Below are 57671 nucleotides of genomic sequence, written 5' to 3' on the forward strand. Positions count from 1 at the left end.
ACAAGAGCGGAGTCTTGTTGAAGATGATCTTGTATCTCATCTATGCCTTTATTGATGGCTAATACCATCGCACCAAGTTCATCTTCGGATTTTGGTTTAAGTGGAGCTGGACATTTATCATCTTCGTGTCGCAAACATGCAAAAAATGCAAAAAGATGTTTGGATATCACGTTTATGCGCGAAGTGACATTAAACTTGACATAAAAATACACAAAAGTCATGATAATAAGCAATGAAGCACAAATCATAGCAATGACTATGTTTTGAAGACGATGCAAAGATTCATAAACGGAGGCTTTTGGAGCTATCACAAGTACATTCCAAAATGTTCCTGTATCGATCCCTACTTCAAAAGACTTGAATTCTGCCAACATTTCTTCGCCTTCATAGTTTGTGTATTCATACAAGCCATCAGTCCTATCATTGAAGGCTTTTAAGAGAGAGATCGCAGATGGATGTGAATTGATTTCTTTGAAATTTGCACCAAGAAGTTTTGAGTCTGGATGGACAGCGATGGTGAAATCATCACTGATTATGCTTCTATAATCAGTATCAAATGCTGATAATGACGGATCAAGTAGTCTTGCAGAGATTTCATTTAAATCGATAAAAATTCCTATTAAACCCTTCAATTCTCCTCGAACTTTGAGAGGTATGTTGATCCCAAAGCCAAATTTATTGCCTTCATGTGCTATATCCACATATGATGGATTCCCAATACTTGCTTTACCAGTCCTAAGTGTTTTTTGGACACTTCCAAACTTTAAAACAGCCGCATCAGATTCTAATACTTCTACGCCACCTATAGAGCTTGGGTCAAGGTCTTTTGTTATCACTAAAAATTCCCCATTTTCTGTTTTGTATTTTGGATTAGCGATATTGGTTCCTGTGTATCTAGGATCTGTGATGTAAAGATATGCATATACTCCAGATGTGTTCATATCAAGCACATTTTTTACCTGTGCTACAAGGAGTTCTTGAGTAGCTTCGCCACTACCTTTTTCAAGAAGTTCTTCTAATCTTGCTTGTATCCCTGATAATGGTATATATGTGCCATTTATGGCATTATCTACAATCTCTTTGGATTCGCTAGCTATAGTAGTCAATAGCTTTTGTGTAATTTTTGTTTCTGCTTTGTCAACATTTATTGTAACAACAAAAAGAAGCGCAAGCATACAAAAAAACACAATGAGTCCTACACTTACAATGATCTTTGTTCCTAGTTTGAGTTTGAGCATCATGAAACTACCCCTTTTTTTATTGTTAAGAATTTTTCGCAAACCTTAATTGTATTTCAAAAAAAAAAAAAAAACAACTTAAACTTCTACTAGTTTTGGATAATTTTTATTAAAGTTTTTGAAAAAAGTTACAAAGTTTCTCATAAAACACATAACGCACAATATTTTAGTTCCCTTTGTATCGATGGAATATTTTTTGTTTTGTCATGGTAGATAGACTGATTACATGGAGTTAGACTAGAATGCAAAGTGGCTTTTATAATACAACCGGTGGCATGGTAACACAATTTAGTAGGCTTGATCTCATATCTAATAATCTGGCTAATCTCAACACAAATGGATTTAAGCGTGATGATGTAGTGATAGGGGATTATTTGCGTCTTTATCAGACACATAAGCACGAACTTCCTATCCATAATCATACGCGAGAAGCAGCAAAATTCCTTAATCGATCCCTTGATAGAGTGCCAATTATTAGCGAGGAATTTACCGATAGGAGCGTGGGTTCTATGGCACAGACAGAAAATCCGCTTGACTTTGCTTTGCAGGATTCTAATGCGTTTTTTGCTGTAATGACTCCAGAGGGAGTGCGATACACACGCGATGGAAGTTTTACATTGAATGCAGATGGTGTCTTGGTTACCAAAGAGGGTTTTGCCGTGCTTTCTAGGGCAGGGCTTGATAGTGGCGGTGGTATTGCGATTGCCCAAGGCTTGCATGTAGAGGTTGATCCTAATGGTAATATATATACGCGTGATATAAATAATGATGCCATAGGTGAAATAGCGCCGATAGGTTCTTTGGCGGTAGTGGGATTTGAGAATCCGCGGTATCTTAAAAAGGTGGGTAAAAATCTTTATGAATTTCCACAAGATAGATTAGATGATCGCCGAGATTTGCAAAATCGCACGATTGTTATGCAAGGTTTTGTAGAAAAAAGCAATGTTAATGCGGTACTAGAAATGAGTGCGCTTATAGAAACAAACCGACTTGTGGATATGTATCAAAAGGTTATGAAATCCCATATGGATGATCTTAATAGCGAAGCTATTACAAAACTAGCTGTGCGTGCGTAGAGAATCTTAGGTATTTTTATGGGGTGATGATGGCACTTTCACTCATATTGGCACTATGAAAGATAGTGCTTTGATAAAGTCGCGCATAGTATTTTAGTAGCATTTTTTGGAGACTTGGTTGGATACTTGGTGCAAACCAAGCATTGTTGCTTGTAGCGATAACAAATTCCGGATAATCTGCATATAGGGATCTTGAGGTAGCTTCGTAGCATATGGCATTTTTTATTTTCTCACCAAATATATCAATATAGCCAAAATCTACACCATGACTAAACTCCATATTTGCTATAAATGCAAAATGATTTTTTATAAATTGTGGCAAGGGAATATGTTCTCCAAATGGCGCAAGAATCTTTTTGTCTATGCGTTGGTATGAGCCATTGTTGAAAACAAAGGTGCTATTGTAGGTTTTATCCCCTTGTATGTGGATTGATCCTGTGATGATGACAATTTCTAAGGAATATTGCTTTAGTGTCTCAAAGATGTATGTGTTATTTTGTAGAGGAAATGGAAATGCAGTTTCTGGGAGGATAATAAGCGATTTTTTTTCAGCGATAGCATTTTGGATAAGTGCGAAATTGTATGCGATAGTATCATATATGTTTTGTGTATCCCATTTGAGGTTTTGGGGAACTTGTGTAGCGTTTAGATGGATGTCTTTAGCAAAGGTTGGTAATGTTTTGGTGCGAAATGTTTGGAAATCTAGCGCAACGATCGCAAGAATACCGCTTAGAGCAAGGATTGGCAACATTTTTTTTGTGTGTGCGAGAATGAAAGCATACAAAGCAAGGATAAGAAAGCATATATGTAATGAATCTACCCCAAAATAGCTATAAGAAAGGAGTGCTTGAGGCACGAGCCAATCAAAACCAAAAGGCGTAATAAAAGGCATAATAAGCAACCCTACAAGGCGCACTGGCAGACATTCACAAAAAAGCAAGATCCAAAATATCACCCCATAAACAAGGGCGATAGCAAGTGCAATGAATGGAATAAGAAAGCCAAGATCGATGAATCTAAAACTTAGTCCTACCCACCAAAACCACCAAATCCCCACAAAAAAACCAAAGCCAAAACGCCGATTTTTGGGAATACGCAAATATATATACAAACTCAAAACCCCCAAGATACTACCTAAAAAGTATGGCATATCCAAATGATAGGCTTCAAAAGCCCATATGCCATAGATTGGCAGGGCAAAAATAAACGCTAAAAAAGCATTGCTAAGGAGATAAAAAAGTAGGGATTGAATCTTTAGTGGCAAAAAGCTTACAAGGTATGAAAAACGCATCCACAACACATCAAGATATGTTTGAAAAGACGGAATCTCTAGCTTGGATCGCAATGTATGAAGTATATCTTTTGTGCGTGTGGATAGAGACATTGTATAGATTCTAACTTATTGCAATTTTTCTTTCAAAAGCTCATTTACTCTAGCGGGATTTGCTCCTTTGCTATTTTTCATCACCTGACCAACAAAAAATCCAAAGAGTTTATCTTTACCGCTTTTGTATTCCGCGACTTTATCGGCATTGGCAGATAAGACAGATTCTATAGTGTTAAGAATTGCACCATCATCATTAACCTGTGCTAATCCCATAGAATCTATAAGGCTATCTACATCACCGCCTTTTTGCTCAACCAAAACATCTAAAATTTCTTTGCCACTTTTGCCACTAATCTTGGCTTCATCAATGCGGCACACCAAAGTCGCAAGTGTGCGTGAATCTACACCACAAGATTGCAAAGTATTCTCACCCTTTAGACGCCCTAAAAGCTCTGTGGTAAGCCAAGTGAGAGAACCTTTGGCACTTGCACCAAATGTAAGCATAGATTCAAAATATTGTGTCAGCTCTAAGCTAGAGGTGAGTACCCCTGCATCATAGGGTTTAATGCCAAATTCTCGCACATAACGCTCTCTTTTTTCATCAGGCATTTCTGGAATCTCTCGCCCCTCTTTCATAAGCGTTTCATCAATATACACAGGTAATAAATCTGGATCAGGAAAATAGCGATAATCCGCAGCTTCTTCTTTGCCACGCATAGATCGTGTTATACCTTTTGTAGTATCAAATAGGCGCGTTTCTTGCACTACTTCGCTTTGATATTTGTCATCTTCCCACGCTTCAATCTGTCGCTCTACTTCGTATTCGATAGCTTTTTGGATAAATTTAAACGAGTTAAGATTTTTAATTTCTACGCGTGTATAAAGTTTAGAATCTCCTTTTGGACGGATAGAAACATTGGCATCACAGCGAAAACTTCCTTCTTGCATATTTGCATCAGAAATATCCAAAAATCGCACGATAGAGTGAAGTTTTTTTAGATATGCAATTGCTTCATCACTACTACGCATATCTGGCTCACTCACAATCTCTAAAAGCGGTGTGCAAGCGCGGTTTAGATCGACTTTGGAGTAATCGTGTTCGTGGATATTTTTTCCTGCGTCTTCTTCCATATGTGCACGTGTAACGCCGATGATTTTTTTCTCACCATTGACTTCTATTTCGATATTTCCACGCCCTACAATGGGGATTTCAAATTGACTAATTTGATAGGCTTTTGGTAAATCGGGATAAAAATAATTTTTGCGCGCAAACACAGAGTTTTGATTAATCTGTGCATTAATAGCGGTGCCAAAAGCAATAGCTTTTTTTACCACCTCTTTATTGAGCACTGGCAATGCACCTGGAAGTCCCAAGCAAGTAGGACAGACATTGGTATTTGGCTCTGCGCCAAAGCTCGTGGCACACGAGCAAAAGATTTTAGTTTTGGTGTTAAGTTGGACATGCACTTCTAGTCCGATGATGGTCTCATAAGCGCTCATATGTTTATTTCCTTTGTGCTTGTGATTTGTGCGTTAGTATAACAAATCTAAGCTAAAATTTTTGCCTAAATCCTTTTTGGGTAGGTAAGGGCAAGGTATTCTAGCTTTCTAAAAATGTCTTAGCGGCTTTGATTTGTTCCATAGAAGTTTTGGCAAGTTGTTTTTTGTATGTAAGAAGTTTGAGAGTTTGGGAGATAAGCTCTCTAGCTTGGAGTTTAGATTCTAGAGAACTTTGGGCAAGGTCTGCGGGGAGATTTTGTGTAAGGACAAACGCCTTTTGATCATCTTGGCTAAGGATTGCAACCTTGAGTGCATCTAGCCATTGTTGGGTATCAAGGGGCATTAGTGCATTAATTCCTCGGCATTGACTTCACGCCACGCCTCAAGCAAACCTTTGGCGACATTCATAACGATATCAATTTTTGCAGTGTCGTTTGTTACATTTGCTTGTGTCAAGAGTTTGATTTGGTGGGTGTAAAGTCCTGTTAGATATACTGCGACATCACCACCTCTTTCATAATCAAGCGTGTTAAGCAATTCTGTAAAAATATCTGTTGTGCGATTAATGTAATAGATTTTTTTCTCTATGTCTTGGGCTTCCATATATCGCTTAGTTTGCGCGCAAAATCGCAAAATACCTTCATACAGCATTTCTACAAGTTTGACTGGTGATTCTACCATTACAGAATTTTGCTGATACAGACTATAAGCGTTTGTGCTTCTCATATATCCCCCTTATTTTTTAGCAACAGATTGATCTATCATCATCTGCACGCTATTGAAAGCATTGTTGGTCTTTGAGATTTGACTATCATATGCAGCAAATCTTTGTGCCATTAAATCATAACGCGTATCAAGCATTGAGACGGCTCGTTTTCTGTCTTCTTTTAGTCTCTTGTCTTCTCTAGTAAGACTCTCTTCAAGCAGTTTCAATCTTGAATTACTACCATCGACAAAATTTGCTAATTCTTTATCAAGCATTTTGAAAACGCCATCAACTTGTACTTCGCGAAAATCTCTTGTTGTCATCTTGCCATGGAAGAAATCTCGTGTGCCTTCTGGGTCGTTATTGACTTCTGTGCGTAGTTTACTTGCGTCTAAACTCATCACACCTTTTTCATTGACGCTGATACCATACTTGATAAGTGAGTATTTATCAATCCCCCCACCCATCGTAAAAGTGAGAATCTTATTGAGTGCAGGGCGTATCATACGCACATTGCTTTCGCCATTAAACACTCCTGCTATGCGTGTGTCTTCGTCATAGCGTGTAAGTTCATCGACTTTCATACTAAGCTGATTGTAGGTTTCGACAAATTTTGTAACACTCTCTATAATAGATTCACTATCGTTTGTAATATTGATGATTGCAGGTTTCCCCGGTTCTGTGGTGGAGAGTAAATCGATTGTGATCCCTGAAGCCACATCATCGATTGTGTTTGTAGGGCGGTGCATGCGTATGCCGTTATAGCTAAAACTTGCATCTTGCGCACTTTGGATATTTTTAATTTTAAAGAGATCGTTTTGGGTGCGGACATAATCCATCGCAACACCTTGTTTTAGATTCCCAAGGCTTTCTAGGGCATGTTTGCTTTTTGGATCGTTGTTGGCACTTATGGCAACCTCGCCTGTATCGGAATTAATCACAAGCTTGCCATCATCTGTCGCATGAGAATGAATCCCAGCGATATTATCGATTGCTTGGGCGATGGATTTGGCATTTTGGTATGAGGAATTGTTTTTGTGTGTGAGTGTAGATAGATCTAGTGGCACGGTGCCTATAGTGATTGTGCCTTCTAGCTTACCGGCTTTGATTTTTTCTGTAGTGATGAGGTCATTAGATTCTCGGTTTTGTGTGCTATCTGTGATTCTAAAGCCCATTTCAGTAGTTTTGGCACCGCTAACTTGGACATTATAACCCCTTTTGTCATTGATCACAAGATTATCGCCACCTTCACCGACACCCACATTAATGTCGCCATCTTCAAGTAATTCTTGGAGATCGGAATCTAAAGAGATTGCTTTTATCACTGCTTCTTTTAGGGCTTGAGCATTATCATTGGATTTAGATTCCGTGGAAGTTTTTAGCTCAATATTAAGTGTTTTGTTCGCACCTTTTTTATCCGTAAGCGTGAGCGTAAAATCATCATCTTTAAGGTTAAATTCACCGGATTTTAGCGTGCTACCATTAAGAGTTTCTCCAAAATAGATTCTGTTATTTTCTCCTGTATCTTTGGAGTTTATCATAAGCTGATAAGGGTTTGATCCACCCGTTTTCATAATCGTGCCAATCACAGCACTATCGGTTTTATCTGTGATAAGTTGCGCGACTTCTTCGAGTGTCATACCAGCTTTTATATCAAGTTCATAAAATTTGCCCTTAGTAAAAAAGCGTAATTTCACATCTTTTTGACTAAAGACAGAATCTCGATCGGCAAACTTTGTCCCTATTTCATTAATGTCGCTTTGCGCTAAAGAATCAATATCGAGTTTTATATCTTGGATTGGCACACCATCGCCTATCGTGGCTTTTATGGCATCACCTATGATATTATGAGATCGTCCCAAGTATGTAGAATAATCCCCAAGTTTGCTTGTGTAGGATTTCATTTCACGCACACCACTCATAAGATCTACAAGCTGTGTTTGTTTTTCTACATTTTTTTCGATTTTTTTATCAATTGGCGCGATTTGTGTACCTTCATCGGCTTTGCGTAATTTGTCTATCGTGTCATAATTAAGGACATTACTACCGATGCCTAATGAGCTTAGTTTGCCTAAAGCCATATTTTAGCCTTGTTGATTAAAAATAATCCCTACAACTTCGCGCATACGCTTCATAAGTTCGATAGCTTCCTTGCTAGGAATCTCTCGTATGATTTTATCACCACCATATTCTTTGACTGTAACCGTCAAACCATGGACATCATCATTATAGGAAAAATTTATACTCGTGCCTATGCGCTTCATCTCATCATTAAGCTTTTTGCTAAGCTCTACAAGCTCATCTTTGAGATGTTCTTTATCTTTTTTAGCTTGTTCTTTAGTGATAGAATCTTTAACAAGTTCTTGCACATTTCCGGTTTTTTGTGCATTTTGGCTATTTGGCATGGCCTTTACCATATCAACAAGCTGATTTTTTGTTGCTTGTAAGTCATTTACTGCCATATTCATAATCGTCTCCTCCTTGAAACTTTAGAAATATGACACATATCGGCGAAAAAAATTTTTTTTAAATATTTTTAATTTATTGTTATGAGTTGTAAGGGATCAATATGTTTGTCTTTTTGTGTAACCTCAAAGCTTAATTTTTCATTGACTTTGCCTATTGTATATCCTTTTTTGACAAATACACCTGGTTTTATGGTATCAGAGATTCTATCCATATACGCATACACGGTATAAAGAGAATCTTTATGCTCAATAATCACTACTTTTTTAATAACTGGATTTTCTTTGGCAAACACTACTTTGCCATCAAGCACATTTTTGACATCAGCATTGCGATTTTTTGGCACAAGGATAATATTTTCATAAAAAAACTTCATTTTATATACAGGATCAAAAGTAGGACCAAACTTTTGCTCGACACGAAATGTATTTGGGGCAAGTGGTGCGATAGTTTTGCTTCCTCGGTAAGAAGTTGTAGATATGTCTTTGTAAGCACTTGAAGCGATTTTAATATCCTTGCTCGCTTGAATGGTGCGTTTTGGTTTTGGATTTTTAGCTTCTGCTTGTTCTTCTTTTTGGATTTTTTCTTGAATCTTTTTTTGATTTTGTTCTTGGGTGATTTTGAGATTGGTTAGGATAGAATCTAGGTTTTTTCTCTCTGTGTTGATATTTTGTAGTTTTTGGTTATAGATTTTTAGTTCATCTTGCATGGAAATGATGATTTTTTCTTGCTTGGCTTTTATTTCTTCAAGCGTGTTGCGTTTTTTTGTTTGTTCTTGGATAGAGTTTTGAATCCGTGCTATATTCTTAGACACACTGACAATTTCGTTTGCAAGATTATCTCTTGTTTGATTGAGGGCTTTTATGTGTTGTTTTGTGAGTTTGATAAGAATTGTATATATTTCTCTTGAAAGAACATCTTCTTTAGAATCTACCTCACCACTTAGAGCATAAAATGCCATGCTTTGACTAAGCAATCGCACAATTTCTTCTTCAAGCATAGTGCGTTTTTGGAGTAATTCTTCTTGACGTTTTTTGTTTGTTTGTAGGGATTGCTCTTGTGCAGAGTATTTGCTTTTGTTTTGGTTAATATCTTTTTGGAGGCTTTCTATTTGTGAATCTAGCTTGATTATTTCTTGATTTTTGGCATTAATCGCACTACCAATTTCAGAGAGTTTTTGGCTTACTTGATTTTTGGCTTGTTGATTTTGTGCTAATTTTTGGGTGTTTAGCGTAATATCGTTTTGGATATCCGCCCACACATAAAGTGTTGCAAAAAAGATAAGCCAAAGAATTTTTAGCATAGATTTAGAGATCTTTTTGTTTTAGGATTACAAACAACACGCACACAAGGGATATTACTAGTGAACAAAAAAGCAAGATAATACTATCACTCCATACTTTGATGATGTTTGTATTAACTTCTAGTGTGTGTGCAAGGCTAGAGGCTAGCGCACTATCTCTAAAATAAAAGAGCGTGCATAAGCTTATAATACTCACTAGCACAGAATCTACTATCGCAAGTCTAAAAAGTATGCTATTACGCATCCACGATGGCGCACCCAAAAAGCTCATAATCTCCATACGCTCACTATGTTCAAATCGCCAAACTTCTATTTGTTTAATCATCAACAGACAACTAAGTATCGCACTAAGGATTGAAAAAATAAGCACAGATCCCTTTAAAATAAGTAGGAGTTTATAGACTTGTGAATGTGATTTGCTAAATGCCTCTACTTTTGTTACACCACTTAGTTTTAAGAGTGTGGAGCTAATTTGCTCAAGACGCTCTTTATTTGGAAACACAGAAAGCCGTAGAGAATAAAAAAGTGGTAATTCTTTTTGGAGAGATTCCAATGCGTCTTTGCTTAGCTCTTGTTTGAGTTCATTTATCATATAATCTGGTGCTACGGACTTTATCTGATCGACTTCACGCACAAAAGCTTGCACCTTTTGTAGATCCAAAGCTTCTTTTGATGCGACAATGATTGAATAACTATTTGCGAGTTTTTGCTCGTGTGTGGAAATAGAGCGATCAACAAGCATAATGCTCTCAATCCCAAAAAGTAATGCAAGCAAAGGAATAATAAGTGCCAAATGCCTTTTAATTGAATTCATACACAACCCCTTCTTCAATATGTAAGCGTCTATAATTGATATTTAGACTTTCTGGTAAGCGGTGCGTAACAACCACAATCGTAATACCTAGCTGTTCATTTACGCCTCTTAGGAGATTCCATATCAATTCACTTGAATAATCATCAAGATTTCCTGTAGGTTCATCAGCGAGGATAATCGCAGGATTATGTGCCAAAGCCCTTGCCATTGCTACGCGTTGTTGTTCCCCACCACTAAGCTCAAGAGGAAATTTACCTGCTTTGTGTGAAAGCTTGATATGAGCCAAGAGCCGCTCTACTTGTTCTTTGCAAATTTCTTTTTTGTAGCCATTAATAATCATAGGGAGCATAACATTTCGTTCGATATTCCACTCCTTGACGAGTTTGTAGTCTTGAAAAACGATACCAATGTTTTGTCGCAAATAATGAATCTTTGTTTTTGAAGCACGAGACATATTAATCCCAAATACTTCTAAATCACCACCTTTGATTGGTAAATGTCCATATAAAGAACTCAAAATCGTGCTTTTGCCACTACCACTCGCACCTGTGATAAATACAAATTCCTTAGCACGCACACTAAAACTCGCATTTTTGATGATATTTTCATCATTCTTGTAACCTAGATTGAGGTTTTTTGCTTCTATGATTGCACTCAATGTTTGTCCTTAGATTCTAAGATATGTATAAACAATTGATGAGCTTGTATAGCTGCTTGTGTGGGGAGTGGTGGAGCATTGAGATAACGCATAACACCATTTTGGATAAGCACAAAGGCATTTTGTGGCTCATCAAAATCCCCTAGACACAAGGCTATCACATAGTTTTCATCGTGTTGGTATATGGCATCTATATGGAGAAAATATGTTTTTCTCACAATCTTTGGCAACATAGGCAAAGCTATGAGATTTTTAATATTTTGCACTATATGTTGAGATATACCACGGAATACAAAATCGCCATTTTGGAATGATTTTTGAGTGTCTGTAAGAGGTAAAATACCAAATATTTTGCCATCAAAGATATGTTTTTCTTGTTTTTTCCATCGTGCTTCATATTTGCTAACCACCGCTAAGTGGGCGTTTTTTTCTATAAGCATTGTGGTTTTTGGGAGGGCTAGGACAAGGTTTAGTGTGTAATCAAAATAATCTCTATCATCGGTGCGCACATGCAAAAAGCCACTTTGTGGTAGGTTAGTATGGCAATCTTTGCTTGGGCTAATAGTGCGCATAGCGTGGTGTAAAAACATTGGACTTATCACTCGCCTATGGGGTTTTTTATGCCATGGCACTGGGAAATGCACATAGATATTTTTGAGCGAAGCATTTGGGATAAGTTGGAGCAAGATTCGCGCATCAATATGTGAGATATAGAGGTTTGTTAGTCCCAAAAGCGTGATTTGTCGCAAGACTTGCTCAATAGATGGTGTGTGAATTTCTAATCCCAAAAAAAGTTCATTTGGATTTTTGGTAGCAAGATCTAGCAAGTGTCTGCCAGATCCAAACCCTATCTCTATGCTTAGAGGCTTATTGTGGTGTAGGACAAACTCATAAGCTTGTGTGCGTGAGAGCAAAAACGGGCTTTTTGTGCATTGCTTGGGTGTATTTTTTGAAAGATTATGTCCTATGATTCCATGTGAGTGTGTGCGTAGGATTTCTAAGGCGTCTTTGATAATCCCAATAGGATCGATTCTTGTGGCTTTGTGATATTTGTATAATGTTCCATTATCACGCACACTTTCGAGTAAAAAAAACTCACAATCTTCATATCGCACGAGAATAAGGCTTTGATTGTGATTGTGTGTATGCATAAATTTACACATAAACTCATATGCGCCACTTTTAAGGGGTAGGCAAAAATCTTGGGGGTATGTGGTGTGAAAATGTGGCATAGTTATCTTTTTAGCGTAACACTTGAACTTTGTGAAGATTCTATACCAAACTTATCAATACTCACCACACTATAACTATAGTCAATGCCATATTTAGCTTCTTTGTCTATAAATTGTGTTGTCTTAATGTTGTTATAACGATTGGTGCGATTAGTTTGTGAATCTTTCCTATACAGCGCATATTTGAGTGCGCGATTATCGCTTGGTGCATTCCAAGTGATAGCAATGGTATTGCCTTGGACTTGAGCACTTGTGATCGTTGGTGTCATAGGTCTTGCAAGAGTAGTGCCTACAAGTGGTCGTGCTAAAGGTTCTCCATCAAATCCGTATTTATCCACGCCTACGATTTGATATGTGATGCTTTGCCCATGGTTTTTTAGTACGTGTGTATAGGAGGTTTGTTGTGTTTTGGCAACAAGGGTGTAGTTGCCATTATTTTGCATATCGGCATAGATTCTATAAGAAGTAGCTTTTGGGTGAGGCTGCCACGTAAGCTCGATTTTTAGTGGTAATTGCGTGCTTGCACTAGCATCCTCTATAGATTCTATAAGGTCTAGGGTGTGTGCACTTACTTCCTGGGATGGTTCTGAGAGATTGTTTTCAAAGCTTTTTGCTAAGACGCGGTAGGTGTAGGTTGTGCTATCAAGCAAATTAGAATCAAAATATTCAATATTGAGGCGGTGTTTAAGTTCTGTGAGTGTTTGAAATTTGCCTTGAGAATCTTTACGCTGGATAAGATAGGATTTGATACTCGGATTTGAGTGCGGTGTGATAATAAGCTTGATAGTCCTTGGGCGTGGGCTAATAGCAAAAACCCCTTCTACTGGATCGATAAATGAAGTTTTGACTTTAATAGCCTGAGAGTATGGACTCATCGTGTTGTTTTTACCAAGTGTGGCAAATAGGTAGTAATACACGCTTTTTGGCTTGAGTTTTGTGTCAAGAAAGTGAGTAATAAGGGGATTTTTTAGCGTTGCTATGCGTCTAAAAGATGCGGTGGTGAGTTGTGGTGGTTGATTGTTTTGTGTATTTTCTTGGGAGGATTTAGAATCTTGCAACAGATCCTCTTGGTTGGCACGAAAAATCACAAAACCTTCGATAGGAGTAGGAGAACCATCTTGTGTTTTATCTTTGTTTTCCCATTCAAAAGCCACACTACTTACGTCGCTAAGTGTTTTTATGTGCTGGATTGTTGGGAGATTCTCATCTATGTTTAGGGGTTTTTGTATTAACCCACAGCCACTAAGAATGAGTAAAACAATCCAAAATATGCTTAGGTGCCAAAACTTCATCAAGCATCTCCTTATCAAAATATTGCCCCAAAAATTGTAGCATATCGGCAAAAAGTGGCGCTTTGAAAATATGTTTTTTGCAATTTTGTGTGTTATATTTATTGGGGTGCAAGACATACATCAAATACGCATGTAGCAATACTCTATACCCTTCAAACTTCCCCTTATAGCCATAGAGCGTATCACCAATGATATGTCTCCCTATGCTTTCTAAGTGTGTGCGGATTTGGTGTGTGCGTCCGGTAAAAAGTTTGATAGCAACAAGCTGGAGTGTGTCTTTTGGTGAATCTAAAAGCGGAGCAAAGATGCTTTTAGAATATCGTAAAGCGTTATGTGCAAAATCTTGTGAATTTTCATATGGTGCTAGTTTTGTCATTTTTAGGCGATTTTTTGGATGACGCCCCATATAACATTCTATGGTGATGGTTTCTTTTAGTGGATTATCTATAAGCGCGAGGTAGTAGCGCCCCATTTCTCTATTTTTTAGTTGTGTGCTTAGGGTGTTGTGTGCGTGTGGAGTTTTGGCTATAGCAAGTGCGCCACTTGTTTGTCTATCTAGTCTATGCACGATACCATAGCGTAGATCTCCACAAAGATTTCGTATAGGAGGCTGGGTAAGCTTAAGCCAATCAACTAATGTTGGTTCTTTGAGTGATGGTGCTTCGTGGATAACAATATGTGGTGGTTTATTGAGTATTAAAAGTTCATTATCCTCATATACGACACTTATACCCAAAAATTCTGGCTTTGCTTGTATAAGCATATCCAAAGTCATATGGGCGTTTGTGTTTGGTTGTGGATTGGGTATGGAGATTTGGATCGTGTCATTAAGAGCTATGTGCGTGCTTGGCTTGATACACAGGTTTTTGTTGAGGGTAACTCGCTGATTTTTTATAAGTTGCAAGGCTTGCGCACGCGGGATTTGCAAACAGGTGCTAAGGATAGAATCTAAGCGAGGCTTGGGTGTAGCGTCTAAATCTTTTTGTGTTATAATTATGGAGTCTTGCATGAGATTCACTCTTTTACCTAAGGATAATTTTCTACAATGAATGCCAAAAAGATTCTAGCACATTTTGACTTTGTCGTTATTTTGTTTGTCTTGCCTTTGGTAGTGCTTTCATTTTGGCTTGTACGAGAACTTGATGTAACGATGTTTAGCAAACAACTAAAATACCTTGTGATGAGTTTGTGTGTGGGTTTGGTAATTTTTTTTATTCCCTTTAGGCGCCTAAATTATTCGATTATTTTTTTGTATGTATCGTTGCTTGTATTGCTTATATTGGTGAAGTTTATTGGGGTGGAGAAAAATTCTGCGGTGCGTTGGATTGAGATTCCTTTTACAAGTTTTTCTATTCAACCTAGCGAGGTGATGAAAATTGCGCTTATGTTGTTTTTGGCATCTTATATTGCCAAAAACCCTCCACCCGATGAGGGCTATGGGTGGAGACAATTTGGCATAATCCTTTCTTTTGTGTTGTTGCCATTTTTTATTATTTTGCTTGAGCCTGATTTGGGCACAGCGCTTATTGTCTTACTTGTTGGTGTTGGGGTGTTGTTTTTGGTTGGGGTGCACAGGAAAATTTGGATTACTCTTGGTATTATCGGGCTTTTGGTTGTGCCTACTACATATTCTGTAGCATTTAGCGCAGGACTTCTAAAACCTTATCACCAAAAGCGCATCGCTAACTTTGTGAGTGGGGAGTATCCATATCAAGTGCAACAAGCTTTGATTGCGATTGGTTCTGGTGGTTTTGTCGGGCAAAAAAAAGAGATGGCGACACAATCCCAATTAGGATTTTTACCCTATGCAAGCACCGATTTTTTCTTTGCGTATTATGTTGAGCGTTTTGGATTGCTTGGGGCATTTGGATTATTGGCTTTGTATTTAGGGCTTATTTTGTATTTGTTGAGTATTTGTTTGGGTGCTATCAAGGATTATTTTTTACGTGTAGTGAGTGGGTATATCGCAATTTTATTTTTCTTGTATGCTGGGGTTAATATTTGTATGGTGATTGGCTTAGCCCCTGTGGTAGGCATTCCGCTACCGATGATGAGTTATGGTGGGACAAGCTTTATGACTTTTGCGATTTTGCTAGTGATTTTAGAGAATGCCCTTGCGTTTAGGTTTATTTTTGAGTATAATGCGCGTTCTGCTCGTGGGCCTTTAGCTCAGCTGGTTAGAGCGCTCGGCTCATAACCGATCGGTCGCAGGTTCGAGTCCTGCAAGGCCCACCATAGGCTATTGTGGTACATTATCCAACACACGAAATCGAAAATCAATATCTTCAAGCTCACGACGCAATTTTTTATTTTCCTCAGAGAGAATCTCCTTGCTTGTTTGCAGACTAAATACCTCTTTACTTGTCGCATAGATAGTATTTGAGAGATAAATTTTTGGGAAACATAGTCCCAAAATACCAAAAAATATTCCAAAGGCATAAGCTAAATGCCTTATGCTAATGGTGTTTTCTTCTTGCAAGTTTTGAGCAAGTGCTTCTCGTTCCTGTAGAGTTTGGCTTGTGATAGAATCTATATGAGATTCATACCGATTGGCTTGTGTGAGATTTGGTGTTGTATGCATTGTTAGTCCTTAAAGGCAAAAACGCGTAATTTTGCGCTTCTTGCACGATTGTTATGGGTGATCTCTTGTGCACTTGGGATTATTGGTTTTTTATAGAGTGTTTCACCAAGTGCATTATTCCCACCACACATGCATTTAAACACATTTGGTGGGCAGATACAAGCCTTACTCCATTGCTTAAAGGCATTTTTAATAATTCTATCTTCAAGCGAATGAAAGCTAATAATCCCCACGCAAGATCCATGCAAAAACCCCTCTTTGAAATTAGCATAGAGTGAATCTAGGAGCTTATGAAGTTGCCCTAATTCATCATTAACTTCAATCCTAATAGCTTGAAAGGCTTGTGTAGCTGGATTAATTCCTTTGGTACGCATAAGAGTGCGCGCGCAAATTTCACTAAATTCTCTAGCATTAGTAAATGGCGTTTTTTCGCGATGTTGGATAATAGATCGCACAAGTTTTTTAGATTCTCTAATTTCGCCATATTGGCTAAATATACGCTCAAGCTCCATTGGATTATAGGTATTTAGGACTTCCTTGGCACTTAATGGTGCAGAGGTATCCATACGCATATCAAGCGTGTGTGATTGAAATCCAAAACCACGATCTAGTGAATCTAGTTGCATAGAGCTTACACCTATATCAGCCAAAATAGCTTGAATGTGAGGTTTATGATTTTCCTCTAAGACTTCCCACACACTACCAAAATCACTTTTAACATATGTTATGCGATCTGTATATGCTTGTAGGCGATCTTTGGCAAGGCTTAGAGCATAGTCATCTCTATCAACGCCAATAACTTTGGCGTTTGGATATGCTTGAAGTAGGGAGAGTGTGTGTCCGCCAAAACCAAGTGTAAGATCAAGAATAATGGGTTCTTTTTTGTGCGCGAGGTGACAAAAGGCTACCAACACTTCATTTTGCAACACAGAGATATGTTTCAAGATAAAACCTCTTTTGGTTGGCAAACCTCATCAAGTAGATAGATAATATGTTGCCACGCGTGGTTGGTGCTATCGCTAAGCCCAATTTCACAAGTGCTAGATGAGGCATACATTCGTGTAGGCGATGTCTTTTTGAAATATTCTTGTAAGTCTTGCAAGGCTGAAACATTAAGTTGTGGTGTGCTAAAGCCTTTGTTTCCAGCAAAGCCACAACAATAAGTCTGTGCGTGTGTGATAACCTCATTTGTGGTGCAAGCAGTGGCGATATGTTTTATGGATTGTGCCCATGCGTGTTTTTTGCACGAACATACCGCATAAATCCCTACAGATTCATTAAGTGGCGTTATGTGTAAATATGGCAAAAGCACATCGTGAGCATACACACTCATATCATAGACTTGTAGTTTTTTAAAGTCATAAAGCTGCTTTAATTGCTCGATAAGCTCCCCACTGCACGCACTATGGTCACAAACAATAGGGATATTACCATTATCTGAAATCTCTAGCAGTTCTTTTAGGGTGTGGTGAAGAGGATTTAGGCTAGGATCTTTGGTTGTAAAATCTTTAAATGCCTTACCACAGCACATTTTAGTGATATTTTTTGGATATATGACACTAATTCCAGCTTTGTTGCAAAGACTTTCAAACACTGCTTGTATTGGGCGTTTGTCTTTGGCTTGTATAGGTGGTGCAAATACACGATTAAGACAACTTGTGAGATAAATGACATTCGTTGTGTTGGGTGTGGGTGCATTAGGAGTTTTTGTATCAGATTCTGTAATCTTAGATTGTAGGACATAGGTGTTTTTTGTAGGCATATATTTAGGCACTATTGGAGTATGTAGGATTTTATGAAGCCAGAAGGTAAGGTTTTTTAAAACATTATTGCCTAAGAGTGTAGCACCTACATTTGCTATACTCATACCTATTTTTGCTATTTGTGTTGCTTTATCCATATTGTTGGCTACCATGCGTGCAATAGCACTTGCACCTTTGGAGACATTGGCGTTTTTGGCGTTGATAGCAATTTTGGCACTATCAATCTCTAATGGACAAATACTCGCACACATTGAGCAAGTCGCACAGGTTGCAACTCCAAAATACGCATAATCTTTGCGTAAAAGTTCTAATTCCTCTTGCTCTTGTGTACTTTTGTGATGTAGGCTTTCAAGTCGGCGTATTTCCCGATAGACTGCAATTCTTTGTCTCGGAGTGAGTGTGATATTTTTGCTTGGACACACTTTTTCACAAAATCCACATTCCATGCAAGATTCTATATAGTCATCAATGCTATGTGCGGGTTTTAGATTTTTTATGTGAATCTCTTTATCCTCGCAAATAAGCACATCAGGATTAAAAAGATTTTTGGCATCAAAGATATGTTTTATGCGTTTATTGAGTGCATAGGCTTTTTCTCCCCATTCTTGCTCAAGAAATGGCGCCATCATTCTACCTGTTCCGTGCTCGGCTTTAGTGCTGCCTTTGAGAGTAATGACTAATTTGACCATTTTGTCCATAAAAAGCGCGAAGTTATTACGCTCTTTTTCATCATTAAGTAGTGGTGTAATGATAAAATGCACATTCCCACTTAGCGCATGACCAAAAATAATCCCCTCAAACTCATACTCTGTAAAAAGCTTTTGTATGCCTCTAATGCCTTTAGCAAAATTTGGTATTTCAAAGCAAATATCCTCTGTAATCACTGTGCTACCACGCCTTTTTGTTGCTGCGGATATAGGCAAAAGACCCTTGCGGATTTTCCACCATTTAGCTTGTGTGGCTTCATCAAAACTAAAATGTATGCCAAAAAGTGTTGGAACGCACTCTAGCTCGGCTTTGATATGGCTTAGATGTGAATCTAAAACCTCTTTGCTATCAGATTCTGTTTGCACGAGAATACAGCAATTCTCTTGTGTAATCTTTGTAAGCTCTTGTGGCATACCATCTAGCGTCTTCACGGCTTTCAAACACGCGTAATCCATAATTTCTGCTGCACTTACCTTATCATCATTGCGCGCAAGAATCTCAATAGCTTGTGCAGCAAGGGAGAGGTTTTTATAAAAAAGTAATGCACAGGCTTTGAGTGCATAGTCTTTGACTGGTGTGTATTCTACTCTTGAAACAAAGCCAAGTGTGCCTTCTGCACCGATAAAAATATGGTTTAAAATATCTTTAATATCTTCAAAATCGCTTAGAGAATTTAAGCCATAACCTGTAGTATTTTTGATAGCAAACTTACGATTTATCTCTTTATGGAGGGTTTTGTCATCTAAAATTTCTTGACGCAATGCAAGAATATCTTTTACCATAGCATTATGCGTATTTATAAATTCTTGCACATTCTTAGAATCTGAAGTATCCAAAATAAAGCCATCGTGCAAAATCACGCGGATAGATTTGATAGTTTGATAACTATTTTGTTTGACACCACAGCACATTCCACTAGAGTTGTTAGAAAAAATCCCACCAATACTTGCATTATTAATCGTGGCAGGATCAGGACCTATCTTTTTACCAAAAGGTTTTAGGGCATTGTTTGCATCCACGCCTATCACACCACAATCACACCATATAGAATCTGTATTTGCTTTGATGTTTTGCCATTTATGCATACACACCACAAGCACGCTATCGCTACAAGCTTGTCCGCTAAGGCTTGTGCCAGATCCACGAAAGGTAAGTGGAATATTATAAGTGTTGCTTAGTATAATAATGCGTTGCACTTCTTCCTCATTGACAGGCTTTAACACAAGTTTTGGGATATAGCGATAACACGACGCATCTACACCATAGGCAAAACGCATAATATAGCTATCATAGATTCTATAATCACGTCTTGTGTCATTTTGGTCAAACAAAAATTCTCTGCATTTTTGTGCAAACATTTCATAATTTTGCATAGACTCTCCTTGTTGCGTAATGCATATAGATAGTGCTTTTACATAGCGATTTGGGCAATATCACCAATCCTCAAAAATTCCCTATAGATACTTCCAATGAGTGTGTATCTATTGTGTTTAAGTTTTGGATCTTTGTCATTTACAAGCACATTATCAAAAAATGCTTCAAGTGGAATTCTAAGCTCAAAAAGTGCCTTTGTGCGCCTTAGTGGAGTAGCAAACTCTTTATTTTTGATTGCCATAAAAGTTTGAAAAAGTGTGTTTTCAGCATCATGACTAAAAAGCGTAGAATCTACATCTGCTATATTAAGTGTATCAATAGATACATCTTTGCAAATATTTGCTACTCGCTTAAATGTGCTAAGAAGTATAGGTTTGTCTTGTGTGTCTTCAAACACCTTATCAAGCGCAAGGGCATTATAGATAAGCGTATTGACATCGCGTTGTGCGTGATTGTGTGAATCTAACCCACAAAGGGCACTTCGGAAAATAGAAGCATTAAGAGGCAAGGCATTTTCTAAACGCTCTAGGAAAAAAGATTCTATGTGTGCTACTATATTTTGTGTTGTTGGTGCAAGTTGTGTATTTGTATCGTTAGATTCTGTATTGTTTGCGTAGCCTATGGCATTGTATATATTAAGAATATCATCGCGTAGATTAAAGGTAAAACCTTGATCTTGGATAATTTTTAAGATTCCATTAGCGGCTCGACGCAGTGCATATGGATCTTTGGAGCCAGTGGGAATTTTGTTGATACTAAAAAGCCCAAAAATATTATCAAGTTTGTTTGCAAGACTTAATAACGCACTTAGTATATTTGATGGCAGGGCAGAATCTTCAGTATTTGGGAGATATTGTTCTTGCAAGGCTTGTGCGATGAGCGGATCATATCCTAGTTTTTGTGCATAAAAACCGCCCATAATACCTTGTAATTCAGGAAATTCATACACCATTTCTGTTAGTAAATCCGCTTTGGCAAGTAACACACTTTGTTCTAGTAATGCCAAACAATCTTCACGATGGGGTAAGAATGTATGAGTTTGTGCATATTTGGCGTATAAAAGTCGCGCAATTTGTAATTCTCGTTGCGTTTTTTGTGCCAAGCTTCCCAAGCCTTGCACAAAGACAATATTTTCTAACCCTTTGGTTTGTAATCCGCGTTTTAGGTCATTGTGATAAAAAAACATCGCATCGCTTAGCCTTGCTCTTAGGACTTTTTGATTCCCAGAAATGATGATAGAAGGGTCATTGGTGGTAGAATTTGTAACAACAACAAAGCCATTAAAAAGTCGCCCTTGTTTGTGGATAGCAAAATAGCGTTGATTTTCTTTCATAGAGGTGATGATGACTTCTTGTGGCAATTCCAAAAAATTCTCTTCAAAGCTTCCAAGCAAAGCTTGTGGATATTCTGTGATAGCTACTACCTCTTCAAGTAGCGCAGAATCTAGTTCGACTTCGACATTATACGTGTGTTCTAACTCTTGGATTTGTTTGAGGATTTTTTCTTTGCGTTCTTGTTGATTTAGTATCACTTTATGTGTATGTAAAACTTCAAAATATTGTGCGATGTTATTGATCATAATAGCTTCAAAGCCTAAATCTCTATGCCCAAAAGTTTGTGGCTTAGAATCTATACCAAATGCGTGCAATTTAAGGCTTTTTTCACCCAAAAAGGCACAAATATTTTCGATAGGGCGTATAAAACTCTCGCTCAAATTACCCCAACGCATACTTTTACCAAAATGCAAGGAATGCAAGAATTGGTCAAAAATTTCTGGCAAAAGTTCTGCAGATTCTACACCTTTTTGCGTGGAGGAAAAATACAATACTTCCTTGCCGTCTTTGGTAGCGATTGTAACTTTGTCGCGATCTGTTTGTGGATTGAGGTTGTGTTTGGTAAAAAAACTCATTCCTGCTTTTGTGAGTGCGTTATTTGGATCGCCACCTTCAAAGGCTATGGCAATTGGCGCACCATAGGCTTGTATGTGTATATCTTTTGAGTGTAGTGGGAAATCTTTGGCATACATCACAATGCGTCTAGGGGTGAAAAATATTTGTGTTTGACAAGGCGGTATGTGATGTGCTTGGAGAGAATGATTCCATTTGGTAGCAATATTTGGAAATTCTTGTAAAAACGGGATTGCTGGGAGTTCTTGAGTAAGGATTTCTATCAAAAGCTCTGTTGTGTTCAAGGGTATCCTTTGTGATAAAGTCTTTAGAGATGGGATTTTAGCACGCAAAGTATTAGGGTTTTTTAAAATATAGAGTTAAAGAGGATATATATGAGGGTAATATTTTTATGTGTGGTATTTGGGATTATGAGTGTGTGTATGGCACTTCCATTGCATAAAATCGAGGGTAAATGCGTGGCATTAAAGGATTTTAGTGTTGCGCAAAGAAATGTCATTATTAAGGCTTTTAAATATGGAGTAAAATCGGGTTTTGGTTACACAATGGCGGCTATTGCATGGAAAGAATCGTGCGCAGGAGAGTATAGAATGAATTTTGCTGATCCATCTGCTGGAATCTATCACGCACACATACCTGGACTTTTGAAAAAAAATAGCCAAAAAGACACAGGATTTATGCGCAATATGGTAGGAGAATTACTTGTGCGTGATGATGAATATGCTTCTGAAGTGGCGCTTGATGAACTTTTGTATTGGCAAAAAGTGCGTAATGGAAATTGGAAAGAGGTGATTAAATCTTATAATAAGGGGTTTAGTTGGGAAAAAGATAAGGAGCGTGATAAAATGGCACAGAGTTATTATGAAGATATTGCACAGCGTGTCCAAGCCTTGCAGGGATATATACCTAAATATGCTTCTGCACTTGCCAAACAAGCCAAAAATGATAAAGCACTTATATTTTTAGGGAAAAACACAGCTTTAGCACAGAATCTAAAGCCATCTTTATCGCAACAATCTGCATCATATCCTAAATCAAACCCAAAAAAATTGACTACACAAGTTGCTACGCAACCTACAGATTCTCAAAGAAAAAAGCGTGATTTTATAGAATCACCACAAGAACTTAGTGTTAACAAACCCTCATTTCCACCCCAAATGCCAATAAAAAAACAAAATCCAAATACAGGAGAGTTTTACCTCCTGCAAGAGCGTTAAGGTTTGCGTATAAGATAGCGAATAGTTGCTCCAATTTGTTCTATTTGTAAAACTTCATAGCCGTGATTTTTAGCATCAATAGGGATATTGTTGATACTTTGTGGGCAATCACTAAGCACCTCTAAAATTTCTCCACTTCGTAATTCAGGCAAAACTTCTAGTGTCCTAATTGCAGGATATGGGCAAGGCTCACCTTGCAAATCAAGTGAAAAATTTGGTGTTATATTCATATAAATCCCCTTAGAATCTTATGCTTTTTGAAATTTGGATTGTGCGTGGTATTTTCGTTCAATCCACAGCACCCAACCCAAGAAAACAAGCAACAATACATAAGTTATCACAAGCCCACCATAATTTCCAAATGATTGCAAGAGATTTATTTTTGGAAAGTTTGTTGCCAATGGTGCAGAATAATAATCCCAAGTGAGTGCTACAAGTGTAGATCCAATGACATTACCAATCCCAACGATCCAATAATGCACTTGCCCTTCGACAGCGCGATACATCCACCCACACTCACAGCCTCCAGCGATGACAATCCCAAATCCAAAGAGTAAGCCACCAATGATAGCATTTGGTGCTGCCCACATAATTTTAGGTGGGATACCAAGCATAACGTAGCTAAATACCCCAATAGTTGAAACCATCATACCAACAATGACTGCCCTTGCCATATAGCCTCTACCTGTAATAAATAGATCTCTAAAAGCAGAAGTAAAACAAATTTGCGCGCGTGAGATAATAAACCCAAACCCTACACCAAAAATAATCGCAATAGGCAAAATCGGTATAGACTTGCCTTCTGGAGTTATGCCATATAGCATGAGATATATTACCCATATGGCAACTACAAGTAGCACAATGATGCCAAGAATAAGCAGTATTTTTTCTCTTTTGGCATTATGGGTGATGACTTTTTGTACCTGAACTTTTTGTAGCGGAGCTTTGGATCTAAAAAATGGCAAAAGCACCACCTTTGTGCCCAGATAAACTCCAATGATTGTCATGAGTGTAAAAAACCAAGCATGGAGACTAAATTGTGGGATACCTGTAAAAAAACTCGCTAAGTTACAACCCATACCGATGCGTGCCCCAAAACCTGCAATGATGCCCCCAATGAAGGCTTGAGCTATGCGTAAATTACTTTGTGGTAGGCGAAATTTAACATTGTTTGCAAAACTTGCTGCTATAAAAGCCCCAGCAAACATACCAATAATCATCACTCCATCGATTCGATCTAGCGGAGTGCCGCTAAGTCCTATAATCTTAAAGTATCCAAGTGAATCTGTATCTATGCCAAAAAATTGCATAATATGACCACCCCAACGGGTAAATTCACCAGTTACTGCCCAATATGTTCCAGTAAGTCCAAAATAATACGCTGCCATAATGCCTAATGCGATGATTGCAGGCATAGGCGACCAAAATCGCACGAGATAACACTCTTTAAATGCTTTAAACATACTATGTCCTTGTTTTTAAAAAGAAATGTTATGGGATTGATGTAGAATCTCACATACAATTGCTTTGTCCAAAAGCCTAAATTTATGAGGGGGTGCATTCTAATCCCTAACCTCTAAAAGAATCCTTAATGTTTGTATGTGTTTGGTATATAGTGATTAAAGAGTATTTGCTTTAGAGATTTTAGAAACATGCAAGGTTTAAAAATATATGAGACTAGCATTGTATTTTTGCAAATTGTGCTAGAATCGCGAAATTTTTCTAAAGGATAGATACATGCTTGAAGAAATGCAACTTTTGTTTTCAACGCAATTCTATGCTGTTTTATATGCTATCTTGCTTGCGGCTATCACGATTTTGGCTGTTTTAAACCCTTTTGGGAATCTCCCACAATTTATTGCGATGACTGAAGAGCTAGAGACTTCACTACGCCAAAGTCTTTTCCGCAATATTCTTTATACTTCTTTTGTTATTGTTGTGTTGTTTTTACTAAGCGGATCTTTTATTATGCGTTATTTGTTTAATGTAGATTTAAATGATTTGCGAATTGCAGGGGGTTTGCTGTTAATTCTTGTAAGTCTTAAGAATCTCCTTTTTCAATCTCACAAGGCAACCACACATTATGCTACGACAAACAAGCGTGAATTATTAGGTCAAAGTATTGTACCTATGGCTTTTCCTATGTTGGTAGGTCCTGGGACGCTTTCTACTAGTATTGTTATCTCTGAAGAAAATGGCACTTTTGTTGCCCTTAGTGCTGTAGTGGTAGCTTTTGCGTTTATGCTTATTTTGTTTCATTTTGCTGCCACAATCGAACGTGTATTAGGAAAACTTGTTTTGCATGTGCTTTCACGAATAGCGCTTGTTTTTATTATGGCAATGGGCGTAAAAATGATGATTATTGGACTTAGGGCAACATTGTTATAAGACACAAACCCTTTGTGATGTGTGCAAAGCTTTGTTTGTAAAATTGTGCGAGAATTTTGTTTGCATTAAAAATACTTAAAGGAGTAATGAATGAGAGTTATACCTACAATTGGTGCAAGGAAACCAAAAACAAATATCCTTAGAGGGATTGTCGCGGCTTTGTTTGTTTCAAGTTGTGCGCTATGGGCAGAATCTGCCACAGATTCACAAAGTATCGCAGAGCTTTTTTACACGCTTAATGGTGATGCAAACGATCCACACAAAAAAATTAATCATACCAAAGGTTTTTGTGCAGTTGGGGAATTTATACCTGTCAAAGGCATTACAAAGACTTATAATATTCCTCTATTAAAGGAATCTAGTATTCCTACTCAAGCGCGTTTTTCACTAGGTGGTGGAAATCCTAAGGCTAGTGATGCGACAAAAGGAAAAGGATTAGCATTAAAAATTGAAGGCAAAAGTGATAGCTGGGAAATCGTAGTGCTTAATACAGAAATTAATTTTGCAAAGAATCTAGAAGAATTTGTAAAGTTTTTTGAAATACGCGTCCCCAAGAATGGAAAAGTGGATTCTGAAAACATCGCTAAGGTTACCAAAGAAACCCCATCTTTTGCAAATTATGACAAATACCTTGCTAAAACACCGATCACACCAAGTGTAGCAAACACGACTTATCACAGCATACATACTTTTTATTTTACAGATTCTAAGGGCAAGAGTATTCCCGCTAGATTTGCCTTCGTACCTGTAGCAGGTGAGAAAGGATTGAGTGCTGATGAAGCAAAAAAACTTGGCGATGATTTTTTAGAATCTGATTTTAAATCCAAAACTGCTAGTAAGCCTATCGAATACAAAATGATGCTTATTTTGGCAAATCCTGATGATATTACAAACGACACGACGGCATTATGGAGTGGCAAACATAAAGAAGTGCAAATAGCAACGCTTAGGATAAAAGAATATGCAGGCAAGGATTGTAATGGTGATGTGTATATGCCAGCAGTATTACCACAGGGCGTTGATGCACCAAAAGATCCGCTTTTTGAAACAAGAAATGAAGTGTATAGTATCACTTTTGGTAAGCGACAATAAGTATAGTATTCTTGCTTGAAGTCCTCTGCTTGGTATTGCAACCACCACCTAATCCCCCATAGAGAATAAACATAGATTCTCAATAGAGGGTTTTAGGGTGATGAGATTTGTTTTAGTCTCTAAGAGTGAGCGTTGTATATAAACAACCTTCAAGTAAGAGGAATACCCTTAGATTTAGTCCGATATTAAAATCTGGTAAAAACCCGCTCACACTTTTTGCAGATATGTGCTACTTGAGGTAAGCATAAATTCTATGTATAAAACATTATAAAAATTTAAAAATATTTTTAACGCTTTAGATTAATAGCTTCTTTTATGAGGTCATCACCAGTAGTAAAAGCTTTGGCATTCATCGAATACCCCCTTTGCATAACGATAAGATCTGTGAGTGCGCTACCTACATCAACATTGCTTGTTTCTAGGTGTTTGTATAATACAGAACCAAAACGCAAATGTTGCCCACTCCAGCCCAATAAAGGTCTACCACTGCTTATATAGGTATCACCATTATTAGAGATTTCTGTCATCTCAAAGAGATTGCCTCCTACCTTACGCAAACCTTGATCATTAACAAAAGCTGATATGCCTACACGTCCCATAGCCTCAAACGCTCCATTGCTAAAAGAAAGGAAAATAATGCCATCTTTATCGATACGTAAATCTTGTAAATGCCCTTCACTGCGACCATCTTGATTTGTTTGGAGTATTTGTGAATCTTGATAGAGTCGGTTGCTGCTACGCTTTTGGTCTATGCCTGCGATATTGTATGTGATTTGTCCATTACCAAATGCAATGGTGATAGGCTGTGTTATAGGATTGCTATTTTCATCAAAAGAAATTTCGTGTGTGCTTACATCTCCTAGTGCAATTGTGCCATCTTGATTAAAAAGTTGTGTGCGCACTTCCCATTTTTCATTTATGCGAGGATCTGTGGTTACATCTGCTGAATTGATAAGATAATAATGACTTTGTAGCAAAAACTTCGCACCACTCTCATCATATACCTCGACATTGCTTTGGTAGCTAGGCACTTCCAAATACGCACTCTCAAAGCTATCATTACCCAATGCTTTCCAGCCTATTTGATCTTGTTTTGGATTTGAGATACCTTCACTTATGCGTTCATATAGTTTGCCTTGGTAATTAACAATCATCTTTGGTGCATAATTTGTCCCTTCTACAAAATCTTGAGGAAGGTTGCGTGCTGAAGCCACAACTTGCTCCCAACCTCCTTCTTGAGGATTACTATTGCCATTAGATTCTGTGCGTCTATAGACATTGCCATTGTAATTGACAAGCTCTCCAACTTGATAACTTGTTCGTTCCTGCCACTCTCCTAAAGCACTTGTGTCTAAGACTTCCCAATTTGTAGGATCTTGTAAGGGTTGGCTATTGCCACTTATGCCAATATATCCAAACACGATACCTTGATCATTGACAATATCACCATTGTTATAGTTTTTACTCGGACGATATTGTGAATCCACACCACTTGCAAAATTCTCATTTCTTCCAGCTATGCCAAGTTTTTCCGCAAGATTCCCGCTAATAGTCATATCTTTTGTTGTATATGTTACATTGGAGAGTTTCAAGCCTACTTTTGAAACGCTACCATCAGGAAGTCGCGTGATATCTAGCCCAATTCCTGCCTTTTGTAAAAGTGTGGTTTTGAGTTCGTTGAATGTGCGGAAATCTTTGCCATAGCGAAGTTCTATATCTTGATTGCGTCCATTATTATTTATAGTAACAAGAATCTTATCAAAGGTTGTGGCATCAAGAGTCTCGCCATTGGTAGAAAATCCATTGAGATCGGCATTTAAAAATCGCTCTTCATCAAATGATCCATCTGGAAGATTATAGACTTGTGTAGCATTGACACTACTTTGTTTTTTGTTGAGGTTTAGGCTTAGATCGACTTTTGTAGTAAGCACAGGTTTATAATACAAATCTTGTGGGATTTGGATAGGCTGAAGTTCGCCTGTAGCAAGTTTAGTAAAGTCTTCATCATTATTGTTGTTAGTAGTAAAAACATTATTATTAATCTTACCTAGATTCACGCCATACATATAGTATCCACTAGAATTGACAATATACCCCTCGCCATCGCGCAAAAAACTTCCATCACGCGTAAAGTAGGTTTTTTGCTTGCTTTCATATCCATCATCTTTGATGACAAAAGATCCGCCTTTGTTTTCGCCTACGACAAACCACCCTTTGCCTTCATATGCGACATCAAACTCCCCATCGCTATTTTTGTAGCTTCCACTTTTGGTAGAGATCGCATTACTTGCTTTTGTAACGCCGTAATTGTAGTCATTATTGATTGCAGAATTTGCGTTGAGTGAATCTAGCGATGAGGTAAAGAGGCTTTCAAATTGTGGTTGATTCTCGCGATATCCTATTGTATTGACATTGGCGATATTATTAGCTAGTGAATCTAAGCCAAATTGATGAGTTTTGATACCACTAAAGGAATTAATCATTGTCCCATTCATAGGCTATGATCCTTATTATAAAACTCAATTGCACTCTGGAGTGGTAAAATCATATCGCCCATTCTTAGCATTGGTGCGCCCTTATCAAAGATAATGCTTTGCACTTCACCACGCCCTACTCGCGCAGTATGATACTGGCTAGTGCTTGAATCAAGATTATATTCTGCACGAATATTGTAACCGCCTGTTGGTAATTGCGTACCATTGTCGCTTTTGCCATCCCAATTAAATTCCACATACCCACTTTTTCCGGCATATTCTTTGAGTGAAAGAGTGCGCACAAGTTCGTTTTGTTGGTTAAAGATATGAATCTTTGGTTCGCCTTGTTGTGCATTGATAGCTTGGTCAAAAAAGATTTGAAATTTCACACTATCACCAGCATTAAGATTGACACCAAAGACATCAGTTTCAGCGATTTTGCCTATCATAGAAACAGATTGGAGGGCATTGAGGGCTGCCATTGCGCTATTAGAGGAAGCGGTGGTTTTCATACCCTCGTTGAGGCTTTCAAGAGATTCTTTCATTTTGGCTTGGAATTCTTTGAGTTCTTTGTTAGTTTCTTGTGTGGATTTCATCGCTTCTGCCACTTCCACCATAGTCTTTTTGTTTTGCTCTTGCATTTCTACTTGTGTGAGTTGTGCAGTTTGTGTAATGATTTTATCTGTTTCCATTGGAGCGGTGGGATCTTGGTTTTTGAGCTGCTCCAAAAATAATCTCATAAATGCATCATTATCAAGTTCATTGATATTTTTTGGATTTTGTTTTTCTATTTTGGCAGTTGCCCCTGTAACTTCCCCTAAATCAATCGCCATTTAAACCCTTTATGCATATTGTGGTATTGTCATAAACATTGTGTGGGTTTCTAAGCTATTTTCATTCCCTTGATGTGCATTATAAGTCTGGGCTTGATTTCTGTGTCCTTGTTGGCGTTTTTGTCCTGAATTCGCATTGTTTTGAGAAAAACTTAAATCAACATTGTTAAAGCCCATTTGTGCGAGATTGTTGCGCAATTCCACTTGATTATTGATAAAGAGATTGATTGCAGTTGGATTAGAAATGACTTGCACTTGCAAATCTTTACCATTTTTGGAGATTGTGAGTTCAAGTGTGCCTAGATTCTGTGGATTTAACTCAAGAGAGAGTTTGGTAATTGGTGGTTTATAATTAAGCACTTCTTGAGTAAGTTGTGAAGCAAAGTTATACACAGATTGTCTTGCTAGGACACTTTTATAGAATATATCAGGTTTGATAGTCTGCATTGTAGGAGTTATGTTAGTTGTTTGGCTTTGGGTTGTCTCTTTAGAGGTTGGTGGTTCTTTGCTTGTTTGTGTGTGGATATGTTGTGCACTTTGTTCTAAATCTTGCAAAAATTCTTCATTAGCTATTTGGGCATTTTGGTTTGTTGATGATTTTTGTGAGTCTTGTGGTGTGTGAGAATGTTGGGATTGTTGTTTGGAATCCCCATTTTGTGTAGATTCTGTATTGGCTTGTGTGGTTTTTGCGTGTGGTTGGGTGCTAGATTTTTGAGATGTTTCTTGGTTTTTTGCTTTTGGTGCGTGATTTGTTTGGTGTTCTGTTGTAGTGATTATATCTTTGGTTTCTTGGAGATTTATATTTTCTGGCATATGCAACGAATCTTCTAACATATCTTGTGTGATTTGCATACCCTGTGCTAACATAGGAGCATCTATGGGAGAAGATTTTTGGATAGATTCAGTATTTTCTTTGGGAGATTGTTTGGAATCTAGTTTTGTATCTGATGTTTTATTTTGTGTATTTTGAGAGTTTTGGGTAGTTTTTGTTTGTGCCTCTTTGGGTGTTTTTGATTTTTTTTGATTTTTTTGTGTGTTTGTCGTGGCGTTGTGAGATGTATCGTTAGTATTAGGTATTTCAAGGTTTTGGAGTGATTCTTGGGTGCTAAGCGGCTCTTGTATAACTTGAGATTGCGTATTTGGGGCTTTAGAATGCTGGACTTGTTGGCTTTTTTGTGGTGCCTTTCCCTCTTGTGTTGCTATAGTCTCTTTAGTGTTGGTTGGTGTATTTTTAGGTGCGCTATCTTGCGTTTTGGCATTAGTTTTTTGTGAAGCTTTTGTTTTTTTCTCACTTTTAGGATTTTGTGAGGCATTGGGTGTTGCCTCTAATACATCTTGCTTAGCTTTGTCGGGGTAAATCCTTTGGACCAAGCATCGACCCTAGTGTAGTGACGCTTTGTTCTGTCTTACCTTCTTCATAGATATTAGAAATTTTGCTTGTGATATTTTGTGGTTTTTTGGTGCCGCGGTTAATCACTGCCACACGATCTTCTAGGTTTTCCATTTCGTATTGAATCTTTTGCTTAGCGGATTTTGGTGTTGCTTTAGGTTTTGGTTGTATTTCTTGTGCTTGGCTACTTACATTTGTAGGATTTAATCCCTTATCTTTGGCGAGTTCTTGCACATCATCGAGAGTTTTTGGTGCTTGATCCTTTGTATAAGGTGCTATTTTAGGTTGCATACCTGTGTTTTGAGCTTGTAGAGCTTGTTTGTCTTGAGCGATTTTTGTGCCTTGCTCTTGTGTAGCCTTGAGTGCTTGAGTAAGTGGCGTATCCTTTGGTGCTTGGGGTGGCGTAGCAGTGCTTTGAGATTTTAATGCTTCTGGTGTGAGTGAGGCAGCCAAAAGCTCTGTGGTTTCTGGTGTATGTTTTTTGGGTGTTTGTTCTTTTTTTTGGGTGGATTCTGCTAGTTTTGAACTATCTTTTGGCGTTGTTTTGCTTTCTTTTGTGTCTTTTACTTGGGTTGGCTTTGCTGCTACTTGTGTTTGTGTACTTTTAGTTGTTAGTCTTTCGAGGTTTTGTGTAGTTTCTTTTAAATATTTCTCAAATTCTGAATTACGCGTAGAAGTTTTTTCTACAAGCTTTTGGGCTTTTGGTTGTGTTTGCAAAACATCTTCTATCATAACTATACTCCTAAGCGTAAAATCTTAGGGATCATAAAGCAAAATATATTCCCTTATCGAGTTTGGTTTTTGATACGCAACGAGTTTAGTACCACAATAATTGAGCTAAAACTCATTGAGAGTGCAGCAAAAAGCGGTATGATAAGCCCACAAATTGCAATGGGAATAGTAAGGGCATTATACATAATGCTTAGCAGTATGTTTTGCTTGATTGTCTTAAAAGTGATTTTGGCTAAATGCAAAGCATTTTGCATACTTTGCAAGCTATCATCAAGGATTATAACATCGCTACTTAAAATAGCTATATCACTTCCAGCACCCATAGATATGGCTATATCACTTTTACTTAGTGCAAGGGCGTCATTAATCCCATCACCCACCATAACTACCTTATGTGTTTTTGCTTTTAGATTCTCAATATATGCCCCTTTATCTAGTGGAGAAAATTCTGCGTGATATTCACTTATTCCAAGCTCTTTGGCGCATTTTTGCACACTTTGTGTCCTATCGCCACTAAGCAAAATTGTATGTATATGTTGGGATTGTAGATACGCTATAAGTTCTTTGGCATAGGGCTTTGGTGAATCTTGTAGTTCAAAAACTGCCACAAGCTCCCTACCTTTTGCAAATCCAAACATCATACCTTCACCAAGTTCTAATACAGGGATTATCACACCTTGTTCTTGCAAGAATGCAAGGCTACCACCAAGCACAAGTTCCCCTTCATAGTAGCCACACACACCCTTAGAATCTATTTGCTGAAAGGATTGTAAATGCACGAGGTGCGGATTTAGGTGCGCATAGTGTGTGCGGACATATTCACATACACTAAGAGAGATAGGGTGTTTGCTTGTATGTGTGAGTGTGTAAAGTAGGCTAACGCTTAGAGAATCTAGCAAGTCTGTATGCGTAGCATACACCTGTGGTTTTCCCATAGTGAGTGTGCCGGTTTTGTCAAAAACAATTGTGTCTATTTTGGCGAGGGTTTCTAAAAAACTCGCTTGTCGAAATAAGATATGCTTTTTGTAGCCTTGAGAGATTCCTATGATTGTGGCTATTGGTGTGGCAAGGGCGAGGGCACAAGGACACGCGATGATAATAACTGAAATAGCGATAATCATTGCACCTTCTGCACCTTTGTCGCTTAGCACATACCAGCCCATAAAACATAAAAGTGCGATAGCCAAAATCGTGCGTGAGAAATTTTGTGAAATACTATTGGCAAGATTCTGTATAGATGGTTTGTGAGCTAGACTTTGTTCTACGAGATTAAGAAGTTTGCTCATGAGGCTATCATTAAAACTTTTAGTTGCTTTGTAGAGAATCTTATGGGTGAGATTGATAGATCCGGATATGACTTCTTGCCCTGATTGAAGTTCTAGGGGCATACTTTCGCCATTAATAGCCTTGGTATCAAAAAGCCCTTTTTGGCTTAGCAAGATTCCATCAATGGCGATTTTTTCACCAGGCAAACTCATAATCACATCGCCTATTTGCACTTCTTGAGGTTTTTTGATTTCTAGTGTGCGTTCATCGCCGTTTTTGCAAATAGTGATATTTTGGGGTAAAAATGCATAGATAGCCTCCAAACTCTCTCCAGCACTTTTTTTGCTACGCACTTCCAAAAATTTTCCAATCAAGACAAAGGTAATAATCATACTCACAGATTCAAAGTATGTTTCCCCACTATGCGTGATAGTGGCATAGATTGAGTAGAGATAAGTAAGCGTTGAACCCACCGCTACAAGCATATCCATACCAATAAAGCCATTTTTTAACCCATAGTATGCCCCTCTATAAAAGATAAATCCTGCATAAAATAGCGTAAGCGAACAAAGGATGAATGAGGCGATATTTAGCACATTGCGTACGTATGCTTCTATCCCAAGAAAATAGCCACTATATTGAGCTACAGCAATCCACATAATATTCATCGTGCAAAAAAGGGCAACAATGACACGCGTGTAATATTCTTTTGTTTGTTTTTTATCCGTGTTTTCTTGGAGTTGTGGATCATACGCGTAGGCGTCATAACCGATACTTTGTATAAGCCGTATGATTTGAGAAAGCGTGATGATTTGAGAATCCCATGTGATATATAAGCGATTGTTGGTGTAATTGATACTTGCACTTTTTATACCCTTTTGGGAGTTTAGCACTTGCTCATTAAGCCATACACAAGCCGCACAATGAATATGCGTAAGAATGAGTGCACAGCTATTAAGATTAGGATTTTTTGAATCTATGCGGATATATTTTTGTGCGAAGCTAGGCGAATCAAAAAAATTTAAATCTTGTGTATCTTGTGTAGGCGGTGTGAGAGCGACATCGCCTCTTTTGGCATAAAAACTCCCTAAATCTGCTTTTTGGAGAAGCATATATACGCCCTCACAACCACTACAGCAAAAATACAAGTCCTCACCATTATAGGGAACTTTTTTGAGTGCGTGTTCTTCATAAGTGATATGGCAGTGGCTACAATGTCTTAGCACCTTATTGCACCTTATTCCTTTGGGCTTTAGGGATTTTGGGTTTGCATTGTAGCGTAGCTTTGATAAAAGTTAAAGGGAGTCTCTGTTAAAATGTGCTTCTACCAACATATTTTTAAGGAAGTGCGTGGAGAAGTTATTACAATGTTTTGAATATATCAAGCGTTATCATGTCGATATGCTAGATTCTATAAGCATTATGTTAGAACTTTTTATCATCAAGAATTCTTATCCCAATAGCCTAAGGGAATTTATAGCTTTAGGATCCAAACGCAAACCAATCGCCCAAAGCCTTAATCATAGACTCGAAGAGATTGTGAGCAAGGAACTTTTTATCGCCATTAATCCAAACATTAACTTTTTAAAAACCCTCAAGCTTATTCAAGATACGGATACGACTTTGAGTAATATCGAGGAATTTTTGCATATCATTACACAAAAAAAGACCTCTAACAAGCTCTACTTTTATTCCACGCCTTTAGAAATTAATGAGCTTCTTGTGCGACTTTTGGATATACAAGGTGATGAAAAAATTTATAATCCTTGCTACGGGATTGGCACATTATTTTTGATGATTTCCCAGATTCTGTATGCCAAGCAACCAAATACACCAATAGCCCTTTATGGCGAGGAGTTAGATGCTCGTCTTGCCAAGGTAGCTAAGCTCACATGTAAACTTGCTAATATCGATTATCATCATCTTATCGTTAATGACATTTTAAAAGCACCATTTTTTGAACAAAAATTTGACAAAATTATTTGTAACCCTCCATTTAGTGCGCATATAGGCGTGGAATATCTTAAAGATGATAAGCGTTTTAGTGGATTGCATTCTTTGGCAAAAACATATGCCGAATGGGTTTTTTTAATCCACGCTTTGTATTATCTAAAAAAACGCGCAGTGTTTATTTTGCGCACACAAACTTTGCAAAAATCTAGTCTTGAGAGTGAGTTTATGCAGAGATTTTATAAGCAAGGCTTGATTGAAGCAATTATCGAATTACCCAAAAATATTTTTCCTCACCAAAACGCAGATTTTTGTGTGCTTGTCCTCTCGCCAAACAATCAAGAGATTTTAAGCATTGATGCTAAGGGTGAGCATTTTTGGAAAAAAGATGGCAAATACAATCGCCTTGTGAATCTTGATGAAATCACAAAAGCATTTTTTGCGCGTAAAGAAAATGATTTTTGCTTTCTTACGCCTTATACACATATCACTTCCTATAATCTTCCACTTACGCGCAAAGACACACCACAAAGCGAGGGCATTACCCTTAGTGCTTTGGGTGTGGAAGTATTTCGCGGACAGCGTGTATATGGGGGAAAAAATGATACACGCATAGAATATTATGATGTTGGTTTGGCAGATTTTAGTGAATATGGGTTTAGCGAGGAATTTTATACCAAGCGCTTTTTGGGTGATCGCCTCAAAGTGCAAAAATATGCGCTAAAGCCCTATGATATTTGTCTTTCACTACGTGGAAACACTCCAAAGGTAACTATTTTTAGTCCAAATATCGCACACAAATTTGCTGTCGCAAATGCGGGGATTGTGATCGTGCGATGTGCAAATTCCAGGCAAGCTATTGGGCTATATTGTTATTTTTACTCCCATAATGGACAAAGTGCATTAAGTGCATTGTACGAACATTATACAAAAAGTATTGATGTAGAGAGCCTTAAAAGCCTTATGATACCCACAGATTTTGAATCCCATTCCACACAAAAGTTTGAAAAAATATGCAAGTTTTCTACACAACTTAAAGATATAAAAGATTCTCTAGAATTATTGCGAGGATAAACAAAGGTGGCTATACATATACAAGAAAGTGGGGTTATTAATGTCCGAAGTGGTGAAAATGTCCGCGTGATAATGCCAAGTAATTTGTATGGTTGCACTTTGGGTGATGATGTGTTTGTAGGACCATTTTGTGAGATTCAAAATGATGTATATGTAGGTTCACGCACAAGAATTCAAAGCCACAGCTTTATTTGTTCGCTTGTGGAAGTGGGTGAGGATTGTTTTATAGGGCATGGTGTGATGTTTATTAATGATCTTTTTAGTGATGGTGCACCAGCAGATTCTAAGACAAAATGGCGTGCTACCAAGATTGGCAATAATGTCTCTATCGGATCAAATGCTACAATCTTACCTGTGTGCATTTGCGATAATGTCGTGATTGGCGCAGGAAGTGTAGTCACCAAAGATATAGCAGTGAGTGGATTTTATGCGGGGAATCCAGCGAGATTATTACAAATAATGGAGAAGGAATGAATACATTACGGCATGTAGCCATTATTATGGATGGTAATGGGCGTTGGGCGAGTGCCAAGGGGAAAAATCGCACTTTTGGACATAGGCAGGGAGCAAAAGTCGTGCGCGAGATTACAAAATATTGTGCCGGGCAAAATATCAAATACCTCACGCTATATGCGTTTTCTACCGAAAATTGGTTACGCCCAAAATCAGAAGTGGATTTTTTGATGAAGCTTTTGGAGCATTATTTGCAAAGTGAGCTAGCAGTCTATCAAAACAATAACATACGCTTTGTCGTCATCGGCGATGTGGAGGGATTAAGCAAAAAACTTCAAAAACTCATACACGCTATGCAAGATGCCACCGCACAAAATACGGGCTTAACGCAATTTTTGGCTCTAAATTATGGAGCAAAAAATGAAATTGCACGATCTGCGCTCTCTCTTTATGATCGCAATGTATTTACACAGGCAAAAACGCTTAAGCGTGAACAAGCCATTGAATACATAGCAAAAAATATCGAAAACACCCTTGATACACGTGGGGCAAGTGATGTGGATTTGCTAATACGCACAGGTGGGGAAATGCGACTTTCAAACTTTTTGCTTTGGCAATGTGCGTATGCGGAGTTGTTTTTTACCCCAACACTTTGGCCAGATTTTAGCGCCAAAGAATTAGAAAGTATTTTACAAGATTTTTATCACAGAATCCGTAGATTTGGCGGACTCTAGATGATAAGCATTAATCTTTTTTCTTAACGCGGTAGATATAATCAGATGTGGGGAGTTTAAATATGTTTTTATCACCCACAACAAGTTTTTGTTGTAGCCAATCCCCAAAAATATATTTAGTCAAAGATTTTATGGAAATATAGGGCATTCCAAATGCTTGACTTTTATAAACAAGATCGTATTTTTGTGTCATTGCTTCTAGGTATTGAGAATCTGCATAGTGATGAGTGGAATTATTAAGAATAATAAAGTCACCTTCTTGTGGCTCATCAACATCTTGGCTGTTATAAATAGTTAGGGGAGAATCTAGATTTTGTTGAATGATTGGTATGTTTTGGTAATCGTTATCTTTGACTTTAATATCAAAGTTTGAGACACCATAGACTTCAGTAAGGTATCTTGCCATATGCGACCAATACCAAGTGTTGTATGCTTTGCTTCTACCATTACCATCAAAATAGAGGGTGATTGTAGAGCTATCTTTGGCTTCATGTGCCAAGAAACTCAAGGTTTGATGGAATTTGATACCGTCTGTTTTGATTCGTATAAACGAATGGATGCCTATAGGTAGCGTGTAAACAATAAAGATGATACAACAACTAAATATTAAGACTTTGACAAAAAAATTTTGCATATATTTTAGGACTCTAACATAATATACTATTCCTGCCAAACTCATAATATATACTGGAATGAGATAGTATGCTTCGAATAGTTGAAGTTTTATAAATGCTAAAATGTATAACATACTCCCAAATGCTAGTGTGTCAAAAATACCATGAAACTTTTCTTTTTTGTGCCATATTCGATAAAGACGATAAATTCCTAAAGTGGGAAGCAAAAGTATTATGAAACAATCCTGTAGCACAAAGTTAGCAAATCCCTTGGTAACGTATGCTGTTTGGGATATTACTTTATTAATATCATAAGTTTTTACAATATGTGGATAAATAAGCCACATATATAAGATTAGATATATCATTGCACTTAGGGCTAAGAGAGTGTAATACACAAAACTTCGATTAAAACTTTTATTTTTTACCAAAATAATAAGATTCACAAAACCCACAAAGCCTATAAACAAAAATGTTGGTTCTTTAAGATATAGGCTTAGGTTTGCTGTGATACATCCTATAGTCATATATAACACACGATTTGTAAGAGAAAACCTAAATGTTGCATACACAAAGACAAGTAAAAATAATACTTGTAGCCGTTCTGGATAACAGATTCCAAGCATAACAGCTACAAAACCAGGGTGCAGTAGTAATCCTAGAAGAATTGCTATATAAATCCATTTGTAATGTGGTGCGATTTGATATGTGTCAAAGATAGCTTCTAAGAGTTTCCATAATACAATAGCAACACAAAAAACCTCTATAGCATTAAAGGAACAATAGACATAGGCTGAAGTAAAAAATTGCATTAAAATATTAAGATCCATAAAAGCAAGCGGATAAAACCTCCCAGCGCTTGGGTTGTAACCATTGATAATTGGATGCTTAGCTAAGATCTCCAACCACATTACGCCATCATCAAGATTAAAAGCATATCGTGCATATATCACTATACAGACACAATATATACATACAATACTAAAGTATGTATATAGTATTTTCCTATCCCCCCCCCCTTATTGCTTTAGAAGTGAAAAGTTTTTGCATATGCTCCCTTTATGTAAAAGTAATATAACAATTGTATCATAGTTACCTTTGGTTTCGTGCTAAAACATAAGGATAGGATTATAAGTGCAGATAAGGTATACTCTCCTTTGGTATTTTTAGCATTAAGGAGTAAGAATGGATACCTACGAATATGGCGAGTTGCTAAAAGAATTAGAAAATAAAGTGCATAACATTACAAAAGTTATACAACCAAATGCTTTACGAGAAGAGCTTGCAAAGATTTCGCACATGGAGTTAGACCCAAAGTTTTGGGAGGATGCCAAAAAAGCTGGTGAGATAGGCAAGCAAAAAAGTAAAATCACGCGTCTTTTAGAAACATTTGATACAACAAATGCATTGCTAGCGGATTCTAAAGAGCTTTTTGCACTTTTAGAATCTGAAAATGATGAAGCAAGTTTGACTGAACTTTTTGCCCAAGCTCCCGAATTAGAATCTAGCATTACAGATCTTGAAATACAAGTGATGTTACATGAGCCAAACGACAACACTAACGCTATCATTACGATCCAACCTGGTGCAGGTGGCACAGAATCTCAAGATTGGGCGAGTATGCTTTATCGTATGTATTTGCGTTATGCCGAGCGTCGAGGCTATAAAGTTGAATTACTTGATTATCAAGACGGCGAAGAAGCTGGGATTAAGGGCGTGGCTTTTATCATAAAAGGCGAGAATGCGTATGGTTATTTAAAAGGCGAGAATGGTGTGCATAGACTTGTGCGAATTTCGCCATTTGATGCCAATGCCAAACGACACACAAGCTTTAGCAGTGTGCAAGTAAGCCCCGAACTTGATGATGATATTGATATTGTCATAGAAGACAAAGACATACGCATAGATACATATCGTGCAAGTGGTGCAGGAGGGCAGCATGTGAATAAAACAGAATCTGCTATTAGAATCACACACTTACCTAGTGGCATTGTCGTGCAGTGTCAAAATGATCGATCCCAACACAAAAACAAAGCCACTGCTATGAAAATGCTTAAATCCAAACTATACGAACTAGAGCGACAAAAACAACAAGAAGGTGTCGCTACCCAAGAAAAAAGTGAGATAGGTTGGGGACATCAGATTCGATCCTATGTGCTTGCGCCTTATCAGCAAGTCAAGGATTTGCGAAGTCAGTATGCCACAAGTGATACAAGCGGGGTGCTTGATGGGGATCTTGACAAAATTATAGAATCTGTCTTGGTGCATAGAGGATAGGATATTTGCACGAAGCTTCAAGATTCCTATTAGGGAATCTTTTAGGGTTTTATGGATTCACAACAGAGATAGCTTATCTTTGTGCGCCTATGCAAAGATTTTTTCATTTTTTCTCTTTTTAATTTATTTTGGTTTTTGCTATGCTTATAGCAAGTTATGCGATATGGCGGCATTTATGCAATATTGTATCTTTGCGTTTTGCGCATACAAAAACACAATCATATGTAAGTGTGTTTGAAAATGTTTTTTCATAAGCACATAAGAGTTCTTTGCTTAGAAAAAACCCTTTTTGTAGGCTATTGACACCACTATAGTGTAGATGTCTAAAAACTTCTAATGGAGATTCAAAGCATAATGTGTGCTGAAAGCTATAGAGGTGCAGGATTTCAAAGTTTTGGCTTAGAATCTCTTCGTATGTTTCTAGGCTTAGATATTGCAGTCCAACTCCACATAATTGCTTTATCTGCCAAAAATTTTGCACACCAAAGCTTGAAAAAAGCAAAATTCCATTTTTACGCAAAAATTTTGGTAGTGTTTGCAGACATTTTTTTTGGTTGAGCCATTGTATCGTGGCATTGGCTGTGATGAGATCAAATGTGCGTGGAGAGAGAAGCTCATCAATATGCTCCATATCAAAACACAAAAATTCTTTGTCACAATATTGCGTGTAGTCATTGATGTCGTTGCACACAAAATGTGTGTGTGGATAGAGGTATGCCAAAAGGTTTGTGTAGTTTCCTACACCACAACCAAATTCAAAAATGTTTTGGAGTTTTGGGCGATGAGTTTGGAGAATGTGCGTGAGTGTTAGTGCCATTTTGTGTTGCACGATAGCGTGTTGCGTGTAAGTGTGGGCGTGATGTAAAAAGCGTTTGGCGACAAGAGACATTACAAGATTTCCAGAGTTTCAAAGACAAAATGAGGGCTTGTGAGTGCGTGCATACTAAAGCTTGGGTGTGTTTTGGCATAAGTTTCCCACGCAAGATTCTGTGTTGCGGGGTTAAAAATCATATCTTTTTGGCTAACATATGCCTTGTCCCATTTGGATTGGTGGGCTAGTGGCGTGTGTGCGCAAAAAGATTCTAAGGATTGTAATTCTTCTTGGAGTATGTGTGTAGGTGATAGATAGCTATCATTTTTAGATTCGCCAAAGCACCCTTGTATAAATAATTCTCTATCAAAATGTTGGATTGTCCGCCTAAAAAGCCTTGGGTGTATGCCATATTGTGTATCTATACCAAGTGGTGTGCCATTGATAGCTATAGCTTTTGTAGGAGCATATGTAGGCGTGTATAAAATCCGCGATGCAAAAGCCACGCCCATAGACCACGCGATGAGCGTATGTGCCTTTTGGGTAAGTGCGCAAATCTCATCGGTGTTGCTAAAATCGCGATAATCATACACCATTGCGAGAGGTTTTTTGGGGTTAAAGGCTTGTGGCAAGACACCAAAGCCACTACAAAAAAGCGCAAAAGATGTATGTGGGGCGTCATTAAAAAAATGTATATTCATATTTCCGCCTTATGGAGAGATTCTAAAAGTTGGTGGATATGTGAGGATTGTAGTGCAGCATTAAGACAGATTCGCACTCTCGCGGTATCTTTTGGGACACTAGGATAGCGGATTGCTGGAGCAAAGATTCCATATTTGCGTAGATGTGTGGCTAATGCCAATGCGCGTTCATTGCTACCTACGACGATACCAAGGATATGAGCTTCTCCTAATACTTCATAGCGTTGTGTATTGAGATTGGATATTAATTCTGTGCTAAGGGTGCGTAAGTGTGTCCTGTATGGTGCTAATTGTGCCAAAGAAGTAAAGACTTGCAAACTAAAAGCAACATTCAGTGGCGGTAGGGCAGTTGAGTAGATGAAACTTCGTGCGGTGTTTAGGCAGTATTGTTTGATTTGGCTATGACATACAACACACGCTCCAACAGAGCTTATCGCCTTGCCAAATGTGAGAATCAAAAAATCTATCTCTTGGCTTAGATGTAGTTCTTTTGCCCTGCCTAATCCATCATCGCCACATACGCCTATACTATGGGCTTCATCAAGATATATATAGACATTTTCATAGCATTTTTTTATGCGCACAAGTTCGTGTAATGGTGCAAAATCCCCATCCATGGAATACAAGCCTTCGGCTACAATAATAAGCATATCATAGTCATTATGATAGTGTGTTACAAGCTTTTGGAGGGCTTGTATGTTATTGTGAGCAAATCGCTTGAAATGCGCACGAGCGAGAGAAATACCATCAAACACGCTAGCATGCACATATTCATCAAGCACAAAAAGCACCTTACCGAGTTTGGCTAAAGACTGAATCATACCGACATTGGCGTGATACCCACTATTAAAAAGTAAGCAGTCTTTGTGATAAAGATTTGCGATATAGGATTCTAACTGCGAAAAAATGGGAAAATCTCCGCTTAAAAGGCGTGAAGAACTTGCGCTAAGGTAGGCGATATTTTTACTAGCATTTTGGAGAAATGCCGTGATTGTATCTTGCCAAAGTGTTTGCAAACCTAAATAGTCGTTAGAGGCGAGATTTATGAGCATTTGGTTATGTGTATCGCGCACAAAAATACCTTGATGTGCGTATGACTGCAAACTGCGTGTATTGTTTTGTGTCGCAAGGTGTTGCAAGGCTTTTGTAAATGGAGAGAGTGAATCTAAGTTTCGTGTGGGATTCATAGCAGTTCCTTAGGGTTATGTGTGGCATAAAATTCTTTGGCAAGAGTATATAATAGCTTTTTGTCATAAAAATCTGTAGAGAATCTAGAAGTTGTTTGGCTATAAAGATAGGTTTCTAGCATTGTGGTAAAAGGTGTATATGTGTGTGGCAAGTGCGTGAGAATTTCTTGTAGTAGCGCTTTATAAGAATGAGCATTGGCTATTAGGGCATAGAGCTTGTGTGTTGTGCGATGGCGTTTCCACCATAGCCATACACTTATACATATACACGAGATTCCACAAAACACGATCCAAAGCCACCACCACGATAGAGAATCTTTTTTAGTGTATGTGGGCATTGGGTTGTCTTGGATATGGATTGCATATGGTGTGCTAGCGATAGGATAAACTTTTGTATTTTGCACATAGCTATATCCAAATGATGGAATCTCATAGGTTTCTTGTGCGATGAGGGTGAAATGTTTGCTAAGTGTATGAAGATATTTATCTGAATCTTGCTTGGAGCTCATTATGGCAGGGGAGGCATAGATACTAACATTAGGAATATCAAGCACAAAATCTAAATCAAAAATATCACCATAGCTTTCTAGGGCGATGTCAAACTCAAGTGGTTCTCCAGCGCCTACATTATGCGTGAGTGCGTGGGTGATGAGGCGACTTACTCCATAAAGTGGTGTTTTTGTGTAGAGATTATCTTGTGAATCTAGAGTTAGAGGCATAACTTCTAGCTGATGTGTAGCGCTTAAAAAAGTTTGTGTGGTTGTTTGTGGTGATTTTGGTGATAAAAATACATCGTGTGTATTTTCATCATCGGTGTTATCCAAAAATCCTACTTGCACTGCTAAAGGCTCTATGGGAAAGATACCAGATTGTGTTGGGTAGAGACAATAACGCATTTGATAGAGGATATACTCGCCATCACCCACGCCCTCTATGCGTTCCATTTCTATGGATTTGATATTTGGGAGATATAAGCGTGCAATATCCAAAGAGTGAATCTTATCAAAAATGTCTTGATGGATTTTGATAGAGATTGTATATAGGACTTGTTCGTGCATAAAGGCTTTGGGTGTGGAGATTGTAGAATCTATAAGAATTTTGTCTAAACCTTGTAATAACGTAATACTTAGAGAGAAAAATAAGAATTTTTGTAGCACTTTGCACCTAAAATAGTATAAAATTTTTATTTTTTAGATTCTAGCAAAATTTTGTTTTAAGACATAATGGATTTTATGCAGATAGGTTTTAGATTACATAAGGAGCTAGTTTGCAGATTTTGCAACAATCTTTTGGAGCATACCAAACGCATTGTTATATTGTGGATCTACCACAGGGACAGCTTATTATAGATCCCGGTGAAAATGCTAGTGAGTGGGTGATTGCGCATTGTTCTAAACCATTGGCTATTTTGAATACACACGGACATTTTGATCATATATGGGATAATGCCTCTCTTCAGAGACATTTTGAGGGTATCCCACTCATTTGTCATACACTTGATGCGTTTTTGTTGCAAAGTGATGTGTTTGATTTGGGACTTACTCCAAGCAACCCAACATTTCTTATTAAGGCACATAAATCCAAACAAACACTTATACTTGAGGGCATAGAAATAAACTTTCATCATTTTCCCGGACATACACCAGGGTGCTGTATGATAGAAATAAACGGACATATTTTTAGCGGAGATTTTATTTTTTATCGCAGTATTGGTAGGAGTGATTTTGCGTATTCTAATCCTGATGATATGCGTGAGTCTCTGTTGCGTTTTGAATCTATGCAAGAGTTGGCTACAATGCCTGTATATCCTGGTCATGGAGAGGGGACTATGGCTCGTGATGAGCAAGCAAATGTAAAATTTTGGATTTCTAGGGTGTGATTATGCTTAGTCAATCTCATAAACAACGATATTCACGCGCTATTAACCTTCCAAATGTTGGTGAGGAAGGACAATTAAAGCTTTTAGACGCTAGTGTGCTCATTGTGGGCGTTGGTGCTATTGGTTCGATTGCTAGCACATATTTAAGTGCGACAGGAGTGGGGAGAATAGGCTTAATCGATTTTGATACGATTGATATTGGTGATTTACAACATCAAGTTTTGTATGAAACCTCTTTTCTTAATCGCCCAAAAGTGCGATCTGCACAAGCAAAACTCCAAAAAATGAATCCAGATATTACTATTGAGGGTTATTTTGAGGCTCTTGATGTGCATAATGCCCTAAAAATTATTCAAAATTATGATTTTATTATCGATGCGACAAATAATCTTCATACGACATTTTTAGTTAATCAAGCGTGTGTGATGGCAAAGAAGCCATTTAGTATTGCTGGATATTATCAATATCAAGGGCAGATTATGACACATATTCCTAGTAGTGCGTGTTTTTCGTGTATCTTTGAGGCACTGCCCCCTCAAGAATTACGCAGAAGTTTTCAAGGTGGTGTTTGCGGATTTAGCACCGGAATTTTAGGTTCTATGCAAGCAGGAGAGGCTTTGAAATATTTCTTGCACAAAGATACACCAAACTTGCATACTACATTGCTTATCGATTGTCTTGGGGTGTTTGATACGCAAACATTGTATTTTAAAAAACTCATAAGATCCAAAAACCCTTCTTGCCCAGTTTGTTCTAAAAACGCTTAAGTCTTGCAATTTGAGAATGCTTTTTGCTTAAAAAGTATAAACTTCTAAGGGCTTGACATGGATTTAACGACGATTATGGGTATGGTTTTGGCGGTTACAAGTATCTCCATTGGGGATATTTTGGAAGGTGGGAATCCACTGCATGTGATTCACTTAAGCTCCGTGATGATTGTGATCCCAACAGCAGCATTTTCGGCGATGACAGCCACACATGGTTCGTATATCAAGGGTGCTTATAAGGAATTAAAATTAGCATTTTTGAATACGGGAGTAAATCTCAACGAAACGATTCGGCAGCTTGTTGAGCTTTCTACAATGGCTCGTAAAGATGGGGTGCTTTCTTTGGAGGGTAAGGCAGCGCAGATAGAAGATGATTTTTTACGCAAGGCACTTGGTATGATTATCGATGGGCGTGATGCGCATGCCGTGCGTGAGGATATGGAGATTCAAATCGAGGTGCTAGAAGAATATTATCATGGTTGTGCGCATTATTGGGTTACAATGGGTGAAACTTGCCCTACATTTGGGCTTGTGGGTGCGGTTATGGGGCTTATGCTTGCACTCCAACTTCTTGATGATCCTAAGGCAATGGCGGCAGGGATTTCTGGAGCTTTTACCGCGACGGTTACAGGAATTTTTGGGGCTTATGCACTTTTTGGTCCATGGGGACATAAGATTATGGCAAAAAGTAAAGATATTGTGCAAGAAAAAACTTTGATCGTAGAGGGTGTAGTGAGTATCGCCAATGGTGATAATCCTCGAAACTTAGAGGAAAAACTCTTAGGATTCATTAAACCCGGTGAGCCAAAAATTTCACAATTTGAATAGGAAGTAATATGGCAAAAAAGAAAAAGTGTCCTGAGTGTGCAGCTGGTGAAAAGTGGGCGGTGCCATACGCGGATTTTCTCTCCCTTTTGCTTGCACTTTTTATTGCATTGTGGGCGATTTCTTCTACAAGTCCTGAAAAGACAAAAGCGCTTAAAGAAGCTTTTATCACTATTTTTGATTATCCTATCACTATGCCTCTACCTTCGCCTGTAGATCAAGATTCTGGAAATTATGAAGGAAATGATGCTGATGAAAACTCACTATCTTCTGGTCCTATTTCTGAACAAGGCATACCATCGGATATACAAGCTGATATTGGTGGTGTGCTAGAGCAGACAGATTCTGGGGCATTTTTGCGCTTACCTTCTCAAATTCTCTTTGAAGCAGGTGTAGCAGAGATTACTAATAGTGATAATTTTACTTACCTTGAGAGACTTGTAACAATCATTAAGGCATATCCGGAATATGTGCATTTAGATGTCCGTGGTTATACCGATGATAGCCCACTTCCTGTGGGATCACCCTACAAAGATCAATATGCTCTTTCAAGTGCTAGAGCTATTAATGTCATGAATGAACTTGTCCAAAAAGGCATACAGCCACATAGAATCTCTATCTCTGGATATGGACCTTATGATCCTATCGTACCAAATGATACGCCACAAAATCGCACTAGAAATAATCGTGTGGAGATATTTTTCTTTGTGAGCAAGAATAATGCATCAAAGATTCAATCACTGCTAGAAAAACAAAATCAATAAGATTAAATCTTATTGATTTTGTTACAAGTGTAACTTCTTATAAATCCTTTATGATATGAATATTATTGATCTTCTATTGATCTTCTTGGGCGATAGCAATGCACACGATCATATTTGCAATTTCTGATGGTTCATCGATCACGGCACTAAAATCCAACCAATTGATACCATCTTTTTTGCCCTGTGCATTCATGCGAGTAAAAATCTTACAAACTGGGGCAAGAGTTCGAATCTTGTCATAAATACTACGCGTTTCATATACAGAATCTATTGCAATTATGACTCCTGCGCATTCTTGGAGTCCTATTTGGTGGAAAATATTGCCATATAAGAGATTTGCAAAAATCACATTATCGCCCTTATCCAATCCGCTACGCACATTTGTAGGATTATTGTCTATGGCAACATATTCTTTGCCATGTTCTTGAAGTTTTTTGACTATTTCTTGACCTATATTTCCATAACCACACACAATGTAGTGATTGCGTAAATCTGTCGTGGTAGATGGTAAATCTTGTTGAGTAGGTTCTGTGAGGATATGAAGTTTTGTGAGAATAAAGTCTGTAAGATTTTCTAGTTTTTCTAGAATAAATGGTGTGGCAACCATTGAAAAAATCACCATGAGCGTAAGGAACTGGTAAATTTCTTCTGGTGTGATACTCTCAAGGAAACCTTGTGGCAAAATGTATTGTATAAATCCACCTTCTGGTTTGAGGTTAAGGACTTGGCGAGAGCTCGCAATAAGAAATATAGCAAAGGAGAACTCTCCGATTTGTGAGAGAGAAAGGGCTGTTTTTAGAGCTATTCTATCACCACAAAAGAAGCGCAAAAAAGCATACACAACAAGTGTTTTACCAAGTATTGTGCAAACAATGAGGATAGCAATTGGAAAAAAATAGTGCATTAAGAAATCTAGCTTTACCTGCATACCAATGGTGATAAAAAACACACCAAGTAAAATATCGCGGAAATTTACCAATACAGATTCTACTTGATAGCGATACGGAGTATTTGAGATAATCATACCTGCCAAAAATGCTCCGAGTGAGGCTGAAAATCCTGAATGACTACTAATAAGTGAAGAGCCTAGCACGATGAGTAGCACGGCGGCGACAAAAATTTCATCGGTATTCATACCAGCTGTGAAGCGTAAGATTTTTTTTGCAAGGTATTTGCCGGGAAAAAAGAGCACAAATAGCAAAATTACAATAGAGATAAAGGTATTTAGTAACATTTCAGAAAGCACGAGATCTTTGTTACTCATCATCGCAATCATCAGTAAGATAGGAATAACAGCAATATCTTGCATAATCAAGATTCCCACAGAACTTTTTCCATACCCTGTTTCTAGTTGCCGTGAATCTTTGAGATATTTAAGAACAATTGCAGTTGATGAGAGGCTAAGCGCACTTGCTATGATGAGCGAGGTATGAAGTCCAAAACCAAAGAAATAATAATTGCCTACAAAAAACAATACCATACTAAGCACAAGCTGCATACTCCCAAAAAATACAACTTCTTGTTTCATTTGACGCATTTTATTAAAACTAAACTCAACACCAATAAGGAACATCAAAAAGACAATTCCATATTCTGCAACATCTCGTAAATGTCCTGTGTCTTCGGAGTTTAGGCGCACAAAATGCGAAACAACTACACCTGTAACAATATAACCAAGAAGCACAGGGATTTTGAGCTTACTAAAAACAATGCCAAATACTACACTTAGTGCAAGTGCAAGAGTAATGGTAGTAACTAAATCCATAATTTTCCTTTGATTTTATATACAAACATCGTGACTATGCACTTTGATACTAAAGGTTTTTGCCCATTGATAGATGGCTTGTAATTCTTTGGTGTTGTCTTGCTGATTTGGGGAATTATGTGTAAAAAGTGGTGGCAAGACATTCACATCACCTTTGTAATCAATTTTTGCTTGAATGAGTAAAAGTGTAGCAGATTTTTGACTTAAAGGATAGACAAACTGCATATTTTGTAAAAAAAATCCTGCATTTCTTAGGGCGAATAAGAAATTATACGATTCACGTGCATCATAACACATGAGCAAATTTCCTCTTGGTTTGAGCAAACGCTTGATATATTTGGTGAGTTTATCAAGTGGCATAGAATCTTGCACCCGTGCGATATTTTTTCGTGCATTTGGGCTTTTTATGATATTGGCATTATAAAATGGCGGATTTGAGATAATGACATCAAAGAGTCCTTGGGCTTGAAAATCAAAAATGTTTTTATTGTGGATAATCGCTTCTTTGGCAAAATCTGTGTTGTGTGCATTGATTTGTGCGAGTGCACAAGTTTTTGAATCTAGCTCAACCATTTCTAAGCGAAGTGGTATTTCTCGCGCACACAAAAGTCCGATGATACCACTTCCTGCACCAATGTCTAGGACTCGATTATGAGGCTTGAGAAAGTCTTTGGCAAAATGTGCAAGGATAAGACTATCGGTGTTGTAACAATATCCATCGCTAAATTGATAAATGGCTAAGGGTTTTTGAACCATAGACTGATATCCCCTGTGTGTGAAGTAGCGTGTAAAAGATCTAATGTGTATAATGCATCGTGTGTTGTGTTTGATGAAGCGTGTAGGAAGGCATTTGGATAGAAATTTGGCGCGATATGCAATAGCACCATATCTATATCTTGTTGTAGAGTGGCTAGTAGCCCAAAACCACCTTCAATGATACAAAAGCCTCTGTGTGTGTCTAGCGAATCTGGACTATGGCAGATTTTTGCAGGGCGTGAAGTAAAATGTGGATTGATTGTTGGTGTAAGTGTAGATCGCGTCAGAATCTCGACATTTGGTGTATGTGTGGCATCATACGGTGGTGTGGCAAAGCGAGAATCTAGGCGTGGCATGTCGGTGCGAAAGGTTTCTCCAGAGATAATAATTGTATCGCTTACGGAGCGTTGGTTATGTGTAAAAATTTGCGTGGCTTTTTGTGAAATTTGTCCGCTTGTGTAGTCGCCATTTATACGCATAGCAAGTTTAAAAAGCCTAAAATATCCATTATTTTGCCAACATACAAAAGGATATAGCAAAGCTTGTGCTTCTTCTTTACAGATTCCACGCACGACTTCTATGCCAGCTTGTTGCAGGGTTTTTGTGCCACCACTTGCTTGTGTATGTGGATCGCTAGTGCCTATAACAACGCGTTTTGGACGCATAGCCTTGGTGAGTTCGACACAAGGAGGCGTTTTGCCAAAATGTGTGCAAGGTTCTAGAGTTACATATAGTGTGTAGTTTTGAAACAAGCCTTGCGCATTTTGGATAAGGAATGTATGGAGTGCTTCACTTTGTTGTGTAAGTGGTAAGCTAAGAAGTGAATCTAAGTGTGCGATGAGGTCTAGTTTTCCTTGGTGTGTAAAAAGTTTGTGCGCACCATAGGCAAAAGCTAAAACTTCTGCGTGTGGCGCTCCCGCTTTTTGGTGTGCTTGGAGGCTTATGATTCCATATTGTGGTGCATACAGCAATGCACCCACGCTAGGGTTTGGTAGTGCTAGGGTTTGGTATTCCCACGCTTTGTTGATAGCACATTGCAGCAATAGAGTATCAAGCATTGAATCTAAAAAGAGTTTTGACTTTTTTTATTTCAGCAAAAGGAATGTTTGGTGCGTTTTCTAGGCTGATACTTTCTTCATCACACGCACATAAAATCCCTTCAATCACACTTTTGTCTTTGAGAGTTACACATATTTCCTCGCCTATACTTAGGGTGAAATGTTGTGGTTTTTTGAGTGTGCGCTCTAATCCCGGTGAGCTAACTTCTAAATGATAGGCTTGAGATTGCGTAAGGGCAACATCAAGAAGCGGAGAGAGTGCAGTGCTAAAAAGTGCACATTCATCAAGTGTGATATGAGGACGCAAGGCTTTAGAATCATCATAGGGCTTGGTGAGTGAAACGCGCAAGATATTTTGTTCATTTTCTTTAACCCACGCAATATCATATAGCACAAAACCCATGGATTGTGCAAGTTTAGAGATTTGGATTTCTAGGGAAGATTCAATCATTACCACTCCTTTGGTTTTTGATTTGTTCAAAGAGTGCATCAAGACTTTTACTTGTATTGAGTTCATCATCAAACACAAAGCTAAAATCAGGGCATTTAAACCAATCTGTCGCACTTAGGACATATTCACGCAAGATAGATTTTGCTCTATTGAGGTGCGTGAGAATCTTATTTTGTTGATCTTTGTCAAATCCGCTAGATTCTATAAAAACTTTTGCATGATATTTGCCTTTAGAGCAGAGGACTTTGGTAACGCTTAATGAGTGAAGCAAGGGATCATGCAATTCGCTAAGTGCCGTGGTTAGCACTTCTTGTAAAAGTGCTTGGGTTTTTTGAATCTTGATAGTCTTATCCATACAGGCACCTATTGATGTGAATTTAGCAAGGTGTGCAAACGCTTTGTACATTCTTGCACCCCTAAGACAAAAATCGCTACTCCCATAGCGATACCACCACCTTTGCCCAAAATACCTAATCGCAAAAGTGGCATAATTTGCCCAATTTTGAGTTGGTGCGTATCGCCAAAAGCATGTAAGGCAGATTCTATATCGCTAGGACTATCTGCACAAAGCGTAGGGAGAAAAGCACAGAGTTTTTGAATAATCCCTTTGCCTTGTGAATCTAATTTTTTTAGCAATTTAAGATCATAGATGGTGGGTGCTTTGAGGATTTCATTGTACTGGGTGGCAAATTCTACTAGTGTTTTGCTTCGATCTTTGAGTTCTCCAAAAAGTGAATCTAGGGCTTGTGGGGTTGCATTGATACCCTCATATGTTTCCAAACTTTGCACACCAAAATCCTTTAGGAGTTCTACAAGTTTAGCATTTGGTGTTTGCTTGATGTAGTGTTGGTTAAGCCATAAGAGTTTTTCTTGATTATAGCTTGAGGGGGCCGTATTAAGTGTGTAGGGATCAAAGATTTCTAAAAGCCTTGAGAGTGAAAAAATCTCTTCATCACCATAGCTCCATCCAAGTCGCACAAGAAAATTTAGTAATGCTTCTGGGAGATAGCCCATTTTTTGATAATCCATAACCCCCATAGCACCATCGCGTTTGCTAAGTTTTTTCCCCTCTAGACTTAAAATCATAGGCACATGAAAAAATTTTGGAATCTCAAAGTCCAAAGCCTGATATACAATAATTTGCTTAGGTGTATTGCTTATGTGATCATCACCACGTATGACATCACTAACCCCCATAAGTGCATCATCAATTGCCACCACAAAATTATATGTAGGAGTACCATCGGCTCTAGCAATGACAAAGTCATCAAGCTCTTTGGCATGCACGCTTATGACACCTTTTACACCATCATGAAATTCTATTGTGCCATCTAATGGTGCTTTAATCCGCACTACAGGTGTAATTCCCTCTGGCGGTGTGCCTTTAAAATCACGATAGCGATTGTCATATTTCCATACCTTGCCTTGTGCTTGTGCTTCTTCCCGCTTGGTGTCTAATTCCTCTTTACTCATATAGCAATAATACGCTTTGCCATCATCTAGGAGTTTTTGAATATATTCTGTGTATATATCAAAGCGTTTGCTTTGGTAAAAAACCTCTCGATCATAGCTTAATCCCACCCACTCAAAAGATTGGATAATTGCTTGTGTTGCTTGTTGGGAATTGCGCGCCATGTCTGTATCTTCGATACGGAGTAAAAATTCGCCATTGTGTCTTTTGGCATAGAGATAATTAAAAAGTGCTGTGCGTAAGCCTCCTATGTGTAAATAGCCTGTTGGAGAAGGTGCAAAACGCGTAATGATTTTTCGTGCCATTAACATTCCTTTGAGATTCTAGTATAGAGCTTGTGTAAATTTGCCATTGTGCTAGTGGCATTGGCAAGTAGCATATCAGCAAGGATTATAGCAAGTTGTGCTTGTGCGACTATGCTCCCACGCACCGCGATACAAGGATCATGACGTCCTTTGATTTGGGATCGCACGACATTACCATATATATCTTGTGTATCTTGAGGGATAAAAATACTTGGAGTAGGTTTAAAATGCACTTTTATTATAATCTCTTCGCCATTGCTTATGCCACCAAGTATGCCACCGCTATGATTACTCATAAATCCTTTATTGTCCATACAATCGTTATTTTGTGAGCCTTTGAGTTTGGAAGCATTGCACCCTTCGCCGATTTCTACAGCTTTGACACCATTTAAGCCAAGCATTTGTGCGCCTATGTGTGAATCTAGTTTATCATAGAGTGGCTCTCCTAATCCCACAGGCACACCAAATGCTTTAATAAGTGCCACGCCACCGACACTATCGTGTGTATTTTTGGCTTCTAAAATGGCTTGTTTTTGTGAATATTCTAGTGTTGTATCTAGGGCAAAAATTTCAGAATCTAAGGCTTTTTGGCATTCTAGCAGACTAAAGTCTGTGCGCATAGATTCTATTTCACCAATACCGATAATGCCACCGCCTACCACAATACCAAATTCTTTGAGGAGAAGTTTTGCGATTGCGCCACTAGCCACTCTAGCCGCACTTTCACGAGCCGAACTTCTGCCACCACCTCTATAATCGCGTATGCCATATTTATGAAAATATGTAAAATCCGCGTGGGCTGGACGAAAAATATCTTTAATATTGTTATAATCCTTGCTTTTATTGGCAAGGTTTGGGATAAAAAGTGTAATAGGCGCACCTGTGCTTTTGCCCTCAAACATACCGCTTAAGATTTCTATCTCATCTGGTTCTTTGCGTTGCGTGGCATAGAGTGTTCTTCCGCCTTGTCGCAAACGCATTTCTTCTCGCATAAATTCTTCATCAATTTCTAATCCTGCAGGGATTCCATCTATCACGCACCCTATGCCTCTGCCGTGAGATTCTCCAAATGTGCTAATGCGTAGTCTATTGCCAAATGTATTCATACACACTCTTTTTGTAAAATTTCATAGGCAATTTGAGCACATTTTTGTTGCGCGTTTTTTTTGGAATTCCCTGTGCAGCGAGCATATTCTTTGTCATTAATAAATACTGCTATTGTAAAAGATTTTTGGTGATCAGGTCCACTTTCTGTGATAAGTTCATAGCGTGGGATTTGAGAAAATTGCGCTTGTGTGAGTTCTTGGAGAGAGGTTTTAAAGTCGCTTGAAAGTCCAAAATCGATTGTATGGTAGTTAGATTCTAAAAGTGCGTGTGTGATGCGTGATGCTTCTTGTATGCCAGATTCTAGATACACTGCGCCTATGAGTGCTTCAAAAGTATTAGAAAGAATTGAGGGCTTAGATCGTCCATTGTTGTGTTCTTCGCTTGAGGAAATAAAAATATATTTGCCTAAATCAAGGGCTAGGGCAAGTTTGTTAAACCCTTGTTCATTGACAATACAGGCGCGGAGCTTAGAGAGATCACCCTCGCTAAGTTTGGGGAATTTTTTAAACAAATATTCTCCCACAACTAAATCAAGCACTGCATCGCCCAAAAATTCTAATCGTTCGTTATGTGTTTGTTTCTTGTAACTGCGATGTGTGAGGGCTTGAGTAAGGAGTTTTTGATCTTTGAAATGGTATTGAATTTTTTGCTCTAATTCATTAAACGCACTATGGGATTTGTTCATAATTTTTGTTGCCTTTGCTAACTTTAAAAGTCTAGTATTGTAGCAAAAATGATATAAAAAAAATAAAATGTGGTTTGAGAAAATCTCTTAGAATCCGAAATTATGGTTTTATTTGTGAGTAAGAGTGCATAAAATGATGGCAAAAGGTATACATTTTGTATGGAGTAAAACAAAAAATGTATCAACAAAAGGGTAGGGTATGCGACTTTCAGAAATAGTGAGTATAGCAAGAGGATTCATGCAGAATACGCCAAGCATTAGTGCGTTTGAAAATATAAGCACTAAGATAGAAAATATTGAGTGTGGGTGGCTTTTTGTGGCACTAAATCCTCATGATATTCCTCAAGCTATCGCACAAGGGGCATATGGTATCATGTATGCTCAAGATGTGAATGTGCGAGAAGACGAGCGATGGAGTGAGTCATTATGGCAAGAAATAGCATGGATTGAAGTGCTAAATATCCATGAAGCGATAAAAAATCTCATTTATTACAAAATGCTTACTTGGAATATCCAAATGGTTAGTATGAATGCCATTGAATATGTGTTAAGTCAAAAGATTATCACCGATAAATCTGTATATATGACACAAGGAGATTCCCAAACCCTCTTAGAATCCTTGCACCCAAAAATCCGCTATATTATCACAAATAATCAAGATATTTTGCTTCTCTCTAGTAATATTATTACATTGCTAAAACCACTAAATCCACCTTTTGAACTTCTTGCTTATACACTTTTTGATGTGCGTTTGCTCTGTGAGGGTAGAGAATATCTTTTGCAGCTTCCATATCTTTTTGTAGATACACTAAGTGTTGTGTGCGCCTTTTGTCAAACCTATGGCATAGAACATAATTTAGCCAAATTCGAAAGTCTTGATGTTTTAAAGCCAAACTTCATCGATGACAAGGGGTGTTTGCGTGAATTTGGACAGACTCAAAAAGTTGTCATAGCTCAAATGGATGGAGCATACTTTCAAAATTTTATGCACTATTTTGATACATATGCTAAGTGGGGTAAGCGTTTGTATGTAATCCCAGAATCTAGCGAGTTTGATATCCCTGAATCTAAAGATAGCACCAAGGAATTTCTTGTGTATAAAAATACTGCCGAGCTTTCCCTTGCTATCCGTCATAAGCATTATAATTTTATGCTGATTTTAGGGATTGATGATGCCAAGCTTCTTGAGATTTTGCACACACACGAGCAAACACACCAACCAACACTTTTTGATGGCATACTATGAGTGTAAAACAAGATTTAGTATATGCCTTAGAGCAAAAATGCCAACACTTTTTTACGCGCAAAGATTCTTGTAATTTTGCTAAAGCCTTAGCAAATCTTACAAGTCTTGATATTTCTTTCAGCCTTAAGTTACCAGATATACCAAGTTATGGTATCACTCTCACACCTAATGCACCACTTACACCAAAAGATCGCGAGATTCTGACACAAACTGCCTTGGCACTCAAGCCATGGCGTAAGGGACCATTTCGGATTGATACGCTTTTTGTCGATACAGAGTGGCAAAGTTTTATGAAATTTAATCTCCTTGCGCCATATTTGAATCTTACTGATAAAGAAGTGCTTGATATGGGCTGCAATAATGGGTATTATTTGTTTGAGATGTTGCGTTTTAAGCCTAAGGCACTCTATGGTTTTGATCCAAGCGCTGTGTATGCTGCACAATTTAATTTTCTTAATCACCTTGCCAAAACAGACATACACTTTTATCCTTTAGGGATTGAGGATTTGCGTGATTTTAGTATCGCGTATGAGCAAAAGTTTGATTGCATTATGTGTCTTGGTGTGTTGTATCATCGTAGCGATCCTATCGCGACACTCAAAAATCTAAGTTTTGGACTAAAAAGAGGCGGGGAGCTGTTTTTGGACTGCCTCTTGATAGAATCTGATAAAGAACTATGCCTATGCCCTAAGAAATCCTATGCTAAAATGAGTAATGTATATTTTATCCCAAGTTTAGAGGCATTAAAGGGTTGGTGTGAGCGTGCGGGGTTTGGAAGTTTTGAAATACTTGGTATGCAACAAACCACCACACAAGAACAGCGCAAAACTCCTTGGATTGATACTCTAAGCTTGGAGGATTTTTTAGATTCTCAAAGTGGGCTAACAATCGAGGGTTATCCGCCACCATTGCGTGGATATTTTAGATTGATAAAAACATAAGGAACTTTGTATGGATGAGCAAGAAGACCAACTCCCCTTAGAAAACGATACGCTTAATATCTGCACGAAGCTACATACTTGTGGCGAGATCGTATTGCTTACAAGGGGAGTGGCAAATGTGCAGTTTGTGCCAGAAGAATATATGGTAATGGATAAAGAAGCACACAATAGCCTTATACACGCAGGATATATATTCAATGCCGCTTCGTATGCGGCAATGGCAGCTATTAATAAGCGTCATAGCATTATGATTGCTGCAGATGTGAAGTTTCTCTCCCCTATCGAATTAGGACATGAAGTGCTTTTTAAGGCGGTGGCAACGCAAATGGATACAAAAAAATGCGAGGTAAAAGTCGAGGGATTTTTGCTTGATATTAAAATTTTTGATTCACTATTTCATATCGCTGTGTTTGATAAAGCACCATTTAGTATCGCGTTGGACAAGCTATAACTATTGTTATTTATGAAATAGATATTGTTTTTTGGTTTGTTTTTGTTTCATAGAATTCCGCG

At 38.0% G+C, this 57671-nt stretch carries 52 protein-coding genes, 1 tRNA gene and 1 pseudogene; 17 read left to right on the forward strand and 37 right to left on the reverse strand.

Annotation, left to right across the window (positions count from 1 at the left end):
• Window positions 1-1241: PDC sensor domain-containing protein (locus tag C6H22_RS01395; RefSeq protein WP_158654581.1), on the reverse strand; the 1241-nt coding region annotated here is incomplete at its 3' end.
• A gap of 239 nt (window positions 1242-1480) precedes the next feature.
• Between C6H22_RS01395 and C6H22_RS01400 the strand changes: the two genes are divergently transcribed.
• Entirely contained in the window at window positions 1481-2314 is an 834-nt protein-coding gene (locus C6H22_RS01400) for a flagellar hook-basal body protein (RefSeq protein ID WP_104693559.1), read from the forward strand.
• Between the two features lie 16 nt (window positions 2315-2330).
• Here C6H22_RS01400 and C6H22_RS01405 read toward each other — a convergent pair whose 3' ends face one another.
• The 12 genes from C6H22_RS01405 to C6H22_RS01460 form a co-directional block, all read right to left on the reverse strand.
• A complete protein-coding gene (locus C6H22_RS01405; protein WP_104693560.1) occupies window positions 2331-3698 on the reverse strand; it encodes an apolipoprotein N-acyltransferase in 1368 nt (455 codons plus the stop codon).
• A gap of 15 nt (window positions 3699-3713) precedes the next feature.
• Window positions 3714-5141 (reverse strand): Asp-tRNA(Asn)/Glu-tRNA(Gln) amidotransferase subunit GatB, encoded by a 1428-nt coding sequence (gatB, locus tag C6H22_RS01410; RefSeq protein WP_104693561.1) that lies wholly within the window; start codon window positions 5139-5141, stop codon window positions 3714-3716.
• 100 nt (window positions 5142-5241) lie between these two features.
• On the reverse strand, window positions 5242-5484 hold the full coding sequence (locus C6H22_RS01415; RefSeq protein WP_104693562.1) for a hypothetical protein: 243 nt from the start codon (window positions 5482-5484) through the stop codon (window positions 5242-5244).
• Window positions 5484-5867 (reverse strand): flagellar export chaperone FliS, encoded by a 384-nt coding sequence (fliS, locus tag C6H22_RS01420; RefSeq protein WP_104693563.1) that lies wholly within the window; start codon window positions 5865-5867, stop codon window positions 5484-5486. Before fliS ends, C6H22_RS01415 begins: the two co-directional genes overlap by 1 nt.
• 9 nt (window positions 5868-5876) lie before the next feature.
• Window positions 5877-7928 (reverse strand): flagellar filament capping protein FliD, encoded by a 2052-nt coding sequence (gene fliD / locus C6H22_RS01425; RefSeq protein WP_104693564.1) that lies wholly within the window; start codon window positions 7926-7928, stop codon window positions 5877-5879.
• Window positions 7929-7931: 3 nt separating this feature from the next.
• The gene (locus tag C6H22_RS01430) at window positions 7932-8315 is read right to left on the reverse strand and encodes a FlaG family protein (protein WP_104693565.1); all 384 of its coding nucleotides are present in this window, start codon (window positions 8313-8315) and stop codon (window positions 7932-7934) included.
• A gap of 68 nt (window positions 8316-8383) precedes the next feature.
• The gene (locus C6H22_RS01435) at window positions 8384-9616 is read right to left on the reverse strand and encodes a murein hydrolase activator EnvC family protein (protein ID WP_104693566.1); all 1233 of its coding nucleotides are present in this window, start codon (window positions 9614-9616) and stop codon (window positions 8384-8386) included.
• Between the two features lie 4 nt (window positions 9617-9620).
• Entirely contained in the window at window positions 9621-10430 is an 810-nt protein-coding gene (locus tag C6H22_RS01440) for an FtsX-like permease family protein (protein WP_104693567.1), read from the reverse strand.
• The gene (locus C6H22_RS01445; RefSeq protein WP_104693568.1) at window positions 10417-11088 is read right to left on the reverse strand and encodes a cell division ATP-binding protein FtsE; all 672 of its coding nucleotides are present in this window, start codon (window positions 11086-11088) and stop codon (window positions 10417-10419) included. The genes C6H22_RS01440 and C6H22_RS01445 overlap by 14 nt, the downstream gene beginning before the upstream one ends.
• On the reverse strand, window positions 11085-12320 hold the full coding sequence (trmB, locus tag C6H22_RS01450) for a tRNA (guanosine(46)-N7)-methyltransferase TrmB (RefSeq protein ID WP_104693569.1): 1236 nt from the start codon (window positions 12318-12320) through the stop codon (window positions 11085-11087). The genes C6H22_RS01445 and trmB overlap by 4 nt, the downstream gene beginning before the upstream one ends.
• A 2-nt stretch (window positions 12321-12322) precedes the next feature.
• Entirely contained in the window at window positions 12323-13612 is a 1290-nt protein-coding gene (locus C6H22_RS01455; RefSeq protein ID WP_104693570.1) for a fibronectin type III domain-containing protein, read from the reverse strand.
• On the reverse strand, window positions 13563-14621 hold the full coding sequence (locus C6H22_RS01460) for an RluA family pseudouridine synthase (RefSeq protein ID WP_104693571.1): 1059 nt from the start codon (window positions 14619-14621) through the stop codon (window positions 13563-13565). The genes C6H22_RS01455 and C6H22_RS01460 overlap by 50 nt, the downstream gene beginning before the upstream one ends.
• A 36-nt stretch (window positions 14622-14657) precedes the next feature.
• Here C6H22_RS01460 and C6H22_RS01465 point away from each other — a divergent pair, with 36 nt between their 5' ends.
• The gene (locus tag C6H22_RS01465; protein ID WP_104693639.1) at window positions 14658-15809 is read left to right on the forward strand and encodes an FtsW/RodA/SpoVE family cell cycle protein; all 1152 of its coding nucleotides are present in this window, start codon (window positions 14658-14660) and stop codon (window positions 15807-15809) included.
• Window positions 15771-15847, forward strand: a tRNA-Ile gene (locus C6H22_RS01470). Before C6H22_RS01465 ends, C6H22_RS01470 begins: the two co-directional genes overlap by 39 nt.
• Window positions 15848-15851: 4 nt before the next feature.
• Here the strand turns inward: C6H22_RS01470 and C6H22_RS01475 are convergent.
• The 4 genes from C6H22_RS01475 to glyS are packed head-to-tail and all read right to left on the reverse strand — an operon-like array spanning window position 15852 to window position 22229.
• A complete protein-coding gene (locus tag C6H22_RS01475) occupies window positions 15852-16193 on the reverse strand; it encodes a hypothetical protein (protein WP_104693572.1) in 342 nt (113 codons plus the stop codon).
• Window positions 16194-16195: 2 nt separating this feature from the next.
• Window positions 16196-17137 (reverse strand): 16S rRNA (cytosine(1402)-N(4))-methyltransferase RsmH, encoded by a 942-nt coding sequence (gene rsmH, locus C6H22_RS01480; RefSeq protein ID WP_104693573.1) that lies wholly within the window; start codon window positions 17135-17137, stop codon window positions 16196-16198.
• A complete protein-coding gene (locus tag C6H22_RS01485) occupies window positions 17134-20037 on the reverse strand; it encodes an FAD-binding and (Fe-S)-binding domain-containing protein (RefSeq protein WP_104693574.1) in 2904 nt (967 codons plus the stop codon). Before C6H22_RS01485 ends, rsmH begins: the two co-directional genes overlap by 4 nt.
• A 38-nt stretch (window positions 20038-20075) precedes the next feature.
• Window positions 20076-22229 (reverse strand): glycine--tRNA ligase subunit beta, encoded by a 2154-nt coding sequence (glyS, locus tag C6H22_RS01490; protein ID WP_104693575.1) that lies wholly within the window; start codon window positions 22227-22229, stop codon window positions 20076-20078.
• Between the two features lie 90 nt (window positions 22230-22319).
• On the opposite strand from glyS, the gene C6H22_RS01495 reads away from it, so the two are divergent.
• The gene (locus C6H22_RS01495; RefSeq protein WP_233706985.1) at window positions 22320-23162 is read left to right on the forward strand and encodes a hypothetical protein; all 843 of its coding nucleotides are present in this window, start codon (window positions 22320-22322) and stop codon (window positions 23160-23162) included.
• Here the strand turns inward: C6H22_RS01495 and yedF are convergent.
• Together yedF and yedE are read right to left on the reverse strand one after the other, a co-directional pair.
• Window positions 23159-23392, reverse strand: a complete 234-nt coding sequence (yedF, locus tag C6H22_RS01500; RefSeq protein ID WP_104693576.1) for a sulfurtransferase-like selenium metabolism protein YedF — start codon at window positions 23390-23392, stop codon at window positions 23159-23161. The genes C6H22_RS01495 and yedF overlap by 4 nt on opposite strands.
• An 18-nt stretch (window positions 23393-23410) precedes the next feature.
• On the reverse strand, window positions 23411-24625 hold the full coding sequence (gene yedE, locus C6H22_RS01505; RefSeq protein ID WP_104693577.1) for a selenium metabolism membrane protein YedE/FdhT: 1215 nt from the start codon (window positions 24623-24625) through the stop codon (window positions 23411-23413).
• Window positions 24626-24920: 295 nt separating this feature from the next.
• Here yedE and C6H22_RS01510 point away from each other — a divergent pair, with 295 nt between their 5' ends.
• Together C6H22_RS01510 and C6H22_RS01515 are read left to right on the forward strand one after the other, a co-directional pair.
• Window positions 24921-25550: a MarC family protein gene (locus C6H22_RS01510; RefSeq protein WP_233706990.1), complete on the forward strand. Its 630-nt coding sequence runs from the start codon at window positions 24921-24923 to the stop codon at window positions 25548-25550.
• A gap of 90 nt (window positions 25551-25640) precedes the next feature.
• Window positions 25641-26642, forward strand: coding sequence for a catalase family peroxidase (locus C6H22_RS01515; RefSeq protein ID WP_104693578.1), 1002 nt, complete (start codon window positions 25641-25643; stop codon window positions 26640-26642).
• A 287-nt stretch (window positions 26643-26929) separates the two neighbouring features.
• Here C6H22_RS01515 and C6H22_RS01520 read toward each other — a convergent pair whose 3' ends face one another.
• From C6H22_RS01520 to C6H22_RS01540, 5 genes and pseudogenes are all read right to left on the reverse strand, one after another.
• The gene (locus C6H22_RS01520) at window positions 26930-29137 is read right to left on the reverse strand and encodes a flagellar hook-basal body complex protein (protein ID WP_104693579.1); all 2208 of its coding nucleotides are present in this window, start codon (window positions 29135-29137) and stop codon (window positions 26930-26932) included.
• 8 nt (window positions 29138-29145) lie between these two features.
• Window positions 29146-29949: pseudogene (gene flgD / locus C6H22_RS01525) on the reverse strand (flagellar hook assembly protein FlgD); the annotation flags it as partial.
• Window positions 29950-29958: 9 nt separating this feature from the next.
• Window positions 29959-31320 carry a flagellar hook-length control protein FliK gene (locus C6H22_RS01530; RefSeq protein WP_104693581.1) on the reverse strand — a complete coding sequence of 454 codons (1362 nt, stop codon included), beginning with the start codon at window positions 31318-31320 and terminating at the stop codon, window positions 29959-29961.
• Window positions 31289-32071, reverse strand: a complete 783-nt coding sequence (locus C6H22_RS01535; protein ID WP_104693582.1) for a hypothetical protein — start codon at window positions 32069-32071, stop codon at window positions 31289-31291. Before C6H22_RS01535 ends, C6H22_RS01530 begins: the two co-directional genes overlap by 32 nt.
• 53 nt (window positions 32072-32124) lie before the next feature.
• Window positions 32125-34563, reverse strand: a complete 2439-nt coding sequence (locus tag C6H22_RS01540) for a heavy metal translocating P-type ATPase (RefSeq protein WP_104693583.1) — start codon at window positions 34561-34563, stop codon at window positions 32125-32127.
• 124 nt (window positions 34564-34687) lie between these two features.
• Between C6H22_RS01540 and C6H22_RS01545 the strand changes: the two genes are divergently transcribed.
• Genes C6H22_RS01545 through C6H22_RS01555 form a run of 3 tightly spaced genes read left to right on the forward strand, consistent with a single transcriptional unit; the run spans window position 34688 to window position 37548 of the window.
• The gene (locus C6H22_RS01545) at window positions 34688-36361 is read left to right on the forward strand and encodes an N-6 DNA methylase (RefSeq protein WP_233706986.1); all 1674 of its coding nucleotides are present in this window, start codon (window positions 34688-34690) and stop codon (window positions 36359-36361) included.
• Window positions 36362-36373: 12 nt separating this feature from the next.
• A complete protein-coding gene (locus C6H22_RS01550) occupies window positions 36374-36835 on the forward strand; it encodes an acyltransferase (protein WP_104693642.1) in 462 nt (153 codons plus the stop codon).
• A complete protein-coding gene (locus C6H22_RS01555) occupies window positions 36832-37548 on the forward strand; it encodes a di-trans,poly-cis-decaprenylcistransferase (RefSeq protein WP_104693584.1) in 717 nt (238 codons plus the stop codon). Before C6H22_RS01550 ends, C6H22_RS01555 begins: the two co-directional genes overlap by 4 nt.
• A 10-nt stretch (window positions 37549-37558) precedes the next feature.
• On the opposite strand, the gene C6H22_RS01560 is transcribed toward C6H22_RS01555, so the two are convergent.
• Window positions 37559-39115, reverse strand: coding sequence for a hypothetical protein (locus C6H22_RS01560; protein ID WP_158654582.1), 1557 nt, complete (start codon window positions 39113-39115; stop codon window positions 37559-37561).
• A 232-nt stretch (window positions 39116-39347) separates the two neighbouring features.
• Between C6H22_RS01560 and prfB the strand changes: the two genes are divergently transcribed.
• On the forward strand, window positions 39348-40439 hold the full coding sequence (gene prfB / locus C6H22_RS01565; protein ID WP_104693586.1) for a peptide chain release factor 2: 1092 nt from the start codon (window positions 39348-39350) through the stop codon (window positions 40437-40439).
• Between the two features lie 154 nt (window positions 40440-40593).
• Here prfB and C6H22_RS01570 read toward each other — a convergent pair whose 3' ends face one another.
• Genes C6H22_RS01570 through C6H22_RS01585 form a run of 4 tightly spaced genes read right to left on the reverse strand, consistent with a single transcriptional unit; the run spans window position 40594 to window position 44295 of the window.
• Window positions 40594-41328 (reverse strand): methyltransferase domain-containing protein, encoded by a 735-nt coding sequence (locus tag C6H22_RS01570; protein ID WP_104693587.1) that lies wholly within the window; start codon window positions 41326-41328, stop codon window positions 40594-40596.
• The gene (locus C6H22_RS01575; RefSeq protein WP_104693588.1) at window positions 41328-41951 is read right to left on the reverse strand and encodes a pimeloyl-ACP methyl esterase BioG family protein; all 624 of its coding nucleotides are present in this window, start codon (window positions 41949-41951) and stop codon (window positions 41328-41330) included. The genes C6H22_RS01570 and C6H22_RS01575 overlap by 1 nt, the downstream gene beginning before the upstream one ends.
• Complete coding sequence (locus C6H22_RS01580) at window positions 41948-43138, reverse strand: aminotransferase class I/II-fold pyridoxal phosphate-dependent enzyme (RefSeq protein WP_104693589.1); 1191 nt, start codon at window positions 43136-43138, stop codon at window positions 41948-41950. The genes C6H22_RS01575 and C6H22_RS01580 overlap by 4 nt, the downstream gene beginning before the upstream one ends.
• Complete coding sequence (locus tag C6H22_RS01585) at window positions 43135-44295, reverse strand: BatD family protein (protein WP_104693590.1); 1161 nt, start codon at window positions 44293-44295, stop codon at window positions 43135-43137. The genes C6H22_RS01580 and C6H22_RS01585 overlap by 4 nt, the downstream gene beginning before the upstream one ends.
• A 110-nt stretch (window positions 44296-44405) precedes the next feature.
• Here C6H22_RS01585 and C6H22_RS01590 point away from each other — a divergent pair, with 110 nt between their 5' ends.
• The 4 genes from C6H22_RS01590 to motB are packed head-to-tail and all read left to right on the forward strand — an operon-like array spanning window position 44406 to window position 47373.
• Window positions 44406-45017, forward strand: coding sequence for an MBL fold metallo-hydrolase (locus C6H22_RS01590; protein ID WP_104693591.1), 612 nt, complete (start codon window positions 44406-44408; stop codon window positions 45015-45017).
• Between the two features lie 2 nt (window positions 45018-45019).
• Window positions 45020-45784: a HesA/MoeB/ThiF family protein gene (locus C6H22_RS01595; protein WP_104693592.1), complete on the forward strand. Its 765-nt coding sequence runs from the start codon at window positions 45020-45022 to the stop codon at window positions 45782-45784.
• 57 nt (window positions 45785-45841) lie between these two features.
• A complete protein-coding gene (gene motA, locus C6H22_RS01600) occupies window positions 45842-46612 on the forward strand; it encodes a flagellar motor stator protein MotA (RefSeq protein ID WP_104693593.1) in 771 nt (256 codons plus the stop codon).
• 8 nt (window positions 46613-46620) lie between these two features.
• A complete protein-coding gene (gene motB, locus C6H22_RS01605) occupies window positions 46621-47373 on the forward strand; it encodes a flagellar motor protein MotB (protein WP_104693594.1) in 753 nt (250 codons plus the stop codon).
• A 73-nt stretch (window positions 47374-47446) separates the two neighbouring features.
• On the opposite strand, the gene C6H22_RS01610 is transcribed toward motB, so the two are convergent.
• From C6H22_RS01610 to rnc, 8 genes are read right to left on the reverse strand one after another with little or no spacing between them, the layout of a single operon-like run.
• On the reverse strand, window positions 47447-49138 hold the full coding sequence (locus C6H22_RS01610; protein ID WP_104693595.1) for a cation:proton antiporter: 1692 nt from the start codon (window positions 49136-49138) through the stop codon (window positions 47447-47449).
• A 15-nt stretch (window positions 49139-49153) separates the two neighbouring features.
• Complete coding sequence (locus C6H22_RS01615) at window positions 49154-49894, reverse strand: tRNA1(Val) (adenine(37)-N6)-methyltransferase (RefSeq protein ID WP_104693596.1); 741 nt, start codon at window positions 49892-49894, stop codon at window positions 49154-49156.
• Complete coding sequence (ribD, locus tag C6H22_RS01620; RefSeq protein ID WP_104693597.1) at window positions 49876-50952, reverse strand: bifunctional diaminohydroxyphosphoribosylaminopyrimidine deaminase/5-amino-6-(5-phosphoribosylamino)uracil reductase RibD; 1077 nt, start codon at window positions 50950-50952, stop codon at window positions 49876-49878. Before ribD ends, C6H22_RS01615 begins: the two co-directional genes overlap by 19 nt.
• Complete coding sequence (rimP, locus tag C6H22_RS01625) at window positions 50945-51403, reverse strand: ribosome maturation factor RimP (RefSeq protein ID WP_104693598.1); 459 nt, start codon at window positions 51401-51403, stop codon at window positions 50945-50947. The genes ribD and rimP overlap by 8 nt, the downstream gene beginning before the upstream one ends.
• Window positions 51396-51758 carry a 30S ribosome-binding factor RbfA gene (gene rbfA, locus C6H22_RS01630; RefSeq protein WP_104693643.1) on the reverse strand — a complete coding sequence of 121 codons (363 nt, stop codon included), beginning with the start codon at window positions 51756-51758 and terminating at the stop codon, window positions 51396-51398. Before rbfA ends, rimP begins: the two co-directional genes overlap by 8 nt.
• Before the next feature lie 8 nt (window positions 51759-51766).
• Window positions 51767-53179 (reverse strand): glutamate--tRNA ligase, encoded by a 1413-nt coding sequence (gene gltX, locus C6H22_RS01635; RefSeq protein WP_104693599.1) that lies wholly within the window; start codon window positions 53177-53179, stop codon window positions 51767-51769.
• The gene (gene aroC, locus C6H22_RS01640; RefSeq protein WP_104693600.1) at window positions 53179-54285 is read right to left on the reverse strand and encodes a chorismate synthase; all 1107 of its coding nucleotides are present in this window, start codon (window positions 54283-54285) and stop codon (window positions 53179-53181) included. Before aroC ends, gltX begins: the two co-directional genes overlap by 1 nt.
• Window positions 54282-54971: a ribonuclease III gene (gene rnc / locus C6H22_RS01645; RefSeq protein ID WP_104693601.1), complete on the reverse strand. Its 690-nt coding sequence runs from the start codon at window positions 54969-54971 to the stop codon at window positions 54282-54284. Before rnc ends, aroC begins: the two co-directional genes overlap by 4 nt.
• Before the next feature lie 199 nt (window positions 54972-55170).
• Between rnc and C6H22_RS01650 the strand changes: the two genes are divergently transcribed.
• From C6H22_RS01650 to C6H22_RS01660, 3 genes are read left to right on the forward strand one after another with little or no spacing between them, the layout of a single operon-like run.
• Window positions 55171-56217 carry a hypothetical protein gene (locus C6H22_RS01650; RefSeq protein ID WP_104693602.1) on the forward strand — a complete coding sequence of 349 codons (1047 nt, stop codon included), beginning with the start codon at window positions 55171-55173 and terminating at the stop codon, window positions 56215-56217.
• On the forward strand, window positions 56214-57158 hold the full coding sequence (gene cmoB, locus C6H22_RS01655; protein WP_104693603.1) for a tRNA 5-methoxyuridine(34)/uridine 5-oxyacetic acid(34) synthase CmoB: 945 nt from the start codon (window positions 56214-56216) through the stop codon (window positions 57156-57158). The genes C6H22_RS01650 and cmoB overlap by 4 nt, the downstream gene beginning before the upstream one ends.
• Window positions 57159-57168: 10 nt before the next feature.
• Window positions 57169-57609, forward strand: a complete 441-nt coding sequence (locus C6H22_RS01660) for a thioesterase (protein ID WP_095627080.1) — start codon at window positions 57169-57171, stop codon at window positions 57607-57609.
• Window positions 57610-57671 lie beyond the last annotated feature (62 nt).

The organism is Helicobacter equorum (assembly GCF_900198655.1).
Taxonomy (GTDB): domain Bacteria; phylum Campylobacterota; class Campylobacteria; order Campylobacterales; family Helicobacteraceae; genus Helicobacter_F; species Helicobacter_F equorum.

Excerpts from the sequence above, each read along its gene's own strand:
- C6H22_RS01400 (WP_104693559.1), top strand. The coding sequence starts at position 1,481 with ATGCAAAGTGGCTTTTATAATACAACCGGTGGCATGGTAACACAATTT.
- C6H22_RS01405 (WP_104693560.1), bottom strand. The coding sequence starts at position 3,698 with ATGTCTCTATCCACACGCACAAAAGATATACTTCATACATTGCGATCC.
- gatB (WP_104693561.1), bottom strand. The coding sequence starts at position 5,141 with ATGAGCGCTTATGAGACCATCATCGGACTAGAAGTGCATGTCCAACTT.
- C6H22_RS01415 (WP_104693562.1), bottom strand. The coding sequence starts at position 5,484 with ATGCCCCTTGATACCCAACAATGGCTAGATGCACTCAAGGTTGCAATC.
- fliS (WP_104693563.1), bottom strand. The coding sequence starts at position 5,867 with ATGAGAAGCACAAACGCTTATAGTCTGTATCAGCAAAATTCTGTAATG.
- fliD (WP_104693564.1), bottom strand. The coding sequence starts at position 7,928 with ATGGCTTTAGGCAAACTAAGCTCATTAGGCATCGGTAGTAATGTCCTT.
- C6H22_RS01430 (WP_104693565.1), bottom strand. The coding sequence starts at position 8,315 with ATGAATATGGCAGTAAATGACTTACAAGCAACAAAAAATCAGCTTGTT.
- C6H22_RS01435 (WP_104693566.1), bottom strand. The coding sequence starts at position 9,616 with ATGCTAAAAATTCTTTGGCTTATCTTTTTTGCAACACTTTATGTGTGG.
- C6H22_RS01440 (WP_104693567.1), bottom strand. The coding sequence starts at position 10,430 with ATGAATTCAATTAAAAGGCATTTGGCACTTATTATTCCTTTGCTTGCA.
- trmB (WP_104693569.1), bottom strand. The coding sequence starts at position 12,320 with ATGCCACATTTTCACACCACATACCCCCAAGATTTTTGCCTACCCCTT.
- C6H22_RS01455 (WP_104693570.1), bottom strand. The coding sequence starts at position 13,612 with ATGAAGTTTTGGCACCTAAGCATATTTTGGATTGTTTTACTCATTCTT.
- C6H22_RS01460 (WP_104693571.1), bottom strand. The coding sequence starts at position 14,621 with ATGCAAGACTCCATAATTATAACACAAAAAGATTTAGACGCTACACCC.
- C6H22_RS01465 (WP_104693639.1), top strand. The coding sequence starts at position 14,658 with ATGAATGCCAAAAAGATTCTAGCACATTTTGACTTTGTCGTTATTTTG.
- C6H22_RS01475 (WP_104693572.1), bottom strand. The coding sequence starts at position 16,193 with ATGCATACAACACCAAATCTCACACAAGCCAATCGGTATGAATCTCAT.
- C6H22_RS01485 (WP_104693574.1), bottom strand. The coding sequence starts at position 20,037 with ATGCAAAATTATGAAATGTTTGCACAAAAATGCAGAGAATTTTTGTTT.
- C6H22_RS01495 (WP_233706985.1), top strand. The coding sequence starts at position 22,320 with ATGAGGGTAATATTTTTATGTGTGGTATTTGGGATTATGAGTGTGTGT.
- yedF (WP_104693576.1), bottom strand. The coding sequence starts at position 23,392 with ATGAATATAACACCAAATTTTTCACTTGATTTGCAAGGTGAGCCTTGC.
- yedE (WP_104693577.1), bottom strand. The coding sequence starts at position 24,625 with ATGTTTAAAGCATTTAAAGAGTGTTATCTCGTGCGATTTTGGTCGCCT.
- C6H22_RS01515 (WP_104693578.1), top strand. The coding sequence starts at position 25,641 with ATGAGAGTTATACCTACAATTGGTGCAAGGAAACCAAAAACAAATATC.
- C6H22_RS01520 (WP_104693579.1), bottom strand. The coding sequence starts at position 29,137 with ATGAATGGGACAATGATTAATTCCTTTAGTGGTATCAAAACTCATCAA.
- C6H22_RS01535 (WP_104693582.1), bottom strand. The coding sequence starts at position 32,071 with ATGATAGAAGATGTTTTGCAAACACAACCAAAAGCCCAAAAGCTTGTA.
- C6H22_RS01555 (WP_104693584.1), top strand. The coding sequence starts at position 36,832 with ATGAATACATTACGGCATGTAGCCATTATTATGGATGGTAATGGGCGT.
- prfB (WP_104693586.1), top strand. The coding sequence starts at position 39,348 with ATGGATACCTACGAATATGGCGAGTTGCTAAAAGAATTAGAAAATAAA.
- C6H22_RS01570 (WP_104693587.1), bottom strand. The coding sequence starts at position 41,328 with ATGTCTCTTGTCGCCAAACGCTTTTTACATCACGCCCACACTTACACG.
- C6H22_RS01575 (WP_104693588.1), bottom strand. The coding sequence starts at position 41,951 with ATGAATATACATTTTTTTAATGACGCCCCACATACATCTTTTGCGCTT.
- C6H22_RS01580 (WP_104693589.1), bottom strand. The coding sequence starts at position 43,138 with ATGAATCCCACACGAAACTTAGATTCACTCTCTCCATTTACAAAAGCC.
- C6H22_RS01595 (WP_104693592.1), top strand. The coding sequence starts at position 45,020 with ATGCTTAGTCAATCTCATAAACAACGATATTCACGCGCTATTAACCTT.
- motA (WP_104693593.1), top strand. The coding sequence starts at position 45,842 with ATGGATTTAACGACGATTATGGGTATGGTTTTGGCGGTTACAAGTATC.
- motB (WP_104693594.1), top strand. The coding sequence starts at position 46,621 with ATGGCAAAAAAGAAAAAGTGTCCTGAGTGTGCAGCTGGTGAAAAGTGG.
- C6H22_RS01610 (WP_104693595.1), bottom strand. The coding sequence starts at position 49,138 with ATGGATTTAGTTACTACCATTACTCTTGCACTTGCACTAAGTGTAGTA.
- C6H22_RS01615 (WP_104693596.1), bottom strand. The coding sequence starts at position 49,894 with ATGGTTCAAAAACCCTTAGCCATTTATCAATTTAGCGATGGATATTGT.
- ribD (WP_104693597.1), bottom strand. The coding sequence starts at position 50,952 with ATGCTTGATACTCTATTGCTGCAATGTGCTATCAACAAAGCGTGGGAA.
- rimP (WP_104693598.1), bottom strand. The coding sequence starts at position 51,403 with ATGATTGAATCTTCCCTAGAAATCCAAATCTCTAAACTTGCACAATCC.
- rbfA (WP_104693643.1), bottom strand. The coding sequence starts at position 51,758 with ATGGATAAGACTATCAAGATTCAAAAAACCCAAGCACTTTTACAAGAA.
- gltX (WP_104693599.1), bottom strand. The coding sequence starts at position 53,179 with ATGGCACGAAAAATCATTACGCGTTTTGCACCTTCTCCAACAGGCTAT.
- aroC (WP_104693600.1), bottom strand. The coding sequence starts at position 54,285 with ATGAATACATTTGGCAATAGACTACGCATTAGCACATTTGGAGAATCT.
- rnc (WP_104693601.1), bottom strand. The coding sequence starts at position 54,971 with ATGAACAAATCCCATAGTGCGTTTAATGAATTAGAGCAAAAAATTCAA.
- C6H22_RS01650 (WP_104693602.1), top strand. The coding sequence starts at position 55,171 with ATGCGACTTTCAGAAATAGTGAGTATAGCAAGAGGATTCATGCAGAAT.
- cmoB (WP_104693603.1), top strand. The coding sequence starts at position 56,214 with ATGAGTGTAAAACAAGATTTAGTATATGCCTTAGAGCAAAAATGCCAA.
- C6H22_RS01660 (WP_095627080.1), top strand. The coding sequence starts at position 57,169 with ATGGATGAGCAAGAAGACCAACTCCCCTTAGAAAACGATACGCTTAAT.